General features: G+C 32.5%; 52 protein-coding genes and 1 pseudogene (2 of these 53 running past the window's edge). 13 read left to right on the forward strand and 40 right to left on the reverse strand.

Annotation, left to right across the window (positions count from 1 at the left end; translation table 11 throughout):
* The 16 genes from asnB to RH81_RS01465 form a co-directional block, all read right to left on the reverse strand.
* Nucleotides 1-701 carry the 5' portion of an asparagine synthase (glutamine-hydrolyzing) gene (asnB, locus tag RH81_RS01390; RefSeq protein WP_033956538.1) on the reverse strand. 1,147 nt of this gene lie to the left of the window's left edge, so the window shows 701 of its 1,848 coding nt (coding positions 1-701); it begins with the start codon at nt 699-701; its stop codon lies beyond the left edge, outside the window.
* Between the two features lie 47 nt (nt 702-748).
* Entirely contained in the window at nt 749-1,759 is a 1,011-nt protein-coding gene (locus tag RH81_RS01395) for a glycosyltransferase family protein (RefSeq protein ID WP_033956540.1), read from the reverse strand.
* Between the two features lie 40 nt (nt 1,760-1,799).
* Nucleotides 1,800-2,552 (reverse strand): polysaccharide pyruvyl transferase family protein, encoded by a 753-nt coding sequence (locus tag RH81_RS01400; protein WP_241478943.1) that lies wholly within the window; start codon nt 2,550-2,552, stop codon nt 1,800-1,802.
* Nucleotides 2,553-2,626: 74 nt separating this feature from the next.
* Nucleotides 2,627-3,514: a hypothetical protein gene (locus RH81_RS01405; RefSeq protein WP_033956545.1), complete on the reverse strand. Its 888-nt coding sequence runs from the start codon at nt 3,512-3,514 to the stop codon at nt 2,627-2,629.
* Nucleotides 3,499-4,281, reverse strand: a complete 783-nt coding sequence (locus RH81_RS01410; protein WP_033956547.1) for a putative nucleotide-diphospho-sugar transferase — start codon at nt 4,279-4,281, stop codon at nt 3,499-3,501. The genes RH81_RS01405 and RH81_RS01410 overlap by 16 nt, the downstream gene beginning before the upstream one ends.
* 21 nt (nt 4,282-4,302) lie before the next feature.
* Nucleotides 4,303-5,424, reverse strand: coding sequence for a CatB-related O-acetyltransferase (locus RH81_RS16260; RefSeq protein ID WP_052172363.1), 1,122 nt, complete (start codon nt 5,422-5,424; stop codon nt 4,303-4,305).
* The gene (locus tag RH81_RS01420) at nt 5,414-6,700 is read right to left on the reverse strand and encodes an ABC transporter ATP-binding protein (RefSeq protein ID WP_033956550.1); all 1,287 of its coding nucleotides are present in this window, start codon (nt 6,698-6,700) and stop codon (nt 5,414-5,416) included. Before RH81_RS01420 ends, RH81_RS16260 begins: the two co-directional genes overlap by 11 nt.
* Nucleotides 6,697-7,563 carry an ABC transporter permease gene (locus RH81_RS01425; RefSeq protein ID WP_033956552.1) on the reverse strand — a complete coding sequence of 289 codons (867 nt, stop codon included), beginning with the start codon at nt 7,561-7,563 and terminating at the stop codon, nt 6,697-6,699. Before RH81_RS01425 ends, RH81_RS01420 begins: the two co-directional genes overlap by 4 nt.
* 122 nt (nt 7,564-7,685) lie before the next feature.
* Nucleotides 7,686-9,365: an LIC_10190 family membrane protein gene (locus tag RH81_RS01430; protein WP_033956556.1), complete on the reverse strand. Its 1,680-nt coding sequence runs from the start codon at nt 9,363-9,365 to the stop codon at nt 7,686-7,688.
* A 121-nt stretch (nt 9,366-9,486) separates the two neighbouring features.
* A complete protein-coding gene (locus RH81_RS01435; protein ID WP_033956559.1) occupies nt 9,487-10,236 on the reverse strand; it encodes a class I SAM-dependent methyltransferase in 750 nt (249 codons plus the stop codon).
* An 18-nt stretch (nt 10,237-10,254) separates the two neighbouring features.
* Nucleotides 10,255-10,995, reverse strand: coding sequence for a glycosyltransferase family 2 protein (locus RH81_RS01440; RefSeq protein WP_033956562.1), 741 nt, complete (start codon nt 10,993-10,995; stop codon nt 10,255-10,257).
* Nucleotides 10,996-11,020: 25 nt separating this feature from the next.
* Nucleotides 11,021-12,001 carry an SDR family oxidoreductase gene (locus RH81_RS01445; RefSeq protein ID WP_033956565.1) on the reverse strand — a complete coding sequence of 327 codons (981 nt, stop codon included), beginning with the start codon at nt 11,999-12,001 and terminating at the stop codon, nt 11,021-11,023.
* Nucleotides 12,001-13,293: a nucleotide sugar dehydrogenase gene (locus RH81_RS01450; RefSeq protein ID WP_033956568.1), complete on the reverse strand. Its 1,293-nt coding sequence runs from the start codon at nt 13,291-13,293 to the stop codon at nt 12,001-12,003. Before RH81_RS01450 ends, RH81_RS01445 begins: the two co-directional genes overlap by 1 nt.
* 2 nt (nt 13,294-13,295) lie before the next feature.
* A complete protein-coding gene (locus RH81_RS01455) occupies nt 13,296-13,883 on the reverse strand; it encodes a sugar transferase (protein ID WP_241478944.1) in 588 nt (195 codons plus the stop codon).
* A 2-nt stretch (nt 13,884-13,885) separates the two neighbouring features.
* Nucleotides 13,886-16,354 carry an exopolysaccharide transport family protein gene (locus RH81_RS01460; RefSeq protein WP_033956571.1) on the reverse strand — a complete coding sequence of 823 codons (2,469 nt, stop codon included), beginning with the start codon at nt 16,352-16,354 and terminating at the stop codon, nt 13,886-13,888.
* A 1-nt stretch (nt 16,355) separates the two neighbouring features.
* The gene (locus tag RH81_RS01465; RefSeq protein WP_033956575.1) at nt 16,356-17,153 is read right to left on the reverse strand and encodes a polysaccharide biosynthesis/export family protein; all 798 of its coding nucleotides are present in this window, start codon (nt 17,151-17,153) and stop codon (nt 16,356-16,358) included.
* Nucleotides 17,154-17,256: 103 nt separating this feature from the next.
* Here RH81_RS01465 and RH81_RS01470 point away from each other — a divergent pair, with 103 nt between their 5' ends.
* The 7 genes from RH81_RS01470 to RH81_RS01500 all read left to right on the forward strand — a co-directional run bounded on the left by RH81_RS01470 (nt 17,257) and on the right by RH81_RS01500 (nt 26,009).
* Nucleotides 17,257-19,125, forward strand: a complete 1,869-nt coding sequence (locus RH81_RS01470; RefSeq protein WP_033956848.1) for an ABC-F family ATP-binding cassette domain-containing protein — start codon at nt 17,257-17,259, stop codon at nt 19,123-19,125.
* A 3-nt stretch (nt 19,126-19,128) separates the two neighbouring features.
* The gene (locus tag RH81_RS01475) at nt 19,129-19,899 is read left to right on the forward strand and encodes an O-methyltransferase (protein WP_033956577.1); all 771 of its coding nucleotides are present in this window, start codon (nt 19,129-19,131) and stop codon (nt 19,897-19,899) included.
* 75 nt (nt 19,900-19,974) lie between these two features.
* On the forward strand, nt 19,975-20,658 hold the full coding sequence (locus tag RH81_RS01480) for an ABC transporter ATP-binding protein (protein ID WP_033956851.1): 684 nt from the start codon (nt 19,975-19,977) through the stop codon (nt 20,656-20,658).
* Between the two features lie 311 nt (nt 20,659-20,969).
* Nucleotides 20,970-21,545 (forward strand): cob(I)yrinic acid a,c-diamide adenosyltransferase, encoded by a 576-nt coding sequence (locus RH81_RS01485; RefSeq protein ID WP_033956578.1) that lies wholly within the window; start codon nt 20,970-20,972, stop codon nt 21,543-21,545.
* Between the two features lie 151 nt (nt 21,546-21,696).
* Entirely contained in the window at nt 21,697-21,918 is a 222-nt protein-coding gene (locus RH81_RS01490; RefSeq protein WP_033956580.1) for a DUF2795 domain-containing protein, read from the forward strand.
* Nucleotides 21,919-22,097: 179 nt separating this feature from the next.
* On the forward strand, nt 22,098-25,448 hold the full coding sequence (gene secA, locus RH81_RS01495) for a preprotein translocase subunit SecA (protein WP_033956585.1): 3,351 nt from the start codon (nt 22,098-22,100) through the stop codon (nt 25,446-25,448).
* Between the two features lie 153 nt (nt 25,449-25,601).
* A complete protein-coding gene (locus tag RH81_RS01500) occupies nt 25,602-26,009 on the forward strand; it encodes a hypothetical protein (RefSeq protein ID WP_033956587.1) in 408 nt (135 codons plus the stop codon).
* 98 nt (nt 26,010-26,107) lie between these two features.
* On the opposite strand, the gene RH81_RS01505 is transcribed toward RH81_RS01500, so the two are convergent.
* Genes RH81_RS01505 through RH81_RS01525 form a run of 5 tightly spaced genes read right to left on the reverse strand, consistent with a single transcriptional unit; the run spans nt 26,108 to nt 31,055 of the window.
* On the reverse strand, nt 26,108-26,788 hold the full coding sequence (locus tag RH81_RS01505) for a peptidoglycan DD-metalloendopeptidase family protein (protein ID WP_033956591.1): 681 nt from the start codon (nt 26,786-26,788) through the stop codon (nt 26,108-26,110).
* Nucleotides 26,788-28,287, reverse strand: coding sequence for a serine hydrolase domain-containing protein (locus tag RH81_RS01510; protein ID WP_033956593.1), 1,500 nt, complete (start codon nt 28,285-28,287; stop codon nt 26,788-26,790). The genes RH81_RS01505 and RH81_RS01510 overlap by 1 nt, the downstream gene beginning before the upstream one ends.
* A gap of 42 nt (nt 28,288-28,329) precedes the next feature.
* Complete coding sequence (locus tag RH81_RS16265; protein ID WP_052172364.1) at nt 28,330-29,886, reverse strand: hypothetical protein; 1,557 nt, start codon at nt 29,884-29,886, stop codon at nt 28,330-28,332.
* Nucleotides 29,887-29,938: 52 nt separating this feature from the next.
* A complete protein-coding gene (locus RH81_RS01520) occupies nt 29,939-30,520 on the reverse strand; it encodes a hypothetical protein (protein WP_033956596.1) in 582 nt (193 codons plus the stop codon).
* Entirely contained in the window at nt 30,504-31,055 is a 552-nt protein-coding gene (locus RH81_RS01525) for an RNA polymerase sigma factor (RefSeq protein WP_033956598.1), read from the reverse strand. Before RH81_RS01525 ends, RH81_RS01520 begins: the two co-directional genes overlap by 17 nt.
* 181 nt (nt 31,056-31,236) lie before the next feature.
* Between RH81_RS01525 and RH81_RS01530 the strand changes: the two genes are divergently transcribed.
* Together RH81_RS01530 and meaB are read left to right on the forward strand one after the other, a co-directional pair.
* Nucleotides 31,237-31,812 carry a DUF2911 domain-containing protein gene (locus RH81_RS01530; RefSeq protein ID WP_033956600.1) on the forward strand — a complete coding sequence of 192 codons (576 nt, stop codon included), beginning with the start codon at nt 31,237-31,239 and terminating at the stop codon, nt 31,810-31,812.
* A gap of 6 nt (nt 31,813-31,818) precedes the next feature.
* Nucleotides 31,819-32,892, forward strand: a complete 1,074-nt coding sequence (gene meaB, locus RH81_RS01535; protein WP_033956601.1) for a methylmalonyl Co-A mutase-associated GTPase MeaB — start codon at nt 31,819-31,821, stop codon at nt 32,890-32,892.
* Here the strand turns inward: meaB and RH81_RS01540 are convergent.
* Nucleotides 32,882-33,826: pseudogene (locus tag RH81_RS01540) on the reverse strand (NAD-dependent epimerase/dehydratase family protein). The gene meaB and the pseudogene RH81_RS01540 overlap by 11 nt on opposite strands.
* Nucleotides 33,827-33,924: 98 nt before the next feature.
* Here RH81_RS01540 and RH81_RS01545 point away from each other — a divergent pair.
* Nucleotides 33,925-34,641, forward strand: a complete 717-nt coding sequence (locus RH81_RS01545) for a glycosyltransferase family 2 protein (RefSeq protein WP_033956602.1) — start codon at nt 33,925-33,927, stop codon at nt 34,639-34,641.
* A 3-nt stretch (nt 34,642-34,644) separates the two neighbouring features.
* Here the strand turns inward: RH81_RS01545 and RH81_RS01550 are convergent, their stop codons facing one another.
* The 3 genes from RH81_RS01550 to RH81_RS01560 are packed head-to-tail and all read right to left on the reverse strand — an operon-like array spanning nt 34,645 to nt 36,849.
* Nucleotides 34,645-35,220, reverse strand: coding sequence for a phosphatase PAP2 family protein (locus RH81_RS01550; protein WP_033956603.1), 576 nt, complete (start codon nt 35,218-35,220; stop codon nt 34,645-34,647).
* Entirely contained in the window at nt 35,220-35,447 is a 228-nt protein-coding gene (locus tag RH81_RS01555) for a hypothetical protein (RefSeq protein ID WP_033956605.1), read from the reverse strand. The genes RH81_RS01550 and RH81_RS01555 overlap by 1 nt, the downstream gene beginning before the upstream one ends.
* A gap of 19 nt (nt 35,448-35,466) precedes the next feature.
* On the reverse strand, nt 35,467-36,849 hold the full coding sequence (locus tag RH81_RS01560; RefSeq protein ID WP_033956608.1) for an MATE family efflux transporter: 1,383 nt from the start codon (nt 36,847-36,849) through the stop codon (nt 35,467-35,469).
* A gap of 388 nt (nt 36,850-37,237) precedes the next feature.
* On the opposite strand from RH81_RS01560, the gene RH81_RS01565 reads away from it, so the two are divergent.
* Nucleotides 37,238-38,185, forward strand: a complete 948-nt coding sequence (locus RH81_RS01565) for a TolB-like translocation protein (protein WP_052172365.1) — start codon at nt 37,238-37,240, stop codon at nt 38,183-38,185.
* 2 nt (nt 38,186-38,187) lie between these two features.
* Here the strand turns inward: RH81_RS01565 and RH81_RS01570 are convergent, their stop codons facing one another.
* From RH81_RS01570 to RH81_RS01590, 5 genes are all read right to left on the reverse strand, one after another.
* Nucleotides 38,188-39,297 (reverse strand): ATP-grasp domain-containing protein, encoded by a 1,110-nt coding sequence (locus RH81_RS01570; RefSeq protein WP_033956612.1) that lies wholly within the window; start codon nt 39,295-39,297, stop codon nt 38,188-38,190.
* Nucleotides 39,298-39,345: 48 nt separating this feature from the next.
* Nucleotides 39,346-40,293, reverse strand: a complete 948-nt coding sequence (locus RH81_RS01575) for an NAD(P)H-dependent flavin oxidoreductase (RefSeq protein ID WP_033956615.1) — start codon at nt 40,291-40,293, stop codon at nt 39,346-39,348.
* Nucleotides 40,294-41,907, reverse strand: a complete 1,614-nt coding sequence (locus tag RH81_RS01580) for a S8 family serine peptidase (protein WP_033956617.1) — start codon at nt 41,905-41,907, stop codon at nt 40,294-40,296.
* A 33-nt stretch (nt 41,908-41,940) separates the two neighbouring features.
* Nucleotides 41,941-43,128: a tRNA 2-thiouridine(34) synthase MnmA gene (mnmA, locus tag RH81_RS01585; protein ID WP_033956621.1), complete on the reverse strand. Its 1,188-nt coding sequence runs from the start codon at nt 43,126-43,128 to the stop codon at nt 41,941-41,943.
* Nucleotides 43,129-43,206: 78 nt separating this feature from the next.
* Nucleotides 43,207-43,911, reverse strand: a complete 705-nt coding sequence (locus RH81_RS01590; RefSeq protein WP_033956857.1) for a toxin-antitoxin system YwqK family antitoxin — start codon at nt 43,909-43,911, stop codon at nt 43,207-43,209.
* Nucleotides 43,912-43,992: 81 nt separating this feature from the next.
* Between RH81_RS01590 and RH81_RS01595 the strand changes: the two genes are divergently transcribed.
* Complete coding sequence (locus tag RH81_RS01595) at nt 43,993-45,396, forward strand: fasciclin domain-containing protein (RefSeq protein WP_033956622.1); 1,404 nt, start codon at nt 43,993-43,995, stop codon at nt 45,394-45,396.
* Between the two features lie 169 nt (nt 45,397-45,565).
* On the opposite strand, the gene yidC is transcribed toward RH81_RS01595, so the two are convergent.
* Nucleotides 45,566-47,479 (reverse strand): membrane protein insertase YidC, encoded by a 1,914-nt coding sequence (gene yidC, locus RH81_RS01600; RefSeq protein ID WP_033956623.1) that lies wholly within the window; start codon nt 47,477-47,479, stop codon nt 45,566-45,568.
* A 65-nt stretch (nt 47,480-47,544) separates the two neighbouring features.
* Nucleotides 47,545-49,182, reverse strand: a complete 1,638-nt coding sequence (locus RH81_RS01605) for a CTP synthase (RefSeq protein ID WP_033956625.1) — start codon at nt 49,180-49,182, stop codon at nt 47,545-47,547.
* Nucleotides 49,183-49,417: 235 nt separating this feature from the next.
* Between RH81_RS01605 and RH81_RS01610 the strand changes: the two genes are divergently transcribed.
* On the forward strand, nt 49,418-50,080 hold the full coding sequence (locus RH81_RS01610; RefSeq protein ID WP_033956629.1) for a sulfotransferase: 663 nt from the start codon (nt 49,418-49,420) through the stop codon (nt 50,078-50,080).
* 18 nt (nt 50,081-50,098) lie between these two features.
* Here RH81_RS01610 and RH81_RS01615 read toward each other — a convergent pair whose 3' ends face one another.
* The 8 genes from RH81_RS01615 to RH81_RS01650 form a co-directional block, all read right to left on the reverse strand.
* Nucleotides 50,099-50,329 carry a DUF3820 family protein gene (locus RH81_RS01615; RefSeq protein WP_420912071.1) on the reverse strand — a complete coding sequence of 77 codons (231 nt, stop codon included), beginning with the start codon at nt 50,327-50,329 and terminating at the stop codon, nt 50,099-50,101.
* Nucleotides 50,330-50,331: 2 nt separating this feature from the next.
* Nucleotides 50,332-50,877 (reverse strand): DUF922 domain-containing protein, encoded by a 546-nt coding sequence (locus RH81_RS01620; RefSeq protein WP_033956631.1) that lies wholly within the window; start codon nt 50,875-50,877, stop codon nt 50,332-50,334.
* Nucleotides 50,877-51,278, reverse strand: coding sequence for an OsmC family protein (locus RH81_RS01625; protein ID WP_033956632.1), 402 nt, complete (start codon nt 51,276-51,278; stop codon nt 50,877-50,879). The genes RH81_RS01620 and RH81_RS01625 overlap by 1 nt, the downstream gene beginning before the upstream one ends.
* Nucleotides 51,275-53,182 (reverse strand): LysM peptidoglycan-binding domain-containing protein, encoded by a 1,908-nt coding sequence (locus RH81_RS01630; protein WP_033956634.1) that lies wholly within the window; start codon nt 53,180-53,182, stop codon nt 51,275-51,277. The genes RH81_RS01625 and RH81_RS01630 overlap by 4 nt, the downstream gene beginning before the upstream one ends.
* A gap of 68 nt (nt 53,183-53,250) precedes the next feature.
* The gene (gene guaA / locus RH81_RS01635; RefSeq protein ID WP_033956636.1) at nt 53,251-54,786 is read right to left on the reverse strand and encodes a glutamine-hydrolyzing GMP synthase; all 1,536 of its coding nucleotides are present in this window, start codon (nt 54,784-54,786) and stop codon (nt 53,251-53,253) included.
* 73 nt (nt 54,787-54,859) lie between these two features.
* Nucleotides 54,860-55,672, reverse strand: a complete 813-nt coding sequence (pyrF, locus tag RH81_RS01640) for an orotidine-5'-phosphate decarboxylase (protein WP_033956639.1) — start codon at nt 55,670-55,672, stop codon at nt 54,860-54,862.
* Nucleotides 55,673-55,705: 33 nt separating this feature from the next.
* Entirely contained in the window at nt 55,706-56,782 is a 1,077-nt protein-coding gene (gene prfA, locus RH81_RS01645; RefSeq protein WP_033956641.1) for a peptide chain release factor 1, read from the reverse strand.
* A 399-nt stretch (nt 56,783-57,181) separates the two neighbouring features.
* Nucleotides 57,182-57,671 carry the 3' end of an AIR synthase related protein gene (locus RH81_RS01650; RefSeq protein WP_033956644.1) on the reverse strand. It continues 689 nt past the right edge of the window, so 490 of the gene's 1,179 nt are visible here — the last part of the coding sequence; its start codon lies off the right edge, out of view — the gene reads right to left on this strand; its stop codon occupies nt 57,182-57,184.

Consider the following 57,671-nt stretch of genomic DNA (forward strand, 5'->3'; position numbering starts at 1 on the left):
TGATTCGTAGCTATTTTTTCAAAGCTAATAAGTTGTTTTTTATTTAATGTTTTATCGCTTTTAAATTCTATTAATTCTCCTGGATTGACTTGAAAAATTGATTGATAAATAGTATTAGGTGCTTGCATGTAGCCAAACCCAAAATATTCCTTCATAATTTCAGCTCGAAGGTTTAAGTGATCACTAAACCATGGATGCTTAAAAACTTGATCAAATTGTGAAGCTGTGACTAAACCTTGTCCATTAATACCATAAAACAAAGGTTTAATTCCTGAAAAATCTCGTGTAATAGACACAGTATCCGTTTTTGTATCTACAACAGTAATCGCGAACATTCCGTTTAATTTCTTAACAGTTTCTTCAATTCCAATACTATCAAATAAGTGAACGAGAACTTCTGTATCAGATGAGGATTGTAAGTCTTTTAGTTGGTAATCTTCAGCTAGTGCTTTGAAATTATAAATTTCGCCATTAAACACAACGTCATAGCGTCCTGAAGGGCTTCGCTTAGGCTGATTTCCGTTAGAAGAAAGATCCAAAATTGATAAGCGATTAAAGCCTAATTGATAATTTCGTCCTCGCTTGGTCTCAGTTGAATCTGGTCCACGATGTTTTGATAAGTCTAAAATTTCAGAAAACACTTTTACTGATGTTAACGAGTCCTCTTCATTGAAATTAAATTCTCCTAAAAATCCACACATTTATATAATCTTTTAAGCTGAATGCAATATAAATTCATTATCAGTAATCATTGAATAAAACTGGCTGTTTCTTTAGCTATAGAGATCCAGTCAAAGTCTTTTTTAATATCAAATAAATAGTTAGAGACTTCTAACCTGAATTTTTCTGAAAAACAGATTTTATTTAACAAGTCCTCTTCTGAAATCGAATCGATATACAATGGGTAATCAGCACCTAAATATTCTTCAACGTCACCTACCTTATTCGTTATCAAAGAAGTTTCTGTAGCTATTGATTCTAAAACAACATTAGATGCAAGGCAATAATCTTGAAATAAAATTACTGCTTTCGCTTTATTATAAAGTAATCTCAAATCATCATCTTGGATATAGTCACTAATAACATCCAAGTCTTTAATATTTACATATGATTTTTGAATCTCCCTGTTCTTTGCAATCAATAAAAAGCTTGCTTTAACATCTAATTCTTTTATTTTATTTATAATCTCAATTTGTTTTTTATGGTTTCTGTTACTAATGCCAATTATGAGATATAAATTTTGTTTTTTTACACTAGTATTCCTCTTCCAATAATTTAGGTCAATACCGTGTGGTATAATTTTAATATTATTGTATTTTAGTGATAATATCGATGAAGATAAACCAATAATACCATTAAAGGCTGACGCTAAATTGTTATTATAAAAAGAAAACTCTTGACTTATTTCTATCGGCCAATGTAATGTTCCATAAACCTTAAGACGCTTCAAATTAAACTTCCTTTTTACTAAAGGCAATAAAAAAGCATCTTTATCTGCATATAAATAAAAAACAGGATTCCCAGTGATTAGTGCTTTAAATAATACAATTAACTCTTTACCCAAGTTGAGTTTTATATAATGTTTTGGTGTATTTTTTTTTATTAGAAAAAATAGCAGATTACTTAACAATTTGTTAGATTTAATTCTTTTAAAATTGTTATCATATTTTACAATTTGCTCGTAACCAGAATGATTTTTCACATTCTCAATTTTGCGTAAATCATATCTATTTATGTAATATATTGTTTTACTATTCATAAAGGTTATTGTAAAAGGATTTTTACAAAATAAAACTATTCTAAAATATTACACCTGAACCTTTTAACGCATCAATGTTTGGGAAATAAAAATCATCTAAGCCAATATTTTTATTCAACACTAAAGGCTTATCTGTTAAGAAATTAAGGGCATAAATATCTTCAAGACCTTCAGGAAATGTGTGTCCAATTGACAAATAATAATCTCTATATTTAAACAGAGGCTCGTCACTTTGAGGTTTAACAAAAACACATGGCTTATTTAAAGCATGTGCGAATACAATACCATGTAAGGAAGATGCATAAACTACCTTTGATTTTAAAATTTCTTTTGCAATTTTATAAGGACTATTGTCAATATCTACTACTTTAATTTCTTTAGGGTAATTACCTTTATAAACTATATTATCTCTAAAATGTGGAATAAAAATAATTTGTTTTTCTTTACTTTTCTTTACATCAATGTTATAAACTTCTTTGATTAAAAGACCTGGATCATATTCAAATTTTAAGTTTGATAAATTTGCGTTTTTCTTTTCAAAAAACGATTTAGTTAAAGGGCCTCTTACACCATTTATGCGAAGTGATTCAATAAGTTCTTGACTAAATGTTATATCATTTCCTTTCCAACCGATTCCATTAATGATATCATTTTTTTTGACTTCATTCATAACAGAACCGACCATTAATAGTCTATTTCCTTGATTGGATATATTTTCTGGATTTTCACCATATAAATATTTTATTAAATCTATATTAAATATATCTCCTGCATTTCCATGCTTAAAGACCATTCTTTCAGGATATAAAAATTTATATTTATAATATTTATACTTAGTAACTTTTCTTTTGTGCCAATAAAAGGTTCTTAAGGCCATATTTTTTTAAGTTTTATAGTTACTATGTTCCAATCAATATCATTAATTCCATAGCTTATAATCAAATTCTCACCAAATCTATGAATTCCTGAAAAATATGTGCAGGAAATAAGGTTTTTATTAAATTTATATTTAGCTCCTAGTAATGATTTCAAAGAATGTATAATACAATGTCTATTCGTTTTTACTGTAGGAGTAGTATTTATAATTAGTCTACAAGGCTTACCTAAATATAATCTCTTTCTCTTTCTGAAAAATTTTTTGTGAGCTATAAATCCATATCCATCATCTAATTCTAATAATGGTGTTCCTATAGAAAAATTCTCAAGATATTGGTTTTCATCTACAAAAAATTTCTCAAATATTATAGTATGATCTCCAGTTTCTGATGCTTTTAAAATCGTTAATGGACTTAAGCTATAGAGTGAATACAACGTGTTATTTTCAACATAAAAAGCCCAGTTCTTTTCTGTTCTTGCTCTTTGTGCATAATTACAAACAAAGTATTCGGTTATCTGATGTTTATCTATTTTAAGAAGAACTATTTCATTCTGTTTTTCAGTTGCGTCGCCAGTATTAAATGTACAGCAAACCTCATTGTTCATTATAAACATCTTAGGGTCAGCTACTTTTATAATGTCTAAATTTTGGTGAAAATATTCAGATAAATTTATTTTTGTAATTGTATTCTCATCTTCCCATACATAGATAATCGCTAAAATGGTTTGAGATGTCTCATCAAACATTCGTAAAGCCATATAGCTCACATTACGATAAATCACAAAACTAGAATTAAAAACAAATTTTATGTTTAAAAGTGTTTTCTGAAGCTCATCTGGTATTGGGAAGGGCTTATGTTTTTTTAACCTTGTAACCATCGTTTTAGTATACTTTTAACACGAAATGTAAATGATTTATTTTTCACTTGATGTTTATTACAATTATAACGTTCAAGAGTATTTATACCATACTTTTCTAGTGTGGAGTTTGAAACTAATGATGCATGTAAGTTAAATTTTAATTGAGTCTCAATATAATTATTTCTCTTTACTTGACCTCTACCAGTAAAGTGTAAGATAAAAGGTTTATGAACATCTATTTCAGATAAGTTTTCCCATCTACTATTAAAACAATTATAATCATAAAGGTCTAGTTTACCTTTATAAGATGTGTTTTCTAACAATAAATAGACCATTATATCTTGATCACCATTAGTAAAAAAACCTAACTTATCTGGCCACCATTCTTTCACAAAATTCAATTCTATTTTTAATACATCTTGAAAAAAACGTTTTGAAAGCTCGTTGCACTTTACGATAAATTGACCTGAGCTAAAATGAGTTTTTAACTCTTTAAAAGAAGGACTTTTACATAATGAAATAAAACTATCGTTTTTAGGAGCATACTCCATAATATCTTTTTCAAAATCAAAAAAGAAAGCATCATCATCAATCCAAACAATATAATCGTAATCATCAATATGGTGTAATATGTATGCTATTTTATTTAAATAGTTATTGTTTAACGTCGTTGGCCAATTACAATGTATATATGAATAACCATAAGTATCAGCATAAATTTTATGATTTATATTAGCTTTAAATTCTGTTGCTGGAAATCTTCCAGATATAATACAGGTTGACATAAACGATACTAAATTATTTTGTTAGGCCTCTATTTTGAAGTTTTTTATATTTATAGATTCGTTAAAATTTATATTAAAAAAGTGTTCGTTATTTTTGATTTTTCTATCGGTCCAGTTCCACCATTTCACCTCTTTGAAAAACGTTATCACATTTTCTGTAAATCTATATTTTAAAAATCGAGCAGGAGCTCCACCAACAATTTCATAATCGCCAACATTCTTTGTTACAATACTACCAGCAGCAATACAAGCACCATTTCCGATACTAACACCTGACATTATTTTTACATCATCTCCAATCCAAACATCATTTTTTATAAGTATTGGCCCTTTAGTTCTTGATGCTGTTGGATTAGACTGATTTTCGCCAGGATGATCTGTTTTGAAATATTTGCGATATACATAACCTTGTGTTGACGCAAAATTAACATCATGATTTGTTGTATATAGTTTCACATTATTTCCTAGTGAACAATAAGAGCCAATTTCAACAAAAGTATCTTTTCCTATGATTTGAAATTTACTATTATAAAAGGAATCTTTACCTACTTTAAACCTTACATCAGAATATAATCTTTGAGAAATTCTAGTGTCATCTTTAACGACAGAATTTAGTCCTTTTCTAATTTGATATCCATAATATTTATGATCCCAATTGGGTATGTTTTTTGGATGATCAGCATCACCTCCTAAAAAGGCATGAAATTTTCGAGGATGCTTTAATTGCTTAGCTAGCTCAAAATCAAAAAACCAAACAACCTCATAAAAATTTATAACTTTCTTGTTTTTAACTAAATTATCATTAAAAATAATAATTCCTTTTGGGATTTTTAAGTTTTTAATTGACCTTAAAAGCTTATCAATATTAGAACCCATGTTTCCACATACAATAATAAAATCAAAATTATTTAATAGATTAATCGTGATTTTCTCGGAGGCAATTTCAATGAAAGAAATATCATAATCTTCCTCAATAAAACGTACAGCATTTTCTAAATCTTTCAAATTCTTCACAGAGTCATGATCTTTAGTATCATGAAAAATTACTATGTTTTTTAGTGGCATATCAACTAATTTAAAATTAGGAACAGCCATTCTCGAATCAAATATGTCTTTTAAAATATGTTTTTTTTTAGTTGACATCCCAATCTGCTATTGTATATATTAGACTATTAGTCGATTTTTCCTTTGTAATTGTATGAAATTGTTGATTTGGTTTTGAAGGGTGAACTTCAAATTCAATAAACTTAATTTTTGCTTCTAACATTTCTATTCCATCAGCCATACCAATTGACACTGTATAAACGCCGTTCAATAAATACAAATTATTTGTAGTTAAGCTAATTTCGAAATCTCTATTTTGATTCTTAGGCAGTGGTTCTTCTATATAATCATTACTTCTCCATGTGACTATATTGACATTATTTAAATCACTAATCCTCAAGCTAAATACGGGGTTTCGAATTGTCTTACATACATTTATAAGTGTTTTGAATTTAATTTTTTCACCAGATACAAAGCTCGGTGTTAACTCGTTTTGGTTATTTAACATCTCAAAACGGGAAAAACTTGAAGTTTCGTTATCAATATTATCGAAATCTTTATAACCTAAAGAAAGGCTATTTTTACTTAAATAATTATTAATCCCTTTTGAAACATCTCCATTGAATGTTAATTCGCCATGTTCTAAAATAACGACACGAGTACATAGATCTTGAACAGCTGCCATATTATGACTTACAAACAAAACGGTACGTCCATCTCCTTTACTAATATCTTGCATCTTGCCTATCGCTTTTTTCTGAAACTCTGCATCTCCTACTGCTAAAACTTCATCTATAACTAAAATGTCTGGTTCTAAAAATGCTGCTACGGCAAAAGCTAATCGAACTCGCATACCACTACTATATCTCTTCACTGGTGTATCTACATACATTTGGCATCCAGAAAAATCTATAATTTCTTGTTCTTTAGTTTTGATTTCTGATTTTGTCATGCCCAAAATAGCACCATTAAGATATATGTTTTCTCGCCCTGTGAGTTCTGGGTGAAATCCAGTACCTACTTCCAATAAGCTTGCTATTCTTCCTTTTGTTTTTATTTCGCCTGTAGTTGGGCTTGTAACTCGCGATAGAATTTTTAATAAAGTAGATTTTCCTGCCCCGTTTTTACCAATTATACCGAGAACTTCACCCCGTTGAACTTCAAAATCAATATCATTTAAAGCCCATACATAATCACTTTTTACTGTTGCACTTCTATCATTAATAGCTCCTACTTTTAAAAACGGATCTTCTTTTCCACGAATTCGATGCCACCATCGATTTAAATCATGACTTATTGTGCCTGTACCGACAACACCTAAACGATATTGCTTACTTATATTTTCGGCTTTAAGAATAATATCAGATATAATCATACAGTGTCAATAAAAGATTTTTCGGTTCTATTAAATATAACCAAACCGATTAAAAATAAAACGATACTTAAAACAAAAGTATAAATAAAACCAAACCAGGTAAAGGTTCCTGTATTTAATAACATAAAACGAAAGCCTTCTATAATCTGGGTAAGTGGATTATACTCTACCAAGATTGCAACCTTCTCAGGGAATTTAGCCTTAGCTTCGGAAACTGGATAAGGTACAGCAGAAACATACATTAGTAATTGCACCGCAAAACCCACCAATATGGTTAAGTCTCTATATTTTGTGGTCATCGATGATATAATCATTCCTAGTCCTAGACCAAGAAGTGCCATCATGATAACATATACAGGGAATAAAAACAATTTTGGATTAAAGCTAATATCCATTCCTTGATACCAGAAATAACATAAAAAAACTAAAAAGATAATTAGTTGAATTACAAATTTCAATAGATTAGAAATCGTAATTGATAATGGCATAATCACTCTTGGAAAATACACTTTACCAAAAATAGCCTTATTACTTGTAAAAGTACTTGATGTTTTGTTTAGGCATTCCCTAAAATAATTCCATGCAGTTATACCTGCAAGATTAAATAAAAAGGGGTCAATTCCTCCTGTTTGTATATTTCCTAAATTATTAAATACAAGTGTGAATATTATAGATGTAAATAAAGGCTGAATAAGATACCATAGCGGACCTAAAATTGTTTGTTTATAAACTGTAACAATGTCCCGTTTTACAAACAATAGCAACAAATCCCTATAACGCCATATTTCTTTAAAATTAAAATCTATTAATTTACGTTTAGAAGAAATAGTATATAACCAAGAATCGTTAGTTGTGGTTTTCAAAAGCTTATTATTTATTTCGGCTAATATAAGGAATTAAGGCTTATAAATTAATGAGATGTAGTTTGATATGAGCTACTTTTGTTCGGTTAGATTTTCATTAATAAAAACATCTTTTTTATAATCTATTTGTTGTTGGCTGAAAATGTTTCTAAGCGAAAACCATCCTTTAGATGTTTACCCCTTAAAATTAACTCATCTTTTGGATATGGTGTACAAGGAAATTTATAATTATAACACCTATCACCAGTCTTTGGAATAAAGTATTCAAAGTTAGTTTCTACTTTTTCAAATTGCATTGGTTGTGAAAAAATAAAATTCCGTGGTATCATAAAAACACTTAGATTATTCTTATATGAGGACAACGTATTTAGCGTACGAGATTTAATCGAACTTATTGTAAGCGAAAAAGTAAGAGCAATAAAAAAAACACCCAAAATTGTCTTATGTATTTTTTTTTGCATTAAATCCACAACAAAATATATAAAATATGCAAATGAAAAAAACAGAAAACCATATGCAAATCTTGGATCGGGAGCTCTAAAAAACCAAAACAAAAAATTAGCAAATAAAACCATACATATTTTAAAAGATATAAATCGCTTTCTGATACATTGAATAATCCCAATGAATAAAGTACTACATGAAGCGAAAAACAAAAGTTTGATAAGTATAGCTTTTGAACGAATCCATATTGGAAACCAATCTGTTAAACCTAAGCTCAAAACTTCTGAATAAGGTTGTTTTGGTATTTTTGCCCAAGCCTCAATTAAATACTCTTCTTTAAGTACTCTAGTTATTGGTACTTTCCAATCTGGGCTAAAAATATCGAGGCCTGAAAAAGGAAAAATCAGATATCCTGACAAATAGTAATTTCTAATTAAGAAAGGTAGAAATATAACACTTGCAAAAACACCAATTTTCAATGTATCAGCAACAATACTTTTTTTTCTTATGAAGAGTAAAACTACAAGAAATAGAAAAAGTGAACTAAGTTTAAATGTAATACAGACTGATACAAGCGCTATAATAAAAAATGATTTATCATAAGTGTCACATTTTTTCATACTGATTTTTTGCAAGGTAATTATGATCATAATTGCACAAATAATGTCTGGAGAAGCTGAGCTTAACCATTTTAAACAAAAACTTAGCATTAAAAGAACAATTGCTATAACGAATCCTACTCGCTTAAATTCTCTGGCTTGGATATATGATTTAAGATTAAAATATTCCCATATTAAAAAAACAGTTAAACAAATCGTATTCAATGGGAATAATACAATGTCGTAGCCATTAAATACACCATTCATAGTAAATACTGAGGATAGAGTGAAAAACAATGAATTATAGGCCAGTCTACTGTGCAAATTTCCTAAACCCGAAACTACTGGATAAGCATCAATCCACTTTATGGATTGAACATGATATAACCCAGAATCGTAATTATAAATACCTCTTGAAGAAATAATCATAAGAAAAATAATAATTGATCCAATTATGAGATAATCAAAAATTGATAAATTTTTAATTGGTAAAACGTAATTTTTAATTTGTTTTCTATATTTAAATATGCCGATGACAGCTATAAATGCATAACTAATTGTTAAGTATTTATTTGCAGGTATTATTATTGAAAGATAAGAAGTCACTACAGACAAAATTAATAAGCCTGTGAAATAAATTACTAAAAAAGAAGGTTTTGAATTACTTGATTTATCAAGCTTGGTTAAAGATAAAAATGAAAACCCTATTGCAAAAATTATAGAAAAACATAATATAGAATAAAACAAATAAATAATCATAGTTTAACTCATTTGGATTTTATGTGAAAATATATAATTTGGACTATAATTTGAATTGAGCAACACTAAAATAGTTAGAATTCACTAGTTAAGCTTAAAAACTCATCAGCAATAGCCAGCTTTATTCAACTTCTGGTTTTTTACCTACTATTACCGTTGACAATCCTATTTGATTAAAGGTTAGTTTATCAATGATTTTGAAAATTGGAACAAGCTTATTGTAGAGTTTCATTTGTCCACCAGGAATTGTTTCTTTTTTCATTAGACTTCCTGTAACATACCAACCAAAAATACCAATAAAATTAAAATATTGTTTATGAATGATTTTATAAGAACTCTTTAAAAACACCTGACTTAAAAGCGATTTTGTATAGCGCCTGTAATGGCCTAGTTCTTTATCAAATCCGTTATATAACTTTTGATAAGATGGCACTAAAATAGTTAGCTGTCCGCCTGGTTTTAGTAATTTTTTACAATTTCTTAAAGCCAGTTCATCATCAAAAATATGTTCAACAACATTAAGTGCAAAAACCGTATCGTATTGACCTAAATGTGTTTCGAATTTTTGATCAAACTCAACATCGGTTAAGTCCATAATCTCGGCACCTAAAAAATAAGGGTTTTGTTCAAATGTAGATTCTAATTTTTCACAGTAGCCTTTTCTAATATCGGTAAGCATAATTTCAAATTGGTCTTGCATAAAAAATGTAGAAATGTTACCAATTCCACTACCAATTTCAAGAACGCGACCTTTACAAAACGGCTTAATGGTTTGGTACATCCAACGATTAAACTTATCAGCTTTAGCAATAACTTCTAGGGTAGTTTCTCCTGCTTCGTCTTGTTCTTCAAATTTTATTTCTGTGGCCACACTATTTATTTTAAGATGTTAACTAGAAAACACATTATATTTCAGAATACAGTAAATTGCTCTTACACCATCTTTCCATCCTATTTTTTTACCGTCTTTATACGTTCTTCCATAATATGAAATACCGACTTCATAAATTCTAATATTTTTTATTCTAGAAATTTTAGCTGTCACTTCTGGTTCAAAGCCAAAACGCTGTTCTTTTAGTTGAATACTTTGAATAATTTCAGTTTTAAAAAGTTTATAGCAGGTTTCCATATCTGAAATATTTATTCCTGTAAACACGTTTGAAAGCATGGTTAAAAACTTATTTCCGATTGTGTGAAAAAAGAAGAGTACGCGATGCGGATTTCCTCCTCTAAAACGAGAACCATAAACAACATCTGCTGCGCCTTTTAAAACAGGTTTTAATAGTAAGTTATACTCATTTGGATCGTATTCTAAATCGGCATCTTGTATAATTAGAAAATCACCTGTTGCCTCTTTTATGCCTGTATGTAAAGCAGCGCCTTTCCCTTTGTTTTTATCATGTCCAAATAGTTTTATGGGGAAATCTGGATTTGCATTTTTATATTTTAAAATAGCATTTTTAGTATCATCACTAGAGAAGTCATCAATAATTAGCACCTCCTTTTTAATATCTTCTACTAAACTTACATCCCTGACTAAATCCAATAATAAATGAATTGTATCTTCCTCATTATAAACAGGAATCACAATGGACAAGGTTTTTTTTATTTTATGCTTTATTATCGGCATTATTTAGTTTTTCCTATTTCACATATTACTTCATAAAATAATCCCAAGTAATTTTCAAACCCTCTCTTACTGTAAATTGTGGTTTATATCCTAATAAGTTTTGCGCCTTAGAAATATTTGCTAAAGAATCTCTTACATCACCTTGTCTTTTAGGTCCATAAATAGCTTTTAAATCAGAATTTGCAGCTATACGTAAGGATTCCCATAAATAATTAACCGTAATACGTTCTCCACATGCCACATTAAAAACTTCATTCTTAGCTTCTTTTGAAGCGAAAAAACCTTTTATGTTTGCTTGTACAGCATTATCCACAAATGTAAAATCACGAGTTTGCTCACCATCTCCATTTATGTTAGGAGAAGCAACATCTTTCAATGCTTGCATAAAAAGAGGAATTACAGCAGCGTAAGCTCCATCTGGGCTTTGTTTTGGTCCGAACACGTTAAAATACCTTAAACCAATTACATCTGTATCATATGTTTTACCAAAAACATCAGCATATAACTCATTTACATATTTAGTAACTGCATAAGGTGAAAGTGGTTTCCCAATATTATCCTCAACTTTTGGAAGTACAAGACTATCACCATACGTCGAACTTGAAGCAGCATATATCATTCGTTTCACTGTAGACGAATCTTTTAAAGCAATCATCATATTTAGAAAACCTGAAATGTTCACTGCATTAGTAGTAGCAGGATCATTTATAGAACGTGGAACAGAGCCTAAAGCAGCTTGATGGGTCACGTAATCAATGCCATTCATAGCATCTTTACAAGTTTGTAAATCTCTAATATCGCCTTCAATCAATTCAAAAGAAGGGTTACTATGAAATTCTAATAAGTTTTCACGATGCCCATTTGAAAAATCATCTAGTACACGTACTTTTTTTGCTCCGTATTTTAATAAATACTGAACAATATTAGATCCTATAAAACCTCCTCCTCCTGTAACAAGGAATGATAACTGACTTAAATCTTCTGAATGGTATTTGTGTTCGTACATTATAATCTGGCGTCTACAGAATTTTTTGGAAGTAATGATTTTACATCGAAAATTACTCCTATATCTGATTTCATTGTTTGCAAATCTAATTCTAAAAATTCATTATGCGAAACCGCAAGTACGATCGCATCGTAATTTGAACGTAATTTTGAAGCATCATCTAACAAATCAATACCATATTCATGCTTTACTTCTTCAGGAGAAGCCCATGGATCAAAAACGTCAACATTAGTATTGTACGAGTCAAATTCTTCAATAATATCTATCACTCTTGAATTTCTAATATCTGGACAGTTTTCTTTAAAGGTAATACCCAAAACTAAGACATTTGAATCTTTAATTCTAGCTCCTTTTTTGATCATCATCTTAATAGTTTCCTGAGCAACATAAGATCCCATACTATCGTTCATTTTACGACCAGCAAGAATAATTTCAGGATTGTAACCAGACTCGATAGCTTTTTGAGCTAAGTAATATGGATCAACACCAATACAATGACCTCCTACAAGACCTGGACTAAATTTAATGAAATTCCATTTTGTTCCAGCAGCTTCAAGCACAGCTTTAGTATCAATATCTAACAATCTAAATATTTTAGACAATTCGTTAACAAAAGCAATATTGATATCTCTTTGAGAATTCTCAATAACCTTAGCTGCTTCAGCAACTTTAATTGATGGAGCACAATGTGTTCCAGCAGTTATAATACTTTTATATAGATCATCAACTGTTTTTGCAATTTCTGGAGTTGAACCAGAAGTTACTTTAAGAATCTTAGTTACTGTATGTTTTTTATCTCCTGGATTAATACGTTCTGGAGAATAGCCTGCAAAGAAATCATAGTTAAATTTCAATCCAGAATGTTCTACTAAAATTGGCACACAGATATCTTCGGTTGCACCAGGATATACTGTAGATTCATAAATAACAATATCTCCATGCTTAAGTACTTTCCCTACACACTCACTTGCTTTAATCAATGGTGTAAATACTGGTCTCTTAAGTTCATCTGTTGGAGTTGGAACAGTAACAATGTATACATTAGAATCTTCCAAGTGACTCGCATCATTAGTAATGAATAATCCAGTGCTAGAATTTGGATCTGTGGTGAGTACAGAGTTTAAATGATCGTCTTCAACTTCTAGAGTTTTATCAACACCACTATTAAGTTCATTTATACGTTTCTCATTGATATCAAAACCAATGACCATATATTTTTTAGCAAACTCAACTGCAAGCGGTAAGCCAACATAGCCAAGTCCAAGAATCGCTATTTTATGTGTATTATTCATCTTTAATTTACTATCGATTTTAAAATAAAACTCAAATCTAAAGAAAAACTATAATTCTCAAGGTATTTTTTGTTTATTTCGACCTTATCTGGCCAAATAATCGTTCTATTGTAGCTTTTAGGGTCAAGTTGTTGTGATAAAATCGTTTCTTCATCTTTATATTTCAAAGTTGCCGGACCTGTTATGCCTGGTTTCACTTTTAAAATCATTCTATCTTCGTTTTCTAACTCATCTGCAAAACCAGAAATATCTGGCCTTGGACCAACAAAACCCATATTACCAATAAGAACATTAAAAATTTGCGGAAGCTCATCTAGTTTGTAGCGTCTTAAAAACTTTCCGAAGCGTGTAGCACTCATATCTAAATGTCCTAAAACATGTTTTTCTTTACGTAATGTTCTTACCTTATAAATATGGAATAATTTACCATGTTGACCAATTCTTCTTTGTAAAAACAATCCGCTTTGACCAGTATCAATAGTTGCAATAATGATAAAAAAAATAATTGGAATAACTAATACAGGAATTAGTATGATAGAAAACACTAAATCAAAAGAACGTTTTACTCTGAGTTGAGTTTTTGTTATCACAATTAAGCGCGGTTAAAAACCTTTTTTATACGTTTCCAAATTGATTTTTTGTCCTTTTCATGATAGGCATTACCATAAACACCATAGCCATAGCCATAGCCATAGCCATAGCCATAGCCATAATTATGATTCGTTTTATGCTTGTAGAAATTTAACACAAAACTAATATTTTTAACTTCTCCTGCTCTATATTTCGCATTTACTAACGCCAACATACCTTTTTTAGTATAATCCAATCGAACCATAAAAATTGTAGCGTCAGCATATTGTGTTAATTCTAAAGCATCAGTAACTAATCCCAAAGGTGGTGTATCTAATACGATCATATCATAATCCTTACGCAATTGATCAATCAAAATTTTCATTTGATCACTCATCAAAAGCTCTGATGGATTTGGAGGAATTGGACCCGAAGGCACAACATCAAGATTTTCAATATGTGTAACATATTTAACTTCTTCAAAATCACTTTCTCCAATAAGATAATTTACGACACCTTTATCGTTATCAATATTAAAATCTCCAAATATTTTTGGTTTACGTAAATCGAGACCTAACAAAATTGTTTTTTTACCAGATAAAGCATAAACCGTTGCAATATTAATAGAGCAAAATGTTTTTCCTTCACCACTCACAGATGAAGTAATCATTAATGTCTTTCCTTGATTATTTTCTAGTTTTTTATATAAAAACTGTAAACTTGATCGAATAGATCTAAAAGATTCAGCAACGGCTGATTTTGATTTTTCAAATACAATTAGATTGTTTTTATAATTATATTTTCCAATTAAACCTAAAATTGGAATCTTTGATAATTGTTCAATCTCATCAGAGCCATGTATAGTATTATCTAACAAAAAAAGCATGAAAATCAAAAACATTGGAATAAAAAAGCCTAACATCAAAGCCATCATATAATTGAGCGACTTATTTGGACCTATACGACCACCACCAATATCTTTAGCTTCATCAATAACTGATATATCAGAAATGTTTGCGGCTTTAACAATTGCTGCTTCACTTCTTTTGGCTGTATAAATATTATACGCCTCTTGACTAATATCCAGTTTTCTTTGAATCTTTAAAAACTGCTGTTGATCTTCAGGTAAATCAATCAATTTAGCTTCTAAATTTACAATACTCCTATTAATAGTAGACAATTGAATACCTAACGTCTTCTTGGTCGATTTTATAACTTCTAAAAGCACATTTTTTTCAGAATCGATTTGCTTATCTAATTCTTTAAACAGAGCTGAACTTTCTTTAGTAGTATATTCTAAATTTTGACGTTCAGATGCCAATGCTATTATTTTTGACACACTACTTAATATATTACTTTCTTCTATACCAACACTTGTAGGTGCGGCAATCTCAGTATAATCTGTTTTTGTCTTAAGGTAAGTTTCTAAATTATCTAAATAATTTAATTTTAATTGTTCTTGTTCTTTAGTTAAATCGTACGCTCTTAATTGATTTGAAACTTGAGAAATTTCATCGGTGACATTAAATACTTTGTTCTGTTTTCTGAATTTGTTCATTTCATCAGTAACATCTATTAGATTTAAATTAACCGTAGCAAGACTACTATCAATAAATCTAATAGTATTGGTAGCGTATAAGTTTTTCTTTTCTAGCTCTGATTTACTTAAAATTGCTGAAGTTGCATTTAAATAATCAACAATTTTCGCTTTATTAGTTCCTGCTAATTGCAATTGTAAAACAGAAGATGCAGATTTAGAAAAAGCACCAATAATAATTTTATTTTTATAACTATTGACGATTCCGTCAAAATTTGAAAATTGAATAAAAAATTCAGATCCAGTTTTAACTTGTGATGAAGTTTTAAGAACAAGTCGTCCATTTAAAAATGGCAAATCTATTAATTCACCATTTTTATATTTTTTCGTAAAAACACCTGTTTGAACAGAAATACTGTTTATGGATTTGTTATCATATTTTTGAGCACTTCTTTTTGCGCCCTCAAATTCGGTAAAAACTTCAAATTCATTATTATCTAAAAAACGTATTCCTACTGGGTAGCTTAAAACTTGAGGTTTAGACTTATCTATTTGAAAATCAAAAGGCACATTCTTATACACATCTTCTTTTCTATATTTTCCATTAACCAAATACTGCATGTAAAACTGTAATGAGTCTACTACTTTTTCATTATGAGTCCTTGTCTTTATCGCTGTTATTATTTTACCAACTTTTCCAGAAACTCCTCCCCAATTAAAGGAGATGCTAGTATTAGCAGTAAAAAATGGATTTTGATCATTTTCTACAGAAATAAGTGAATTTAACTTATATATATTTTGTTTTCTTACATTAATAAAATAAGCTATTAAAAGTGCAGTACTTATTGATAATAGAACTAGCTTCCAAAGATTTAAAATTTTAAATAAATAACCTCTAAAGTCAAAACTTATCCGGCCAAATTCTTCAGTATCTAAATAGTCTTGATTTGACATGTTATTTTGCTCTATCAATTAATAAAAGGGTTGTTGTAAATAACGTAATTAAACCAACAATAGAAGTTATCGTTCCAATACCTGTAGTACCTGTTCCCCAAGTTTTTTGTTTCAATGGTTTGATGTAAATAATGTCATTAGGTTGAATGTAATAAAACGGAGATTTCATTACATTAATATCTGTTAAATCTAAAGTGTGTATTTTTTGTCCTTGAGGGTATTGTCTTATTATTTGCACTTCTTTTGCGTTACCGGTTATAGGTATTTCACCAGCATTAGCAATAGCTTCAAAAATATTAACACGCTCCTGAAAGAGTGTAATTGTACCTGGTGATTTTATTTCTCCATTTACAGTAAAACGAAGTCCAGCTAATTTTACTGTAACAAAAATGTTTGCAGTTTCTTTAAACTGTTCTTCTAATAGTTTATCTTTTATTAATTTTTCAATGTCTTCAGCATTGTAACCTAAAACATTTATTTTTCCAAGTTCAGGAATTCTAATATTACCATGAAGATCAACAGTAAACCCATCAAAATAGGCGCGCTCAGCACTTGACGCATTTAAATTCCCTTCACCTACTGGATTAAAAATGGTAACATTGTCTTGATCTAATACCTTAAGACGAATATTCAAAATATCATAGATTTGAATTCTGTAAGGTTTTTGCTGCTCAACCATTACTTGCGTTGAATCAGAAGGCGTATCTTTCTCTTGAAGATAAACAATATCCTTATGAGGTATACACGATGTAGACAAGATACAAAGTAACAATCCTGTTAGCACTAATAGTCTATTCATTATAAATTGCTTGTTGCTTCACAAATATAACTTATCACTATTAATATCAAAACTATTCGCAGTATTTTTGAGTAATATAACTTTCTTTGTAAAAAAAATTGATTTGAATTATATAACTGTTGAAAACATATCGAAATCTTATGGTGAATTAGAACTCTTTTCTGATCTCTCATTTAGTATTCATAAAGATGATAAAACTGCTTTTATTGCCAAAAACGGAAGTGGGAAGACTTCGATATTAAATATTCTATCTGGTGATGACTCTCCAGATTCTGGACAGGTAGTAATGAGAAATGGTTTACGGATTTCATTTTTATCACAGTCTCCGCAATTTAATGATAAGCTAACTATTAATGATACTATTTTTAATTCAGATTCTCCGCAATTAAAAATTATTGAAAATTATGAAAAAGCGCTACTAAATCCTGAAGACACAGAAGCCTACCAAAAAGCTTTTGAACAAATGGACATTCATAACGCATGGGAGTTTGAACTTCAGTTTAAACAAATATTGTCTCAACTTAAGCTAGATGATCTTAATCAAAAGATTAGTACAATGTCTGGTGGACAAATAAAACGTCTGGCTTTAGCCCAAGCATTAATTAGTAATCCAGATGTACTTGTTCTAGATGAACCTACAAATCATCTTGATTTAGAAATGATTGAATGGTTAGAACAGTATTTTGCTAAATCACAGTTTACGCTTTTCATGGTAACTCACGATCGTTACTTTTTAGAACGTGTTTGTAATGAAATCATTGAACTTGACCACGGAAAACTATACACTTACAAAGGAAATTATTCATACTACCTCGAAAATAAAGAAACTCGAATCCTACAAGAGCAGGTTGAAACTGGTAAAGCCAAACAGTTATTTAAAAAAGAATTAGAATGGATGCGTCGTCAACCTAAAGCGAGAACGACTAAATCTAAATCTAGAATTGATGATTTTTCAGATATAAAGAAACGTGCCCATCAGCGTAGAAATGATCACAAAGTCGAATTAGAAATCAATATGGAACGCTTAGGTAGTAAAATTGTTGAGTTCCATAGAGTATCTAAATCCTTTGACGATAAAGTGATTCTAGATAATTTTGAATACGTATTTAAAAAAGGTGAACGCATTGGTATCATTGGAAAAAACGGTACAGGAAAATCTACATTCCTAAATATGCTCACACATACTTCACAACCAGACTCTGGAAAAATCATTATTGGAGATACTGTGAAATTTGGCTATTACACACAAGGTGGTATAAATATCAAACCCAAGCAAAAGGTCATTGAGGTTATTAAAGAGTTTGGAGAATTTATTCCATTGACTAAAGGACGTCAAATTAGTGCTAAACAATTATTAGAACGTTTTCTTTTCGATGGAAAAAAACAGCACGACTATGTAGAAAAATTAAGTGGTGGAGAACAAAAACGTTTGTACTTGTGTACCGTTTTAATTCAGAATCCAAATTTTTTAATTCTTGATGAGCCAACAAATGATTTAGATATTGTAACATTGAATATTCTCGAACAATTTTTACTCGACTTTCCTGGCTGCCTTCTGGTTGTTTCTCACGACAGGTATTTTATGGACAAAATTGTAGATCACCTTTTTGTATTTAAAGGTGATGGTGAAGTTCAAGATTTCCCAGGTAATTATTCTGACTATAGAACTTACGAAGCCTCTACACCAGTCGAATCTAAAGTCACCGTAGAAACTTCTAAAGTTTCTAAAGAAAAAGTGAAAGATTATAAGGCCGAGAAATTATCCTATAATGAACAAAAAGAATATAAAAACCTGGAGAGTAAAATCCGTTCTTTAGAACTAGATAAAAAGGCAGTAGAAGAAAAATTTACTGATATGTCATTGTCACAGGATAAGATTAACGAACTATCTCAGCAACTTGAAAAAATAATAAATAATATTGAAGAGAAAGAGATGCGATGGTTTGAATTATCAGAAAAGTTTGAATCCTAATTAATGTTTCAAATTATTGAATACATAAAATTCATTTTCAAGTCAACCAATCAACATGGTGTGCATTCGCCTTTTGTTTATGATTTGGTTACCAAATGCTTTTATGACAAAACAAAACACGATGCGTACTCTAGTCTTTCTGAATATCGAAAATACTTATTAAAAAACAAACAGCAGATTAAAATCACAGATTTTGGCGCTGGCTCTAGAGTATTCAAGACTAATTTGAGAGCTGTCAATTCAATAGCTAAGACCTCTGGCTCAACTCTAAACAGAGCAAAATTATTGTACAGACTTGTTCGCTATTTTAAACCTCAACACACTTTAGAACTAGGCACATCATTAGGAATCGCTACTCAAGCAATAGCTTTAGGTCATTCAAAAAATCATGTAGTTACTATTGAAGGCTGTTCAAATATTTCAGACTTCACAAAGCAACAACTTAACGAGTTCAATGTTAACAATGTCACTCTCAAAACCGGAGAATTTGATAACGCTCTTTTAGAATTGCAAGACAACAATTTTAATCTGGTTTTCTTTGATGGCAATCATAATAAAAAAGCGACGCTGAAGTACTTTAACTTGCTAGTGAACAAAGCGCATAATAATTCCGTTTTTATTTTCGACGACATCCATTGGTCAAAAGATATGGTTGAAGCATGGGAAATCATAAAAACACATCCAAAGGTTACAATTAGCATAGATACTTTTTTTTGGGGATTGATTTTTTTTAGAAAAGAACAAGCCAAAGAAAATTTTACCATTAGATTGTAACAAGCGTTAATGTATTGCGTCATATGGAGTGAAATCTGTATCTTGCAGGAGCATCAATTAAAAACAAATTCTGTAATGAGTAACGTTATTGAAATAAGAAATATCATTCGTGATTTTCAACTCGGTCAAGAAACCGTTCATGTTTTAAAAGGTATCGATTTAGATATCAAACTTGGTGACTATGTTGCCATTATGGGACCTTCTGGCTCAGGAAAATCTACACTAATGAACTTATTAGGATGCTTAGACACTCCAACTGCAGGTTCTTATATTCTTAACGGAAAAGACGTGAGTCAGATGACTGATGATGATCTTGCTGACATAAGAAATACCGAAATTGGTTTTGTATTTCAAACCTTTAACCTTTTACCAAGAACAACTGCCTTAGACAATGTAGCCTTGCCAATGGTTTATGCAGGAGCTTCTAAATCTGAACGCAATAAACGTGCAGAGGAAGTTTTAACAGATGTAGGTCTTTCAGATCGTATGGACCATAAACCGAATCAACTTTCAGGTGGTCAACGTCAACGTGTTGCCGTTGGTAGAGCCTTAGTAAATAAACCTTCTATAATATTAGCTGATGAACCTACAGGTAACTTAGATTCCAAAACAGGTCATGAAATCATGGGGCTTTTTGATGAAATTCATAAAGCAGGTAATACTGTTATTATGGTGACTCACGAAGAAGAAGTTGCTGCACATGCCAGACGTATTATTCGTTTACGCGATGGTATGATAGAAAGTGATACCAGGAGCTAGAATTCTCAGCTTAAGTATTACACCTTAAATTTACTAGTTATTCTATTTAACAGATAATCATGGCAAAGAAAATAGCATTGACCTTTTTTGGAGCACTCATTAGTCTCTTTAGTTTATTTTAATAGCTGCAATTACCTTATATACAGGTAAATAAGACAACACAATAGCGTTTTGTTTTCTTATTATTCCTTCAGTTTTTTTGTTAATAGGTATTTTAGCACTTCGAAATGGAATTAGATTAAAACTAAAACCAGAAGATCTCTAATCATAACTTTTATACAATTCATTTTAAAAACCCTTAACTTTGAATTATGAAAATTTATACTAAAACAGGAGATAAAGGAACGACTGCACTTTTTGGTGGTACTCGTGTTCCAAAACATCATATAAGAATTGATAGCTACGGAACTGTTGATGAACTCAACTCACATTTAGGACTTATAAGAGATCAAGATATCGACCAACATTATAAAGAAGTGTTGATGGATATTCAAGACAAATTATTTACGGTTGGAGCCATTCTAGCTACTGATCCTGAAAAAGCTGTTTTAAAAAGTGGAAAAGAACGCTTAAATATTCCTAAGATATCTGAAACACACATTACTAAACTAGAGCAAGAAATGGATACCATGAACGAAGCCTTGCCTCCAATGACGCACTTCGTTTTGCCTGGTGGACATCAAACTGTGTCATTCTGTCACATAGCACGTTGTGTCTGCAGAAGGGCTGAACGTTTAGCCAGTGCTCTTAATGATCTTGAACCTTTTCAACCCGAAAGTTTGAAATATCTAAACCGACTTTCTGACTATCTATTTGTATTGGCACGAAAGTTGTCTTATGACTTACAAGCCGAAGAAGTAAAATGGATTCCTCAAAAAGAATCTTAAGTACCACTTTGCAGAATAAAGTAACAGTTCTACTAGGCTTAAAATCAGTAAAAAAGTATACGTTCTTTAAATTATTATTTAATTAATTCGATTTTTTCTTGACTTTATGAACTATAATTTTATTTTTGCAAAAAATAAACACCATTAAGAAATGTATTGGACATTAGAATTAGCATCGTATTTAAGTGATGCGCCTTGGCCAGCAACAAAGGACGAATTAATTGACTTCGCTATTAGAACAGGAGCTCCTTTGGAGGTTGTTGAAAATCTACAAGCGATAGAAGACGAAGGCGACTCTTACGACTCCATTGAAGAAATTTGGTCAGATTATCCAACTGACGAAGATTATCTCTGGAATGAGGACGAGTATTAAAGATAATTGAAATGAAAATTATCTTTTCGATAAAAGAAACGTAAAAAAGTCTCATTTAGAGACTTTTTTTGTGCCTGAATCTTTCAGAATAAATAACACAAATCATATCTTTGGGGTTCTTAAACCTTAGAAGATAAAACGTTGCTTGCATCGTTTCTAAATAATATAAACAAACACCAATGAGTTTTTTAAATTCAGTAATAAAAGTATTTGTAGGAGATAAATCTAAACAAGATGTTAAGGCACTCTCTCCTATTGTAGAACAAGTCAAATCATTTGAAAGTGCACTTGTGCAATTGTCACATGACGAATTAAGAGCTAAAACAGCAGAATTCAAAGCTAAAATTGCGGAAGCTCGTAAACCACTTCAAGATGATATCGATCAGTTATTGAAAGATGCCGAAGACACTCAGGATATTGATAAAAGAGAAGATATCTACGAATCAGTTGATAAAATTAAAGACGACATCTATGAAGTTACAGAGGCTGTTTTAAATGATATCATGCCTGAAGCTTTCGCTGTAATAAAAGAAACAGCAAAGCGTTTTGTGCATAACACAGAAATTCCTGTACAAGCTAATGAGTTTGATCGTGTGGTTTCTGGTGATAAAGATTATGTAACGCTGCAAGGAGATCAAGCAGTTTGGTCACATTCTTGGGATGCCGCTGGTAAGGCAATTATTTGGGACATGATTCATTATGATGTTCAGTTAATTGGTGGTGCAGCAATGCATCAAGGTAAAATTGCAGAGATGCAAACTGGTGAAGGTAAAACTTTAGTAGCAACACTTCCTGTATATTTAAATGCATTATCTGGTAAAGGTGTACACTTAGTAACGGTAAATGATTACTTAGCAAAACGTGATAGCGCCTGGATGGCTCCTATTTTTGAGTTCCACGGAATGAGTATTGATTGTATTGATTACCATCAACCAAATTCTGAAGAAAGACGTAAAGCATATAGAGCAGATATTACTTACGGAACCAATAACGAGTTTGGTTTTGACTACTTAAGAGATAACATGGCGCACTCGCCAGATGATTTAGTACAACGTCCACATCACTACGCTATTGTAGATGAGGTCGATTCTGTATTAGTCGATGATGCACGTACACCATTAATTATTTCTGGACCAATTCCTCAGGGTGATCGTCATGAATTTACAGAGTTAAAACCAAAAGTTGATGACATTTCAAATGTTCAAAAGAAAGAGCTTGTAAGTGTTTTGGCTGAAGCTAAAAAATTAATTGCTGAAGGTGATACTAAAGAAGGAGGTTTCTTATTATTAAGAGCTTACAGAGGTATTCCTAAAAATAAAGCCTTAATTAAATTCTTGAGTGAAGAAGGAATTAAACAATTACTTCAGAAGACTGAAAACTTCTACATGCAAGACAACAATAGGGAAATGCCTAAAGTTGATGCAGAACTCTACTATGTTATTGAAGAAAAAAATAATCAAGTCGAATTAACAGATAAAGGTGTTGAATATTTATCTGGTAAGGACAATCCTGATTTCTTCGTTATGCCAGAAATTGGTATGGAAATCTCAAAAATTGAGGATAAAGGACTTTCTAAAGAGGAAGAAGCTGCAGAAAAGGAAGAGCTTTTCAGAGACTTCGGAATCAAATCTGAACGCATACATACACTTAATCAATTACTGAAAGCTTATGCTTTATTTGAAAAGGATATTCAGTATGTTGTGATGGAAAACAAAGTTATGATTGTTGATGAGCAAACTGGTCGTATCATGGATGGCCGTCGTTATAGCGATGGTTTACACCAAGCGATTGAAGCTAAAGAAAATGTAAAAATTGAAGATGCTACACAAACGTTTGCAACAGTAACGCTTCAAAATTACTTTAGAATGTACCGCAAACTATCTGGAATGACAGGTACTGCAGTTACGGAAGCTGGAGAATTTTGGGAAATTTACAAATTAGATGTCGTTGAAATTCCAACCAACAGACCAATCGTTCGTGATGACAAACAGGATTTAGTTTATAAAACTAAACGTGAAAAATACAATGCCGTTATTGATGAGGTAACAAAACTTTCTCAAGCAGGTCGACCAATTTTGATTGGTACAACTAACGTTGAAATTTCTGAGCTTTTAGGTAAAATGTTATCTATAAGAAAAGTACCTCACAATGTCTTAAATGCGAAACTCCATAAAAGAGAAGCCGATATTGTTGAGGAAGCTGGACAACCAGGACAAGTAACGATTGCGACAAACATGGCAGGTCGTGGTACAGATATTAAGTTAATTGACAAAGTAAAAGAAGTTGGTGGTTTAGCAATTGTTGGTACAGAACGTCATGATTCTCGTCGTGTCGACAGACAGTTACGTGGTCGTGCTGGGCGTCAAGGAGATCCAGGAAGTTCACAATTTTACGTGTCTTTAGAAGATAATTTAATGCGTCTTTTTGGTAGTGAACGTATTGCCAAAATGATGGATAAAATGGGATTAGAAGAAGGCGAAGTGATTCAGCATTCTATGATTTCAAAATCTATTGAGCGTGCTCAGAAAAAAGTGGAAGAAAACCAGTTTGGTGTTCGTAAGCGTTTATTAGAATATGATGATGTAATGAATGCACAGCGTGAAGTAGTTTACAAACGTCGTCGTCATGCACTTCATGGAGAACGTCTTCGTGTGGACTTAGCAAACATGATTTATGATACTTCAGAAGGAATTGCTGGAACAAACAAAGAAGCTGAAGATTTCAAAAACTTCGAATTTGAGTTGATTAGATATTTCTCTATGAGTTCTCCTATTTCAGAAGCTGAATTTGGTAAGCTTGCAGTTCAAGATATTGCAGGAAAAGTTTATAAAGCTGCCTTTGAACATTACAGACAAAAAATGCAACGTAATGCTGAGTTAGCATTCCCAGTAATTGAGAATGTATATTTAAATCAGCGTGATAAATACAAACGTATTGTTGTTCCTTTTACAGATGGTGTAAAGAATATACAAGTTGTTACAGATCTCGAAAAAGCATACGAAACTAAAGGAACACAGTTAATCAATGATTTTGAAAAGAACATTACATTAGCAATTGTTGATGATGCTTGGAAAACGCATTTACGTAAAATGGATGAATTAAAGCAATCTGTACAGTTAGCTGTTCACGAGCAAAAAGATCCATTATTAATCTATAAGTTTGAAGCTTTTGAATTGTTTAAACAAATGATTGATCAGGTGAATAAGGATGTTATTTCGTTCTTATTTAAAGGTGAATTGCCTACTGAAACTCAAAATAGCATTCAAGAAGCAAAAACACGTAAGCAAGAAAATCTACAAACTCAAAAAGACGAAATTCCTAATATGGATGAACGTGCTGCGCAAAATAGAGCTGCAGGAAACACACAACGTCAGCAAGAAGTGGTAGAAACTATAGTTCGTGACAAACCAAAAATTGGTCGTAATGATCGTGTTACAATTAAACACGTGATGAGCGGAGAAAATAAAACCGTAAAATACAAACAAGCAGAACCATTAATCGCTAAAGGTGAATGGGTTTTGATTGAATAATCGCTAAGCGATATTTGGTTATCTCACTCCGTCGGAAATAATCAAATTAGTAATAGACAGTCATTCCTAATTTAAAACGGAATCAAAAAATCCTGAACTTAACCATTCAGGATTTTTTTATTACCTTGAAACCACTAACTAAACAAAATTATCATGAGGAATATTCTTGCAACCATTGTTGGATTTGTAGTAGCAGGTGTAACTGTTTATATATTTGAAACGCTTCTTGGTCAATCTCTATTTCCATTACCAGAAGGCGCAGACCCAATGAATATGGAATGGATAAAAAATAATATGGATCAAATTCCAACTGGTGCAAAAGTATTTGTTGTCATCGCTCATTTTATGGGAATTGTGGTTGGTATGTTTGTAGCAGGATTAATTTCTAAAACCAGTATGGTTCCTGCTTATATTGTTGGTTGCTTAATGATCGCAGCAACTTTTTTCAACATCTTTGTATTACCAAAAGAATTATGGTTTTCTATTTCAGATGGCGCATTTGCATTTGTTGGATTCTTGATTGGAACATCACTAGCTAAAAAGCAAATGACAAAGGTTTAAAAAGTTCGCTTTTTACGAGCGAGTAATTGAACTTTAAACCTTGATTTTTGTAATAATCTTAAACTCATAAATTGGTTAAGAGGCTGAAATTGGGCTAATTATAATTTCAAAATGAGATTTGGATCCGGACAATTGCTTCTATAAAATTCTAAATCTTGCTTTGAGCATACGCCTGGATAATCACCAACATACTCTTGCATGTCTTTAATAATCTGAAAGTGTAAATGAGGTGGATAATCACCATTTACCGAAGCATCGCCTAAAGTAGCAATCTGTTCTCCTTGTTTGAATTTTTGTCCGATAGTAAGATGTTGGATAGATTCCAAACTTAAATGACCATACAACGTGTAAAAATTAAAGCCTTGTATATTATGTTCAAGAATAATCGTCGGACCATAATCGCCAAAATTAGTGTTATTCTTAAAGTTATGTACTACACCATCCAAAGGTGAATAAATTGGAGTTTCAGAAGCTATCCAAAGATCGAGTCCTAAATGAATATTGCGTTCCGTTTCAGGATTTGTATCTTTAAAATAAGAACTGCGTTGGTAAATGTTTCGGGTTTCAAGATAACCTCCAAAAGCGACTTTAGCTTTGTTTAAAGCACTATGATTATTTACAAAAATTTCTAGCTTTTCAGAAGAAGACACATCAACAGATTTAAGTGTTTCATTAGTGGTTGACAAATCTAAAGCTACATAATCGTTTTTAGAAAAAGACGAATCAATAACTGAGCATTTTGGCAAGGTTTTAATAAGTTGTTCCACTGAAGTCTTCATTAATTTAAAGCCTTTGCAAGTGCTTCAGCTTTATCTTTAGCATAGGTTAAAGTGCTATCCATCGCAAAACATTTTTTGAAATTTTCCAACGCTTTCAAGGAATCTCCTTTAACTAATAATGCATCTGCAAAACTATCGTAAACATTTGCAGAATTTGGATACTCTTCGGTATTTAATTTAAATATTGCCAAAGCACTCTCCAATTTATTTTCATTTAATAACCCATAACCTAATAGATTAATATCACCTTCATTAACATCATACGCTGTTGTATCTGTTTTAACCTTGTGATAAAGGCCAATTGCATCATCGACATTCGTTTCAAAAGTTAGTTTTGCCATTTCCTTAGAGACATTTTTATTTGGCAACTCATAAGGTTTGTTACCTAAGATATTAGAAATACCAAAGAATATATCTCTCAAATGTTCTGAAGAATTGTTTGTTAGAATAATATACCCATTTTTCGCACCAACCTCATTATGAACATACGTTCCAAAACCAACCCAACCACCAGAATGAGCAACCACCAAATCACCATTTGAATCGGCATTTATTTGCCAACCAAAACCATAGCGTGTTTTTTCGCCATTATTGAGTGTTCCTGGAGACCAAGCTTCATCTAAATAATCTTTAGAAATTATAGTATAATTAGCCAAGGCCATATTCCATTTATACAAATCATTTAACGTTGAATAAATACCACCATCACCTCTAACATCATTTACAATGTCATAGTCATTTGGTAGCATATCTTTTTGATTTAAAGCCAGTCTATAACCATAAACCCGATTAGGCATGTCTGAATCTTCTTCTATCTGATATTTATACAACGTGGTGTTTGTCATGCCAATAGGATCAAGAATATGTTCTTTTAAAAATTCTCTAAAATGCTGTCCAGATGCCTTTTCAACAATTGACGCTAAAAACAAATAACCTGTATTGCTATACTCCCATTTCTCTCCTGGCTGAAAGTCTAATTCTGGATTTACAGCATAAAACTCCTTGATAATTTCATCATTTCCAAGAAGGTATTGTTTAGTAGAATCTTCTCGCACAAAGTTTTGATGAATCAATCTTTCATAATCAGTAAGCCCAGAAATATGATGCAATAAATGACGAACTGTTATATTATCGTAGGGAAATTCGGGTAAAATTGTATTGACTTTTTGATCATAATCTAATTTTCCTGCTTCTTTAAGTTTCATAATTGCCATTCCTGTAAATTGCTTACTTACAGAAGCTAAACGAAATTGTGAATTTATATCAAGTGAATCTAACGGGTTTATTGATCGCAAGCCATTAGAACTGGTGAAAATAATTTCACTGTCTTTGTAAACTAAGATATTACCTGTAGAAATGCCCTTAGATTTCATTGCACTAACAAAATTAGCATATTCGCTTGCTAAAGTATCCGCATTTGCTATTTGAGTATCCTTTTTACATGAAAAAAAGCATACCGAAACGAGGCATACTAGTGTGAATTGTTTTATTAAAAGCATTGTATTTTGATTAATGTAGTTTTACATCATAAAAGTAATGTTTTAGTTTTTAAGAGTGATTTCACTAAACTTAGCGTTAAGAACAATTGATTTAACTATGCTTTTACCATTTGGATAGTTTTCAATGGTTTTTTTGTTGGTCATGACATTATTAAGCTTTGAACGATTGCCTTTAAAATAAACACTATAATCATTTTGTGGTAATGATATTAAGGCATCACTATTCTCCAAAATAATATTAAGATTAGAAAAAGAATCTGCAATATTGGCAATGGTTAAATCACCAAAACTTCCATCAATAATAGCATTATTCAATAAATTACTTAATTCAATATCTGATGAAATACTATTTAGCACCAAACTCCCTACAGTTTGAATATGAGCATCTTCAACATACTTAATATTAAGCTCTCCTAAACTCCATGTTGTAATATCAATTGGAGAATAAGAAACATTGATGGAAGTCTCGCTTCCATCAATGTGATTTGCTACTAATACACCATGTGATATATCAGCCTTTAAGTTGTTTATTACTGAAGACATTTTTAATTCGCCATGTCTAACATTCATATTCAACTTTCCTTTTTTAGGCATTTTAATTTTTATTGTTCTCTTAACGTTGTCGCTTCTCAAATGCAAACTTCTACTGCGACTTTCATTACGATGCTCATGAGCTTCCTCACGTCTTTCTCTTGCTTCATGACGCTTTTCCATAGCTTCCTCTCTAGCTTCTCTGCTGGCTTCTCTACTTTTTTCTCTTGCTTCCACACGTTGTTCAATTACTAGAGCTCGTTCTTCCATTTCCTTACCGTACTTTTCTCCCCAAGCTTCCATCTTTTCTTCCCATTCATCATCAAATCTTAGTTCGTACTCTTTTCCCCAAGCTTCCATTTTTTTACCATAATCTTCACCAAAGCGTTCTCCCCATTCTTCCATAGCTTTTTCATAACCGGAAAAGTCAACATTAGCCATTTTTCTTCCCCAAGCTTTCATTTTCGCTTCATTTTCTGCTCCAAACTCTTTACTCCATTTATTTAAGTAAGCTTCACCATCTTTTTCATAAGCTTCAGTATCAAAGCTAACGTTTGTAACACCTTCTGGCAACTCTGGTAATTCCGGCATTTCTGGCATATCAATATTATCCATTTCTGGCATTTCTGGTAACTCAGGCATCTCTGGCATATCAGGCATTTCTGCAATTTCGATATGTAGATTTTCTAGAAGCTTCAAAGACTCTAAATCTAGATTCAAATCCTCTAAGTTGAGATCTAATTCATGAAGATTGTTCCATGAAGTTGGAGACCCTTCTGAGCTAATTTTTACATAATCACCTGATCCTTCTACTTTAAGATTCCAAGCTTTAAGTGCTTCTTGTAATTCTTCTTTTGAAAGTTTTTTACCTTCAATGTAGGCTTCAATTTCTAAAGTATTCTTGTTCCATGTATCAATCTCAATTTGAACATAGCTTGTATTTAGATCAATATTTACATCTTTAGTAACATCAATCTTCTCTGATAATTTTGTTAACTTTTGTTGTGCTGAAACACTTATTGTGAAACAGAAAAACAATAGTATTAACGTTGTATAATTTGTTTTCATGGTTTTGTTTTTGTTTTGAAATAAAATTTCAATTTAAGTCTTAAGGATATTTTTATAATATGACACTTCCATCTGAAGTGTTTAAATCATGTAATTGTTCTTTTAAGCGATACAATAAATTAAGACGTAGTTTTAAATTATCAATCAAGGCGCTAACGGTTAATTCATTTGGTCCATTTTCTGTAAGCTCAATTGATAGACGTTTATACTCTTGATTTAACTCTGCAAGTCTTACAACGTAACCATCAAAAAGCTCTTTATTTTCTGGAGTTTGTTTAATTTTAGATAATTCCAGATTGATATTAGCCAAATAATAATCTTCAACTGTTTTCAAATCTGGAGAGATATCTCCAAGTGATTTAAGTTGGTCTTCATTAGTTTGATTTTGATTTTCTACGACTTGATTTTCTATAGATTTTGGTTGTTGTGTGAACTTGTATGCTCCGAAGGCTAATCCAATTAAAATTACTATGCTTGCCGCAATTTGTAAAACACTGAAACGTTTATTGATTGATGTTTCTTCAGGCAAAGCGCTGTCTAACTTATTAAGAAAGCGTGCCTCATGACCTTCGCTCATTTTCAGTTGCGAATCCTTCTCTTCATTTTTAAATAAATTTCTAAGATCTTGTGCCATTTTTGATAGGTGTTAAAAGTGCTTTTAATTTTGATTTCCCTCTAGAGAGTTGAGTTCTTGATGCGATTTCTGTAATATTTAAAATTTCAGAAATTTCCTGGTGGTCGTAACCTTCAACCAAATACAACATGACAACATATTGATATTTATCTGGTAACCTTTGGATGGCATCTTTAACCTCATCTACTGTTATTGTATCCTCTACCAACCATTCGTTTTCATAACTTGAGTCGACTACTTTCAGGTGCACCTCATCTAATTCTAGCAAATGTTGCTTTTTAGATTTTAAACAGTCAATACATTTATTTACAACGATACGTTTCAACCAAGCTCCAAAAGTTACTTCTGCTTTAAACTGATCTAATTTTGAAAATGCTTTAATAAAAGCTTCTTGTACGATATCTTCAGCTTCCATAGAATCCTTCATAAAGCGCATGGCAACGATATACATTCCATCACAATACTGCTTGTACAACTGCAGTTGAGCAATGCGATTATTTTGCCTACATTTTTCAATAATATTAGATTGTAACATCTAAAACTTCTTTTGGTTTGGTATAGTTCAATTTAAAGACGACACAAAAAACAAAGTGTTGCAAAAATGTTTTACTTTTTTTAAAAAAATAAAATAGATATCCTAAAAGTACGTTAAGTTATATTGGGAAGTTATTGATTTACTACTATCTTTATAACCCACTTTGAAATTGAAAATTTTTATGAATACGTTTTTAAAACGACTTCTCATTATATTGTCCATTGTAACTATTGGACTTTTTCTTTACTCACATTTTGTAGAAAACATATTTTCTAATCGCTTAAGTCCGAAAGATACTGTGGAGTTTAAACTTAACGATTTGAAATTAGAAGTCTTTTACAACAGACCATCAAAAAAAGGACGTGAGGTTTTTGGTGCTTTAGTGCCATATGATAAAGTTTGGCGTACAGGAGCTAATGAAGCCACAACTTTTGAGACCAATAAGAATCTTATGGTTGATGGTATTTATATTCCGGCTGGAAAATATTCAATTTGGACAGTTCCTAATGATAGCGTTTGGAAAGTAATGCTCAATACAAAACAGTATCCTTGGGGAGTTAATGAACAAATGCAACCACTATGGGATCCAAATTATGATCTTTTAGAAATTGATGTTTCTTCAGAAACTTTAAATAAAGTTGTAGAGCAATTCACGATTGCGTTTGATAATTCTACTGATGAGCTTAAGCTTACTATGGCTTGGGACAAAACAAAAATTGCTGTACCTTTAGTGGTGTTAAAAGACAAAAAGGAATAAAGGCATTTGACCAAAAAAACAAAATCTTCTGCATTACAAAATAAAGAAGGTGTTTCTCAATCTGAAATCACCAACGCATCGTCTATTACCAAAATTCAACAGAAACGTAAAACAAAGCCAACAACTCAGAAGTTAATCTCTGAGATTATTGAAGGCAATATTACTGCTTTAAGCAGAGCAATAACTTTAGTTGAAAGTTCAAATCCAAATCATTTAGAGCAAGCCAACAATATTATTAAAGGTTGTCTTCAACATGCAAATGCTTCAGTAAGAATTGGCATTACAGGAGTTCCTGGAGTTGGTAAGAGTACATTTATTGAAGCCTTTGGAATGCATTTAACTTCTATAGGTAAAAAGGTAGCAGTATTGGCTATTGATCCAAGTAGTAGTTTAAGTAAAGGGAGTATTTTAGGTGACAAGACCAGAATGGAAGACTTGGTAAAAAACGAGAATGCTTTTATAAGACCTTCTCCTTCTGGCAGTTCTTTAGGTGGTGTAGCCCGAAAAACGCGTGAAACAATTATCTTATGTGAAGCTGCAGGTTTTGACACCATTATGATTGAAACTGTTGGTGTTGGACAAAGTGAAACTGCAGTTCATAGTATGGTGGATTTCTTCTTATTACTGAAGTTAGCTGGAGCTGGAGATGAGTTACAAGGCATAAAACGTGGTATCATTGAAATGGCAGATGCCATTGCCATCAATAAGGCAGATGGTGACAATCTAAAAGCGGCAAAACTCGCTAAGCTTGAATTTAATAGAGCTTTACATTTATATCCTCAGAAAGATTCAGAATGGCAACCAAAAGTGATGTTATGTAGCGCTTTAAAACAAGAAGGTATTGAAGATCTTTGGAAAGTAGTTCAATCTTATATAGCGCACACTAAGTCTAACAATTACTTTGAGCACAATAGAAAAGAGCAAAACAAATTCTGGTTATTGCAAACTATTGAAGACCGATTGAAATCTGATTTTTTTAATCAGCCAAAGATAAAAGAAGCACTAAAACTTCAATTGCAACTTATTGAGGATGGGGAAACAACCCCTTTTGTAGCTGCAGAATATTTACTTAGTTTGTAAAATTAGCCTTATACCAATCTACTTGTTTTTGAACCGCTTCTAATAAGGTTGTTTTCGGATCGTAATTCAACAATTTTCTAGCCTTATCAATATTGGCTTTTGTACGAGATTGATCACCTGGACGTTTAGGAATTACATTAAGAGCAATTGATTTTCCAAGCACTTGCTCTACAGCTTCAATTCCATCTTTAGTGGTGTGTTCTACTTCAGTTCCTAAATTAATAATTTCGCCATCTACTTTTGCCTCATTAGAAATCACACTAACTATACCATCTACAATACCACCAACATAAGTAAAACTTCGTAAATGCTTATCACTACCTTCAAATAAAGGGAATGGTTTATCTTGTAATCCTAATGCAATCAGTTTGGTATACATCTTTTCAGGACGCTCTCTTGGTCCAATTACAAAATAAAGTCTTAACGAACAAGCAGGCATTAATAGCTCTCTACTCTTTTGAAGTACAAGCTGCTATGCTGCTAATTTTGTCACGCCATAATGCGATGCTGGCTTAGGTGCAATACTTTCTGGAAATGTTGCTTCCAAACCATATATAGATGATGTTCCAATATTAACAAAGAGTTTTAAATTTGAACAAGAAAGGGCAAAATCTACTAAATTTTTTGTTGCAATTATATTATTAGAAAAATAGTCTTCAAACGTACACGTTTGAGAAATTCCAGGTTGTGCAGCAAAATGAAAAATATAACTGAAGTCATGAGGTAAATCCTCAGCAAAACTAGCGTCTCGTAAATCTCTCTTGATTATAGTGATTCCTTTTTCAGTTAATTCCTTAGCGTTTAACTGTTTTAAATCTAAACTATAGTAATCACTAAAACTATCTAAAGCTACAACTTCATGTCCAAGACTATGTAGACGTTCAGCCGTATGAGAACCAATAAATCCAGCTGCTCCAGTAACAAGTATTTTCATTTTTATGATTTAATGCACAAAATAACAATATATAAATCAATCTAAAACCATAATCGGAGTATAAAAAAGAATATTTTTGCAGTACTAAGTCTGTGAAAATGCAATTTAAATTCACCATTATTGTTCCTGTTTATAATGAAGAAGACAATTTAAAACGTCTTGAAGATGAACTGTTGGCTTATATCCGCACCTCAGAAATATCGACAAAAATCTTATTTGTTAATGATGGTTCAACAGATGAAAGTCTGACTAGTATTGAATCTATTTGCAAAAGAAACATTGATTTTAGTTTCTTATCATTCGATAAGAACTATGGATTAAGCTCAGCCATTAAAGCAGGGTTTGATTATACAGAGACTGAATTTGTTGGTTATATTGATGCAGATTTACAAACGTCTCCAAAAGATTTCAATTTACTTTTGGAACATATGAATGACAATGATTTGGCAACAGGTGTTCGCACTCATCGAAATGATAGTTTGTCAAAAAAAGTATCTTCAAAAATCTCTAATAGTATACGCAGGCTTTTCACAAAAGATGGAATGGACGATACTGGCTGTCCTTTAAAAGTAATAAAAACCGAATACGCAAAACGAATTCCAATGTTTAGAGGCTTACATCGATTTCTACCAGCAATGGTTCTTTTGCAAGACGGAAATATTAAACAAATACCTATTCAGCATTTCCCAAGAGTTGCTGGAAGTTCAAAATTTGGAATAAAAAATCGGTTACTTGGACCATTAGCAGATTGCTTTGCCTATTTATGGATGAAGAAAAAAACGATTAATTATAAGGTTAGCAAGCAACAACTCTAAACTTTAGTTGCGCTCGAATCTATACTGCAAGTATTTGAATAGCTTATAAAATAAGAAACCTGAAAAGGCACCAAATAACATTCCGCTTAACACATCTAATGGATAATGCACGCCAACATAAATTCTACTATAACCCATAGCAATAGCCCAAACGACTAAAATGTATGTTATGTATTTGTATTTAGATCGAAGCATTAAACTCATAAATACTGCAACTGCCATTGAATTTGAAGCGTGACCAGAGAAATATCCATATTTGCCACCACATGACCGTTTTACTAATCTAATGATGTCATCAATTTCCGGATTATAACAAGGTCGTAATCGCAGGACCAACATCTTTTTAAATAAATTAGTAATTTGATCTGTAAATGTAATCATCAATGCAATAACCAAAATTGTTATAAGAAACATCTTCATTGTAAGACGTTTATACAATAAAAAGAGTAACAGTGCATAAAATGGAATCCAATTAAACTTGGTCGTATAAAACATCCAAAAAGCATCCCACGTTTCTGTACCTAATCCATTTAGGTACACAAATAATTCGGTGTCAAGTTTTACTAATTCTTCTAACATTATTCGTCGTATATAGAAACTTCTCTATCATAAAAATCGGTTGCAGACTGAATAAGATTTTCAGCTTCGGCTTCAATTTCTTTTTCATCATGCTCATCAAACTCTTCAAACCATTCTACTTCATCATCTTCGAGATTGATAATAAATCGAGGAAATTCAGTATGAATAACATAAATCGCATTGGGATGATCTGTATTATCGCCTAGTATGAATTTTGGAAGTTCCATGTATATTAAATGTTTAGTCTTAACTATTATTTGAATTCAAAATTAACTTTTTAGTTAGATAATTAAACCTAATAAACAATAAAATTGCTGCAACTGTTAATCCTGCTAACAATCCTAACCAAATTCCGAAGCTTCCATACGCCTCTTCTTTGCCTAAAAAATAACTTATAGGAAATCCGATAACCCAGTAAGATATAAATGTAATGAGTGTTGGTATTTTGACATCTTGCAACCCTCGTAGAGCTCCCAAAACAACAACTTGTATACCATCACTTAGTTGAAAAATTGCAGCAGCAATCATTAGTTTTGATGCTATACTAATCACTTCTGTATTATCAATTAAGTTTTCTGCATCATTGAGGTCTACATATAGTTTAGGAAGTTGATTATGAAATATAAAGAAAATTATTCCAAAGAATATGGATAACATAATTGCCAATAAAAAGAATGAAAACGCAATGCGACGCAATTCAAAATATTGATGTAATCCTTTTTGATTGCCTACTCTAATCATAGAAGCAACACCTAATCCCATAATCACCATAAAGGTCATTGATGATAGATTTAAAGCGATTTGATTAGCTGCTTGAGGGTTTTTCCCTAATAATCCGCTTAACCATATAGCTGCTGTAAATATTGCGACCTCAAAAAACATCTGCATCGCACTTGGATAACCCAAATTAATTACTTTCTTAAACATCAACTTATCTAAAACAAATAGTTTAATATTTGTTACATAAGCTCTAGATTTTTCTTTTTTAGTGAGTAGCCACCAAAGATAAATCACCATGATTACTCTTGAGACTAAGGTTCCATATGCAGCACCAACGATGCCCATTTCTGGAAAACCAAACTTCCCAAAAATGAGTAAATAGTTTAATACTATATTGACGATATTAGCCAAAACAGTAGCATACATAGGATATCTCGTCATTGAAAGTCCGTCACTAAATTGCTTAAAAGCTTGAAAAATTATTAATGGTATTAATGAAAACGCTACAAGATTAAGATAGGGCAAAGCGAGCTCAACAACCTCAACAGGTTGCTTCATAAAATACAATAGTGGTTTAGCTAAAAAGACAGAACAAAATAGCACTAGACCTAAAATTATGCATAGAAATAAGCCATGTTTAAATGACGATTTACCTTCCTTAAAATTATTGCCTGCATCAGCTTCAGCAACAAGTGGTGTAATTGCCGTTGAAAAACCAATTCCAATAGACATGGCAATGAACATAAAACTATTTCCTAAGGAGACAGCCGCCAATTCCGCTGTTCCAAGCTGACCAACCATTACATTATCAACAAATTGTACAAGTGTATGCCCCAACATTCCCAGCATCACTGGTGCAGCCAATTTCCAATTAAGTTTAAATTCTTTTGTGTAATCTGATAAAGTCAATCCTATAATTTTAAGTCTTCAAAGGTAAGTCTTTGTAGAATATTACAAGTTAAATACCTCAAATTTGTAAAAAACCGAATTGCAATAGATTGACAATTATAACGTTATAAACTCAAATTGTTGATAAGTTGAATTCTATTTATTTAGCCAGAACATTTGAAAGCATTATTTTTACTCTATAAATACCTTATTTTAGTAGGTTAGGTATTTGGGATAGAAACTTTTTTAGCTATTATTTTAGAGGGATTTAAAAATTTTGTTGTTAAAAAACGTTTCAGGCAAAAAGAGGATTTATTCCTCTTTTTGTTGTTTATAGCGTTTTGTTATTTAACAAAACTTTTGAACTACCAATTACAAGGTTTTGTAAATTATACACCAAACCTTAATTATGAAATTTATTACTCTCCTTTGCATTTGTTTTGTTTCTGTTATTTATTCTCAATCCAAAGACAATAATCCAGTTCCATTTATAGAAAATACTGCGATACAGTTTCCTAATGTTAGAGATGTCGCAATCACAGCAAATGAAAATGAAGTTATCTTTTCAGCCCAAAGCGTTATGGGAGATGTTTCCGCACTTGTGTACGTTAGAAAAAACAAAGAAGGCTGGTCAACTCCTGAAGTTCTTTCTTTTTCTGGACAATATTTTGATATTGAACCTTTCTTTTCTAGTGATGGGCTCGCATTATACTTTGCTTCAAATAGACCTTTGAATGAAACGTCTTCAGAATCTAAAGACTTCGATATTTGGTATGCAACAAGGACAAGTATAAGCGAAAGATGGTCTGAACCTCAAAATTTAGGAGCTCCAATAAACACAGAAAAGGATGAGTTCTATCCCGTTATTACAGATTCAAAAAACATATACTTTACTCTTGATAATTTGGCCTCGAAAAGAAAAGATGACATCTATTTGAGTGAATTTAAAGATGGTACTTACACTACTCCAAAACCTTTAGGTAATGCCATAAATAGTGAAGGATATGAGTTTAATGCTTTTATTTCACCAGATGAATCCTTTTTAATATATAGCTGCTATAATAGAAAAGACGGTTTTGGTAGTGGTGATCTTTATATAAGCTATAAGAACGACAACAATGAATGGAGTGAATCAAAAAACATGGGCAATACCATAAATTCTGACAAGATGGATTACTGCCCATTTGTTGACACGAATTCTAAAACCCTATATTTTACAAGTAAACGAAATGCAACACGTAAAAATTATACTTCTAGAATGACTACGGAAGAACTAAAAAAGGTGTTTAGTAGTTATAAAAATGGGGCTAGCAGATTATATAAAATGAAAATGCCTGAATTAAAAACAAAAGACTAACGTTATATGCGTCTTTCTACCCATTCTATAAATCTATAGAATGTTGGAATTGGATCTTTAATGAAAGACATAGCTTCAGAATTATTAACGAGGAAATTCTTTTTAAATAGAAATGAAGGTTTTCTTTTGATAGACTTTAACACACCTTTTAAACGCATATACTCAATCTCTTTATATTGTGTGTTTTCAATTGCATTATTCATAGCCAATTGAACAGCTAACTCAGGGAAGTTGATTCCAGCAAATCTAGAACCTTCAACGCTTCCCCAAAAACGAGCGTTTATTTCAATGATTTTATAATCATTTCTATTTTCATCATAACGTAAATCAATATGAGCAACGCCAGACCAATGTAGTGCTTCCATGAGTTTAGCAACTAAATCTAATAATGCATCATTCCTTAAAAAATCAAAGCTTAATTGTGGAGCAAAAGAATTATGACCTTGTAATTTTCCTTTTTGGATAGTATGCGTGAGAATTTTTCCATTTAAACAAAGTACACTACAATCTATATCGTACCCTTCAATGTATTCCTGAATGAATAATTCACTAAAGTCTGAATGCTTATTTAAATACTTATCTAGTTCTTTCTCACCTTTAAACTTCACTATTCCATAACCTCCTTTTTCATCCAAAGGTTTTATTAAAACGGGAAATTGCAAGTCAAATTCCTCATTAGAATACGACTCAAAACTACTGAAATGTTTATACTTGGGATGTGGTAATTTATGCTCATTCAAAAAACGACTAAGCTTGTGTTTATTAATGGCAATTTCAAAATTACCGATTTCAGGTAGTGGTATTACTTTTACTGAATTTGGTAAATCATGCGAATTATTAATAAAAAATCCAATAGCATCTTCTGCAATGGGAATAATAATTGAAATGTTCTGGTCTTTGACTTCCTTAGAGATTATCTCCAACCATTCTTTATTAGAGGTCTTTTTATAAAATTTATAATACGATGTATACTTAGAATACTTTGTAGCAGTTCTTTTCTTGTCAGATAACACAAAAAATTTGTAATCAGAATTCTGAGACAAACAATTCATAACGGTTAGAGCCCAAGTGCTATTGCCATCTGGTATTAAAACATGAAACTTAGAACTCATGAATTTGTAAGGGAATTAGTCGATTATGCTTTTCAAATATAACAGTTTTCAATAAAATGGAAGAATAGCTTTTTGTTGTGCTTCGTTAAATTCTGAAATCATATCGCTAACGATTTGAGCAGCAGGCTTTATATCATGAATCAACCCAGCAATTTGTCCGATTTCTAACTCGCCATCATCAAGATCTCCTTCAAACATTCCGCGTTTTGCTCTTGCTCTACCAAGATGGGTTTTTAACTCTTCAACTGTAGGGCCTTTTTTATAAATTTCTTGAAGCTCATTGAAAAACTTGTTTTTTATAAGTCTAACTGGAGCCAATTCTTTTAATGTGAGTTGTGTATCACCTTCTTTAGCATCAACAACAACATTTTTGAATGCTTGATGCGAAGATGCTTCTTCGCTAGCAACAAATCTACTACCAACTTGCACTGCATCAGCACCTAATATCATAACCGCAAACATTGTACTTCCTGTTGCAATTCCACCTGCAGCAATTAACGGAATACTCAATTGCTCTTTTACCATTGGAATTAAAGTCAATGTTGTGCTTTCTTCGCGACCATTATGACCTCCTGCTTCAAATCCTTCAGCAACAACAGCATCTACACCAGCTTCTTGAGCTTTGAGAGCAAATTTCACACTACTAACGACATGAACAACGGTAATACCTCTTTCTTTCAACCAAGATGTCCATGTTTTCGGGTTTCCAGCCGAAGTAAACACAATTTTCACATCCTCTTCAACGATAATATTCATTATCTCCACAATGTTTGGATATAGCATTGGGACATTAACACCAAACGGCTTGTTAGTCGCTTTTTTACATTTTTGGATATGTTCTCGTAGCACATCTGGATACATGGAGCCTGCACCAATTAAACCAAGTGCACCAGCATTACTTGCAGCCGAAGCTAATTTCCAACCACTATTCCAAATCATTCCAGCTTGGATTATTGGATATTTAATATTGAAAAGCTCAGTGATTTTATTTACCATTTAAGATTTTATAAGTTTGAATGTTTTAGAACCTTTATTAGATTCAAAAGACATCATGTAAACACCTGAAGCCATTAAAGACAAATCTAATTTGGTTTCAGATTGAATAATGTTTTTTTCTAAAACTAGTTTCCCTAAAACATTGTATATTTTCAAGTTCGTTGGTTCTGCACTAGTCGGAATTTGAATATTAAGGATATTACTTACTGGGTTTGGAAAGACTTTAAAGCGCACAAATTCTTCTTCCGCAAGTGACAAACCAATTTCTAAGGCCAATTCAAAATTTGGAATTCCAAAACCTAAAAAGAAGTCTGGCGTATTAAATTGTGATGCAGACATCCTCACGAATTGCTTAATTTCTTCATTGGTAGCATCTGGCAATGCTTGCCACAACGAAGCAATTGCTCCAGCCATAATTGGAGAACTAAAAGATGTTCCGCTATTATTTATGATAACATTACTTGAATTAACAACTGCTGCAGCCGCTCCTCGAGCTACTACATCTGGTTTTTGAGTAGGTTGCGATGCATTTCCTTGAGAGCTAAATGGCGCATAATTACCTTCAAAATCGACAGCTCCAATACTAAAAACACCTGATGCATCAGCTGGTGCTCCAACAATTTGCCACTCATTACCACCTGAATTTCCAGCTGAGTTTACAACTAGGATTCCTTTTTCATTTGCAATATTTGCGCCTTTTGTAATAAAAGCAGTATTACCATCCATATCACTTGGAGTGTAACTATAATTCTCATTTTCAAAAACGCGATAACCTAAAGACGAATTAATAATATGAACACCTAGACTGTCTGCACGCTCGGCAGCTTCAACCCAATAACTTTCTTCAACTGGCATTTCACCAGCAGAGTCTTCAGTCCTAAATAAATAATATGAAGCATCTGGAGCTGTCCCAACAAATTCATCTTGAATAAAACCAGCCATATCACTCAATACTCTTGTTCCATGTTCATTGCCAGTAAATTCAAATACATCATCGTTACGATCAACAAAGTCATAACCTCCTAATAAATCATCATTATCACGTAAACGTTGAAAGGCATCCATGGTATTCACATTTGGAAATCCAGCATCTAATACTGCTATTACAATGCCTTCTCCAGTATAATCTGATACATGTAAATGATCTACACCTATCATTTCTACTTGGTTTAGAGCACTTCCGTATTCGAAATCGATCAAACTTTCTTCAATCTCAAATTTATTATTACTCAATGCTACTCTGGATTCGGAATTGAGGCTTTTGTCAGCAAAATCAATAGATGCAACAAAATCTAAATCTGCAAGAACACTAATATTATCAGTTTCTAAACCTATAACGTAAACAGCATTGAACCATTTTGATTTCGCCATAACCGTAATTCCAGTTTGAACTTTAAGTTGTGAAATATAATTTTCGTTAACAGGAACGTCACGCTCATCAATAGGAATACTGTGAGTAGCCTTTCTTTCTATTGCGTTTTGAGTTAAAATTGAGATTGGGTTAGCTATTGAAGTAGCTACATTTTCTTTATCTGTAAGATAAACCCAAGCATGTTCTTGTGCAAAAGACATGTACTGAAAAAGCATAAAGCCTATGAGTAATAGTTTTTTCATCTTGCAATTATTTGGGTAATTTTTTACTGCAATTTAAGAAATAACTCCCGAACCTACTAATTCGTCATCTAAATACCACGCAACAAACTGTCCTTCGGTAATAGCGGATTGTAGATTTTCAAACTCTACAAAAAGACCATTATTCATCTTGTAAATCGTTGCATTTTCAAGAGTTTGACGATAACGAATTCTGGCTTTTACAGACATTGATTCACCATTAGCTAAAGCTAAATCTTCGCGTACCCAATGCAATTCTTCATTAGTCACGAATAAAGCCGTTTTAAGTAATCCTGGATGACTTTTACCTTGACCTGTATAAATTACATTTTCATCTACGTCAGTATCTATAACAAACAATGGCTCTACAGTTCCTCCTACTGCCAATCCTTTACGTTGTCCTTTTGTGAAATAATGTGCGCCTTGATGTTTCCCTACTATTTGTCCATCTGAAACTGAATATTCTTTTTTTTGAGTTAAATATTCTAGTTCCTGTTCTTTTGAATCAAATGCTGGTGCTTTAATTTGATATAGCTCTTGCTCTTTAGGTATTTCAACAATAACCCCTTCTTTAGGTTTTAATTTTTGTTGAAGAAACTCAGGCAATCTCACTTTCCCAATAAAACATAGGCCTTGAGAATCTTTCTTATCTGCGGTTACCAAATCAAGTTTTGTTGCAATCTCTCGAACTTCGGGTTTTGTCAATTCTCCAATTGGGAATAGAGCTTTTGCTAATTGCTTTTGAGACAATTGACATAAAAAGTAAGATTGGTCTTTATTAGTATCTGCGCCAGCTAAAAGCTGATAAACTTCTTTTCCGTCTTTTTCAAGTATCCCTTTTCTACAGTAATGACCTGTAGCTACATAATCTGCTCCAAGATCAAGTGCTATTTTCATGAACACATCAAATTTGATTTCTCGATTACAAAGCACATCAGGATTTGGTGTTCTTCCTTTTTTATATTCGTCAAACATATAGTCGACAATACGATCTTTATATTGCACACTCAAATCTACTGTTTGGAAAGGAATGCCTAACTTATCAGCAACTAACATGGCATCATTGCTATCATCTAACCAAGGACATTCATCAGAAATAGTCACAGAATCGTCATGCCAGTTTTTCATAAACAAGCCAATTACTTCATAACCTTGCTCTTTTAATAAGTAAGCAGCAACGCTTGAATCTACACCTCCGGAAAGTCCGACAATAACTCTTTTCATTCTGCAAAATTAAGAAATAAAAATAGCAACGTAAACACCGTTGCTATTGTATATGACTATATAGTAAATAACTTTTAACTATTGCTTTTTTGGATTATTACTTCGTCGGGTATGATCTGTTGATTTTTTGAGTTTTCCACCTTCATAATAGTTCCAGGTTTTGTGTTTGCGTCCATGTTGGTATTCGCCTTCGGCTAACATAATTCCATCACCATCATAGTATTTTGCCAAACCATGAAGTTCATCATTTTTATATAAGAATTCTTTTAGCAATATTCCTTTTTCTGAATACCATTTAGATTCACCTTCTAACTTTCCGTCCTTGTAAATTGAAGTTTCAGCGATCTGACCATTTTTATAGTATACAACCTTGTCACCTACTAAATTACCATTATCATCATAAGATTCGGTAGACATAACTGCAGCAGAATTATTATGGTAATAGGTCCACTTCCCAGTATATAGTCTTCCATTCATAGTTCCTTCACTAATCGGCTTTCCTTTTGATGAGATAAATTTAACAGAAGCCATGCTATTATTAGGATTGAAGACTTTAATAGCACTCAAAACACTTTTCTTTTTATTTAAGGTATAAAACTTAAACGTGTCCATTTCTTTACCATGATCAAACTTACCTTCATACCGTAATTGATCAGTTTTATCAAAATACTTTTTCCATACGCCATGGCGATTCCCTGCCTCATCAAACTGATTTACAGTGTTTTGAGCAAAAGCACCAAGACTTATCATTGTTAAAATAAACATAAAAAATAAGCGATTCATAATATTTTGTTTAATCATTTCGTAGTTTTGTTAAACAGATTGATTTGATAGAATAAAGTTAAACAACAAAAACTCAAAAAAATGAAAATTATTTCAAAAACATTTAAAATTTTGCCTTTATTATTATTCGTCTTTGCTTTTCAAGCATGTAGCAGCGACGATGATAATGATTCAATTACCTTGCCGCAACAATTAGACATTGTGGAAACTGCAATTGCGACGCCTGAACTATCTAGTTTAGTAGCCGCTTTACAAGCTGCAGATGGAGATTTAGTAAGTGTACTTAAAGGAAATGGTCCTTTTACAGTATTAGCTCCAACAAATGATGCTTTTGCGACATTCTTAAGTTCAAATGGATTCGCTCAATTAAGTGACGTACCAACAGACGTTTTAGCTCAAGTATTATTAAACCATGTTATTTCTGCCAATATAACATCAACTACTTTAGCAGGATTAGGAAGCGGTTACACAAGAACAAATGCTGATGGAGCAGGAAACGAAAACCTAAGTATTTATTATGACACGTCAAATGGCGTACGATTTAATAATTCATCTTCTGTAATAGATGGAGGAGCTGATGTTAGTGCTTCTAATGGTACAGTTCATATTGTTGATGCTGTAATAGGTTTACCAGACATTGTTGACCATGCATTAAACAATGACAATTTCACTTCATTAACTGGAGCGTTATCATCTGAAAACTTAGTAACTACATTACAAGGAGCTGGTCCATTTACAGTATTTGCTCCAACAAACGATGCTTTTGCTGATTTTACAAACCCTAACAGTAACGGTTTATCAGATATTCTTTTAAACCATGTACTTATAGGCACTACAGCTTTAGCGGAAGGTTTATCAACAAGTTATGTAAGTACTGGTGCTGCAAATGCTGATGGTGACAACTTAAGTTTATACGTTAATGTTGGTGACGATGGTAGCGTTATGCTCAATGGATCTTCTATGGTAGTTGTTACTGATGTGATTGGTACTAATGGTGTGATTCACGTTGTAGATAATGTTATTGACTTACCTACAATTGCAACTTTTGCAACTACAAATGCTGCTTTAGGAAACTTAGTTGCTGCTTTACAATTAGCTGATACAGGTTCACCAACAGTACCATGGATTAATACAGTTTCTGATGTTGCTGCTGGACCTTTTACAGTATTTGCTCCAACAAATGATGCTTTTGCTGATTTATTATTAGAGTTAGATCCTTCAGGAAATACAGCTCTAGGTGATTTAGATCCTGCAACAGTTGATGCTGTTTTACTAGTACATGTTGTTAGTGGAAATGTTCGCGCTGCTGATTTACCAAGTCTAATGGGAACTGTTCCTACATTAGGAGGAGATTTATCTTTAGATGTAAACACATTAACACTTACGGATGCTTTAATGAGAGAGATTGGAATTATTGCTGCACTTACAGACATTCAAGCTACGAATGGTGTTGTACACGTTGTAGACAGAGTAATACGTCCATAAAAATATTCATTTCAAATTGATTAATAGTAGATTAATTTGACCTGATTGATTGGTTGGTTGAAAGAGCTTCTAGAACGTCTAGGAGCTCTTTTTTATTGCTTTAGAATAAGCGAATAAAAAAGCCTCTGGATAATTCCATAGGCTTTTTTATTATTAACTAAACTAACACTTACTTTTTACCTCTTTGTTGTGCTTGTTTTTGTTCTTCTGCTTGAACCATCATATCAGCCATTTTTTTCTGAAACTTGTTCTGTTTTTTAGGCTTTTTCTTATTCTCTTGCATTTGAGCATGAATCTTATCTTCATCTAAAATGTAATTCTTAATCACTAACATAATTCCAATACTAATAAGGTTAGAAATAAAGTAATACAAACTCAATCCTGATGCATACTGATTAAAGAATACTAACATTAAGATTGGTGAGAAGTAAATCATATACTTCATCATTTTGCCCATATCAGGCATACCTTCTTGAGTAGGTTGTGATGCCATTTGTTGACCAGTAGTCATTTTCATGTAAAAGAAAATTGCGATAGCAGCCAAAATTGGAAATAAACTCACGTGATCTCCATACATAGGAATACTAAATCCATTAGGGAAATCGTAAATAGAATCAAAAGATGATAAATCATCTGCCCAAAGGAAACTCTTTTGTCTTAAAGCGAATGCTGTTGGGAAAAACATGAATAATGCATAGAATACTGGCAATTGAATTAATCCTGGCAAACATCCAGCTAACGGACTTGCGCCTGCTTTGTTCTGAAGAGCCATTGTTTCCTGTTGCGCCTTCATTTTGTTGTCTTTGTGCTTTTCCTTAATCGCATCCAATTCTGGTTTTAAAACACGCATCTTAGCTTGTGACAAGAATTGCTTGTATTGCACAAACGACATCATCAATTTGATTAAAACCGTCATTACTATAATAGCAATACCATAAGGTAAAAACCCACTTAAAAATCCGAATAGCGGAATAAACAAGTGCTTATTGATCCATCCAAAAATTCCCCAACCAAATGGGATACTCTCTTCTAAACTATGTTCATATTGCTTAAGAATCTTACTATCTGTTGGTCCGAAATACAATTTAAAATTGTTGTCTGCTTCTCCTCCATTAAATGCTAAAGGCAATTTTGAAGCAAACTGTTTTGTAAATACGGTGTCTATAGCCTCATCTGCAACTAAATCGTTAGATGAAATGGTAGCTTTTGTAAAGGGTTGATCTGCAACTAAAATTGAACTAAAAAAGTGTTGTCTGTATGATAACCATCTTGCATCTTCAATGATCTCTTCATCTTCACCAGCTTGTGCTAACTTACTAATCTTATCACCTTCATGCATGTAGGTTAATCGTGTGTAACGATTTTCATAAGTAATACTTTCATCATGACGATAGGTCTTTAATCTCCAATCTAAATTGATTTCTTGAGAACTATTAACCACATTGTTTAACCCTTTAGATACAATTGAAAAATCAACCATATATTCACCAGGTTTCAACTCATAACGGTATTCTAAATACTTGTTTTCTGAAGATTTTAACTTCATAGACACTATGGTATTCTCTCCATTCATAGACACAGAAGGTTGGAAATACAAATCTTTAGTATTTAAGATTCTGTTATCTGCTGTTGGAAACGTAATGTTGAAATCTTGATTACCATCTTTTATTAAATGAATAGGTACAGAATCGTAATCGACAAAGCTGCTCAATCTTACTTCTGAAAGAAACCCACCTTTATTACTGAATTTTAAATCAAGAACATCTGTCTGAACAGTTGTATGCGCATCTGTTGCAGATGGCAATGTAGAAGAATAGGCAAAAGCACCTAACTTACTTTTTAAGCCTACTAACTGAAGTGAATCGTTTGCAGAATTATTAGAATAATCTGCAGCTGTAGTCACAACAGCATCTTCAGTAGTTTTTTCAACTGCTGCTTTTTTCTCTGCTTCTACTTGTTCTTGCTTTTCTTTTTCAGCAATTTCTTCAGGTGTTGGCTGATTTTTCCACATCATGAATAACAAGATTCCGAATATAAGAACGAATCCTATGATGGACTTTAAGTCAAATTTTTTTTCTTCCATTTGTATTGATTAGAGTCTCCTTTAAAAGAAGAGGACGCTTTGAGATAACAAAAAGCTGTCCAATATTAGTTTTGTGCCATACTGACACTATTTTTATCGGTTTTGAAATTTAAGGCTGCTTTTACAAAAGCTACAAACAGTGGATGCGGATTCGCAACTGTACTTTTGTATTCTGGGTGATATTGTACTCCAACAAACCAATTATGACTAGGGATTTCTACAATTTCTACCAATCCTGTTTCTGGATTAAAACCTGTAGCTTTCATACCAGCATCTTCAATTTGTTGCTTATAAATATTATTAAATTCGTAGCGATGTCTGTGACGCTCTTCAATGTTAGATGATTGATACACTTCTTTAGCAATGCTTCCGTCAACTAAAGTACAATCCCAAGCACCAAGACGCATGGTTCCACCTTTATCTGTAATTGCTTTTTGAGATTCCATCAAATCAATTACAGGATTTGGTGTGTTCTCATCCATTTCAGTAGAATTTGCATCGGCTAATTTTAGTACATTTCTAGCATATTCAATGACTGCCATTTGCATACCTAAACAAATTCCTAAAAACGGAATATTGTTTTCACGTACATATCTTACAGCTTCAATTTTACCTTCAATGCCACGCTCTCCAAAACCTGGAGCCACAAGTACGGCATCTAAATGTTTCAATAATTTAGAGGCACTAGCTTCAGTTAGAGATTCAGAATGTATCGATTCTACTTTTACTTTAACTTCATTTTCTGCACCTGCATGAATAAAAGATTCTAAAATAGATTTGTACGAATCTTGAAGTTCTACATACTTACCAATTAATCCTATAGTCACTTCCCCTTTTGGATTTTTATGACGTGATAAAAACTGGTTCCATATGGTTAAGTCAGGCTTCTTACTATCAAGAGCTAATTTTTTCAATACCACTTTATCTAAACCTTCGTCTAGCATTAAATTTGGTACATCGTAAATGGTTGACGCATCAATAGATTGTATCACAGCTTCTTGACGTACGTTACAAAACTTAGCCAATTTTACGCGTAACTCTATTGGTAATTCATGTTCTGTACGGCAGACCAAAATATCTGCCATCACTCCACTTTCCATCAAGGTTTTTACACTGTGTTGTGTTGGTTTTGTTTTTAATTCTCCAGCAGCAGATAAATATGGCACTAAGGTTAAATGAATAACAATTGCGTTATTTTCTCCTAATTCCCATTTTAACTGACGTACAGCTTCTACATAAGGCAATGATTCAATATCACCAACAGTTCCACCAATTTCGGTAATTACGATATCGTAATCTCCCGTTTGTCCTAAGATTTGCACACGATGTTTAATCTCGTCTGTAATATGAGGAATCACCTGTACTGTTTTACCCAAAAACTCACCGCGACGTTCTTTTTGAATCACGCTTTGGTAGATGCGACCAGTCGTTACATTATTAGACTGACTTGTAGGCACGTTTAAAAAACGTTCGTAGTGACCGAGGTCTAAATCGGTTTCTGCACCATCATCTGTGACATAGCATTCGCCATGCTCGTAAGGGTTTAAGGTTCCTGGATCTACGTTAATGTAAGGGTCTAATTTTTGAATGGTCGTCCTGTAACCTTGTGCTTGGAGCAATTTTGCTAAAGAAGCAGCAATGATGCCTTTTCCAAGTGAAGAGGTTACTCCTCCAGTTACAAAGATGTATTTAGTAGTTGTCATGTTGCGCTGTTAAACGCAGGCAAAATTACAAAATAAAACTAGTTATTTGGGTATTGTTTAAGGTTTAATAGTTAAAATTCAGTTGAAGCATTTTAGAATTAAAAAACCATGAAATTTTTACAACAGGTTCATAGAACTCCGTATTGATTTTATTAAAAAAAAAGACGAACTTTGTGTGACAACAGATATGATCAATTTCAACTGAACATATTTCAACGAAAACATACCATACATCATGTTTAAGAAAATTAAAGCTAAAATAAGGGGTTTTAAATATGCGAAAGCAGATAAAGTGTTTTGTATTGGCAACAATAAAACGGGAACAACTAGTGTGGCTAAAATTTTCGAAGAAGTTGGTTTAGCTGTTGGACGTCAAGAACCTTTTGAGTTCCTTGTAAACGATTGGTATAACAATAACTATACAGAAATACTTAATGACGTCAAATACAAAGGTGTTGCGTTTCAAGACATTCCTTTTAGTTTGCCAAACACGTATAAGGTACTTGATAAACATTTCCCGAATAGCAAGTTCATATTAACGGTTAGAGATTCACCAGAGGCATGGTATAAATCACTTACCTCTTTTCATGCTAAATTATTTGGAAATGGAAACATTCCAACAAAAGAAGATTTACAAAACGCAGACTATATTTATAAAGGTTGGATGTGGGACGTGAACAGAATGCTTTACAACACTCCTGAAGACGATATTTATAACGAGGCCATTGTAAAACAGCAATATATTGATCATAACGATGATGTTATTGCTTATTTCAAGGATAAACCAGGACAGTTGCTTGTTGTGAATCTAAAAGACAAAGACACCTTAACAAGAATTCTAGCTTTTTTAGGAGTAAAAAGTGATCTCAAAGAGATTCCTTGGGAAAATAAAACCTAAGTCTTTTACTATAACATCCTATCTAGGATATCGCTTCTGAATATCTCTAATGAGATGCTCCAATCCATTTAATTTGAGTTCATACACTTGGGTCAACATATCACCTAATTTTCCTTTTGGGAAACCTTTGTTGTGGTACCAAACGACATAATATTCTGGCAAGTCAATGAGGTATCTACCTTCGTATTTACCATAAGGCATTTTGGTATGTGCGAGTTTTATTAAAAATTGAGGGTCTGGTTGGATCACTATTATTGCTGAGATTTGTAAGCTTCAAACTTCTTTAAATTTTCAGTCACATAAGCAGCCCATTTGGCTTGCTCTTCTTTATTAATAGAATTCTGGCTCTGTGTATCATATTGACTTTGCATGTCTGCCAGTTCTTTATTCACTGCTTTATGAAGTGTGTTTAATTGCGCTTTTATGTTTTGAGAAACTTGTAATCGTGCCAATCGATATCGAAAGATACGTACGTGTAATTCGGTAATATCAAAATGAAGTTGCTCATGCGCCAATATATGATCATTACATCTGTCTTCAATATACCATGAATCTTCTGTGTAAAAATACGCTTCGGCTTGTGCATCAAAATCAGTAATGCGATTATCTGTTTTTCTTACAGAATACGTAAATGTTATTCCGGAAGCTGTCACTGCTGCAGCATCAGATTCGGTTTGTTTTGGTCCTTTAAAATCTGCCCATGATAATTTTTTGGCGTCATTCCATTCAATGGTTTCACCATCAATTACTGAGCTGTTTAGAAACACTACAAGAATTAAAAAAAATCTAGTTATCATTAGTTCCAGTTAAACGTGATATCTTTTTCGATATCAGGATGTAAACTGTAATGAACAGGACAGGTATTTGCAATACGTTCTAAAATCTTACGGGTTTTGTCATCAGCTTCAAAAGGAAACTCTAAAACCACTTCAATTTTCGAAATCCGTCTTGGTTCGCTCGCCATTGTTTTAGCAACATGTGCTGTGGTTCCAGTCATGTCAACTCCCATATCGCGTGCTTTGATTCCCATAACGGTAATCATACAACTGGCTAATCCTGTAGCTACAGTATCTGTAGGTGAGAACGCTTCCCCTTTGCCATTATTGTCTGTTGGTGCATCTGTAAAGAAGGAATCTTCAGATTTGAGATGTGTGCTTTCGGTTCTTAAATCGCCTAAATACGTTACTTTCGAGGTCATAGTTTTGCTTCAACAATAGTTAAGTTATCATACTTTACGATGTAAACTGCTTCGTTGTAATAACCACCAAACATCTTTTTTGAGTATCTGAATTTGTTCTCGACATACTCAGTTTCAATTTCGCTTGACGAGGCTTTGTATAAATCATCTTCCGAAGCCAAACGCAATAACAAGTCTAAGGTTAAATCGAAACCACGAACTGCATATTTATTAGGACTTACATTGTAGGTATTCATGTATTTTTTAACAAAGCTATTTCTCGATGCCACAGCAATCGTTTTATTTACTGAAGGATAATGAAATTTCAAATTAGACAAATGGTAGTTAGAAATCTCTTTACCTTCAAAAGCTTTATTTTTATTAGTCGTCATTAAAATGATTTCCTGATCATCCAAATTTAAACCATTAATCATACTAATCACATTTGAAGCAAAACCTTCATTATCGGTTTCTAAAAACACAATGTTTGTTCCTGGCTTAAACACATTTTCTAAATCAGTTTGGTAAATAAAATAAGCTTCACGTCCTTTTTTATTCTTTCTAGACAAAATTTGTTTCGCTGAAGGAAATTCAGCTTTCAACCTATCACTTATAGTTTTGTTTTTCGAATCTGAAATGATCACCATATGCTTAGGCAGAGAATCACTCTTTACAAAATTAATAATCGATTGCTCTAACAATTCACTTGTTGGAACGGTTTGAAACACATTATCATATAAGTTTGTCGGCATTGTTAAAGGTGACACTACAGGCACATTATCACGTTTCAGTTTTGATGCCACGCGATCCAAATTACCAGGCATTAGTGGACCAATAACGGCATCATACTCTGAAAAATCGTTAGCTTCTAATATCTTAGTAATTTCTGAAATCTGATTTCTAGTATCAATTACTTTCAGGTTCGTAGAAATCCCTAATTGTTTTGCCGAATCTAAAGCCATCAATACACCTGCATGAAAATCTAAGGACACAGATAATAAGCCATTTGTACGAATCATCTTTTTAGCTTCTTGAACAGAATCGACATCTACCTTATTTAAGCTAAAAGGCAACATTAATGCGATGCGCTTAGAACTTAAGTTTTTTAGATTTGCAGATAAGTTTGTACTCTCAACATCTCTAACATCGTTAGCTGTTTCAATATTTCCAGGCACTTTTAAAACCATTCCTAGTTTCAAACCACCTTCTTTAAGTTCAGGGTTTAAGGCTTCTAATCCTTCTTGAGTTACACCTAATTTACGATTTAAAGCCATGAAACCTTCACTCTTTAAAACCGTATAATAATTGAATTCTTCTTCGACAGTTTTCTCTTCGTTATTGCTAATATTTGGCACGTTAAGTTCGTCACCTGGTTGCAATACGTCATTCATATTCGGATTTAAAGCTTCCAAGTCTGGAACTGTAATTCCGAATTTATAAGCCACTCTCCATTTGCCTTCTTTAGGGGCAACAACATACTTTTTTATCGTATTGTTTAAGCTTACTTTATTGACAATAGTCTTATAACGAGGAATCTTAAGTCTGTCGCCTTTTCTCAAATTCTTTGAATAGAGCGTTGTATTGTATTTCTTGATATCCTCAACTTCAATAGCATATTTTTGAGAAATACTGAATAGCGTTTCCTTACGTCTCACTTTATGCGTTTTGTATCCAATAAGTTCTTTTGTTTCTGTTGGAATGTCTTCGTTTTTTACTCGTGACGATGGAATAATCAAAACCATATCTGGCTCTAATCCTTTTTTCGCATCAGGATTTAGAGCAAAAATATCAAAAGGTGTCACCAAATATTGCTTCGCTATTTCTTCAATAGTTTCGCCTTTTAGGACTTTGTGCGTTTTGTAATCTTGAGCCATTGCAGTAAAACTGCAAAACAAAATAACAATGATGATTAAGAGTTTTTTCATTCAAAAAAAATATTTTATGTACCGAATGCTTTTACTTTTGAAACAAATTCCGTCCATAAGTCACAAATTTATTCCCATTCAATAGTTGCTGGTGGTTTTGAACTAATATCGTATACTACTCTATTAACGCCTTTCACCTTATTTATTATCTCGTTAGAGGTTTTTTGTAAAAATTCATATGGAAGATTTACCCAATCTGCTGTCATTCCGTCTGTACTTTCAACAGCCCTTAAAGCGACACATTTTTCGTAGGTTCTCTCATCTCCCATTACTCCTACACTATTCACAGGCAATAACATTGCTCCTGCTTGCCAAACTTTATCGTATAAATTCCAAGATCTCAAGTTATTAATAAAAACAGCATCTACCTCTTGTAATATACGTACTTTCTCTGAAGTTATATCTCCAAGAATTCGAATTGCTAGTCCTGGACCAGGAAATGGATGACGACCTAATAATTGTGAATCCATATTCATAGATGCACCAACACGTCTCACCTCATCTTTAAATAAAGCTTTTAGTGGTTCAACTATTTTAAGTTTCATAAAGTCAGGTAATCCTCCAACATTATGATGACTTTTTATTGTTGCACTTGGACCTCCTGTTGCCGAAACACTTTCGATAATATCTGGATAAATGGTTCCTTGTGCTAACCATTTCACATCTTGTATACGATGTGCTTCATCATCAAAAACTTCAATGAACACACGACCTATCGCTTTTCGTTTTTCTTCAGGATCGCTCTTACCAGCCAAAGCATCCAAAAAGCGTGCCGAAGCATCAACACCTTTTACATTGAATCCCATTCCTTTGTATTGATGTAATACATCTTCGAATTCATTTTTACGCAGTAATCCGTTATTTACAAAAATGCAATATAAGTTTTCACCTATGGCTTTATGCAATAACATAGCAGCTACTGAAGAATCTACTCCTCCTGATAAACCTAAAACTACTTTATCATTTCCTATTTGTGCTTTAAGTGCATCAACAGATTCTTCAACAAACGATTGAGGCGTCCAATCTTGCTCAACTTTAGCAATTTTAATTAAGAAATTACTTAATAATTGGTGACCATCAGTTGTATGATATACTTCTGGATGAAATTGTATTGCGTATGTATCTTCTCCTTCAATTTTATAAGCTGCATTTTCTACATCACTAGTGCTTGCTAATAAAACGCCTCCAGTTGGTAATTGTTTTATTGTATCACTATGGCTCATCCAAACTTGGCTGCCTTCGTGGATATTCTCAAAGAAATCTTCATTAGGTTTTACAAAACCTAAATTGGCTCTTCCATATTCTCTTGTATTAGATTCTGCAACTACTCCACCTGAAAAATGTGCTAAATACTGAGCACCATAACAAACGGCAAGCATTGGTTTTTCACCACGAATACCTGCTAAATCTGGATGTAGAACGGCTTCTCCTCTTACAGAGTTAGGGCTACCAGATAGAATAACAGCTTTAAAGGTCTCAGAATCACTAGGAATCTTGTTATATGGATGAATTTCGCAGTAGATATTTAACTCTCTTACACGACGCGCTATTAGCTGTGTGTATTGCGAACCGAAATCTAAAATAAGGACTTTGTTGTGTTGCATGTGCAAAAGTAATAATTGATTTTAGAATGGCTATTTAAGAATTGTGATTTTTTGAACAACTTATGAATAATTATCATTTCAATTCTTGAGCCATATCTTTCTGTAAAGCTTCCGCTTTTTGAGCTGCAGCTTGAGCATAATCCTTTCCATCGGAAGCATAAATAATTCCTCTAGACGAATTGACTAATAAACCAACATTTGGTGTCATTCCGTATTTACAAACGTCTTGTAAGTTTCCGCCTTGAGCTCCAACTCCAGGAACTAATAGAAATGCTTCTGGAATTATTTTTCTAATGTCAGCAAAATATTCCGCTTTAGTAGCGCCTACTACATACATTAAGTTTTCTGAATTCTTCCAATTTTTAGAAGTTTCTAAAACGTGTTTATACAATTCTTCACCTTGAATGTCTTTGGTTTGAAAATCGAAAGCTCCAGCATTAGACGTTAATGCTAATAAAATGGTATGCTTGTCTTTGACTTCTAGAAACGGTTCAACAGAATCTTTTCCCATATAAGGCGCAACAGTCACACTATCAAAAGCTAAATCTTCAAGAAAGGCTTTGGCGTACATACGACTCGTATTACCAATATCACCACGTTTCGCATCTGCAATCGTAAAGATTTCTGGATGTTTCACATTAAGATACATAATGGTTTTCTCTAAGGCTTTCCAGCCTTTTAATCCGTAAGCTTCATAAAACGCTGTGTTGGGTTTATAAGCCACACACAAATGATGTGTTGCATCGATTATGGCTTTATTAAAAGCGAAGATAGGATCTTCTTCATCCAATAAATGCTTCGGAATTTTATTGAGGTCGACATCCAATCCTATACAAAGAAAGGATTTCTTTTTTTGAATTTGTTCGGTGAGTTGTTGTGTTGTCATGATATAAAAAAAGCCTCAAAAAGAGGCTTAGTATTAAATATGTTCGTCGCTTGCTTTTAGTTTTTCCGTGTTTTCAGCAAGTTGTAATTCGTCAATTATTTTTTGAATATCTCCATTTACGATATTTGATAAATCGTATAATGTCAAACCAATTCTGTGATCAGTAACACGACCTTGAGAATAGTTATATGTTCTAATCTTAGCACTTCTATCTCCTGAACTCACCATGCTACCTCTCTTTTCAGCATCTGCCGCATTCTTTTTAGCCAATTCCATTTCATATAAACGAGAACGCAATACTTTAAATGCTTTCTCTTTATTCTTATGTTGAGATTTTTGATCTTGACATTGAGCAACCAATCCTGTTGGCTCATGCGTTAAACGCACTGCAGAATACGTCGTGTTTACCGACTGACCTCCTGGACCTGAAGAACAGAAAAAGTCAACTCTTACGTCTTTAGGATTAATTTCTACATCAAACTCTTCCGCTTCTGGAAATACCATACAGGTTGCAGCACTTGTATGCACACGACCTTGAGTTTCAGTTTGTGGCACACGTTGTACACGATGCACACCAGCTTCAAACTTTAAGGTTCCATAGACATCATCACCATTAACTTCAAACTGAATTTCTTTAAATCCACCATTAGTTCCTTCACTGTAATCTACCACATCAACTTTCCAGCCTCTGCCTTCACAATATTTCGTATACATTCTGAATAAATCACCTGCAAAAATACTTGCTTCATCACCACCTGTTCCAGCACGTAATTCAACAACAGCATTTTTAGAATCTTCTGGATCTTTCGGAATTAATAAGAATTTAATGTCGTCCTCTAGCTTCGGGATTCCTTCTTTAGCTTCATCGTATTGCATTTTAGCCATTTCAACCATTTCGGCATCACTGCCATCTGCAATAATTTCTTCAGCTTCTTTAAGATTATCAGTAAACTCAAGATACAATTCTCGTTTGTCCATTAACAAACGTAAGTCTTTATACTCTTTATTAAGTTGAACATAGCGCTTTTGATCTGTAATAATATCAGGTTGAATGATTAAATCACTCACCTCATCAAAGCGTTGTTTTATGATCTGTAATTTCTCTAACATCTATCTCTTAAAATTGTGTTTCAAAAATACAATATTTTATGGATTTTAAGTAGTTGATTAATTGTTAACAACTCAGAAAAATATTTTTTTAAGTTTTGACGTTATATGTGATATGGGAAAGCAATTTACAGCCATACTAAACTATTATAGGTCAATGGCTTTTTGGTCGTTTCTGGTCACTCTAACCATAACGGTTATAAATCCAGAATTAATTCTAGCGCTCAGCACTAAGTTATGTTTGATTTTTGTGTTGTGGTTTACATTGAACGACAGAAAAATGCGACAACGACTTCGCTTTTACAAAATACGAGGTGTATCTAACTTAAAATTCTTCAGTGTGATTTTTGTATTTGACAGCTTTGTAACTTGCGTATTTTTACTCCTAATCAAAGGGTTTATCTAATACTCAAACACTCCAAATTCGCTTGTAATCGTCAATTTTTTAGATTCTGAAGCTTCTACACGACCAATAACTTGAGCATTCACATTAAACGAGTTAGAAATGGCAATGATATCTTCAGCAATTTCAGGAGACACATATAATTCCATACGATGTCCACAATTAAACACCTGATACATTTCTTTCCAATCGGTTTTAGATTGCTCTTGAATTAATTTAAACAAAGGTGGAATTGGAAACATGTTCTCTTTTACAATATGCAAATTATCAATAAAATGAAGAATCTTGGTTTGTGCTCCTCCAGAGCAATGCACCATTCCGTGAAGGCTATCACTTGTATATTTTGAAAGTATTGCTTTTATAATTGGCGCATAAGTTCGCGTTGGTGACAATACCAATTTACCAGCATCAATAGGTGAATCTTGAACAGCATCAGTTAATTTCGTTTGTCCAGAATACACTAAATCTTCAGGAACAGAAGCATCAAAA

This window comes from Psychroserpens jangbogonensis, from assembly GCF_000797465.1.
Taxonomy (GTDB): domain Bacteria; phylum Bacteroidota; class Bacteroidia; order Flavobacteriales; family Flavobacteriaceae; genus Psychroserpens; species Psychroserpens jangbogonensis.

Bases quoted from the DNA above. Each gene is read 5' to 3' on its own strand.
- RH81_RS01395 (WP_033956540.1), bottom strand. From the start codon at position 1,759: ATGAATAGTAAAACAATATATTACATAAATAGATATGATTTACGCAAA.
- RH81_RS01400 (WP_241478943.1), bottom strand. From the start codon at position 2,552: ATGGTCTTTAAGCATGGAAATGCAGGAGATATATTTAATATAGATTTA.
- RH81_RS01405 (WP_033956545.1), bottom strand. From the start codon at position 3,514: ATGGTTACAAGGTTAAAAAAACATAAGCCCTTCCCAATACCAGATGAG.
- RH81_RS01410 (WP_033956547.1), bottom strand. From the start codon at position 4,281: ATGTCAACCTGTATTATATCTGGAAGATTTCCAGCAACAGAATTTAAA.
- RH81_RS16260 (WP_052172363.1), bottom strand. From the start codon at position 5,424: ATGTCAACTAAAAAAAAACATATTTTAAAAGACATATTTGATTCGAGA.
- RH81_RS01420 (WP_033956550.1), bottom strand. From the start codon at position 6,700: ATGATTATATCTGATATTATTCTTAAAGCCGAAAATATAAGTAAGCAA.
- RH81_RS01430 (WP_033956556.1), bottom strand. From the start codon at position 9,365: ATGATTATTTATTTGTTTTATTCTATATTATGTTTTTCTATAATTTTT.
- RH81_RS01440 (WP_033956562.1), bottom strand. From the start codon at position 10,995: ATGCCGATAATAAAGCATAAAATAAAAAAAACCTTGTCCATTGTGATT.
- RH81_RS01445 (WP_033956565.1), bottom strand. From the start codon at position 12,001: ATGTACGAACACAAATACCATTCAGAAGATTTAAGTCAGTTATCATTC.
- RH81_RS01450 (WP_033956568.1), bottom strand. From the start codon at position 13,293: ATGAATAATACACATAAAATAGCGATTCTTGGACTTGGCTATGTTGGC.
- RH81_RS01460 (WP_033956571.1), bottom strand. From the start codon at position 16,354: ATGTCAAATCAAGACTATTTAGATACTGAAGAATTTGGCCGGATAAGT.
- RH81_RS01465 (WP_033956575.1), bottom strand. From the start codon at position 17,153: ATGAATAGACTATTAGTGCTAACAGGATTGTTACTTTGTATCTTGTCT.
- RH81_RS01475 (WP_033956577.1), top strand. From the start codon at position 19,129: ATGTTTCAAATTATTGAATACATAAAATTCATTTTCAAGTCAACCAAT.
- RH81_RS01480 (WP_033956851.1), top strand. From the start codon at position 19,975: ATGAGTAACGTTATTGAAATAAGAAATATCATTCGTGATTTTCAACTC.
- RH81_RS01485 (WP_033956578.1), top strand. From the start codon at position 20,970: ATGAAAATTTATACTAAAACAGGAGATAAAGGAACGACTGCACTTTTT.
- RH81_RS01490 (WP_033956580.1), top strand. From the start codon at position 21,697: ATGTATTGGACATTAGAATTAGCATCGTATTTAAGTGATGCGCCTTGG.
- secA (WP_033956585.1), top strand. From the start codon at position 22,098: ATGAGTTTTTTAAATTCAGTAATAAAAGTATTTGTAGGAGATAAATCT.
- RH81_RS01500 (WP_033956587.1), top strand. From the start codon at position 25,602: ATGAGGAATATTCTTGCAACCATTGTTGGATTTGTAGTAGCAGGTGTA.
- RH81_RS01505 (WP_033956591.1), bottom strand. From the start codon at position 26,788: ATGAAGACTTCAGTGGAACAACTTATTAAAACCTTGCCAAAATGCTCA.
- RH81_RS01510 (WP_033956593.1), bottom strand. From the start codon at position 28,287: ATGCTTTTAATAAAACAATTCACACTAGTATGCCTCGTTTCGGTATGC.
- RH81_RS16265 (WP_052172364.1), bottom strand. From the start codon at position 29,886: ATGAAAACAAATTATACAACGTTAATACTATTGTTTTTCTGTTTCACA.
- RH81_RS01520 (WP_033956596.1), bottom strand. From the start codon at position 30,520: ATGGCACAAGATCTTAGAAATTTATTTAAAAATGAAGAGAAGGATTCG.
- RH81_RS01525 (WP_033956598.1), bottom strand. From the start codon at position 31,055: ATGTTACAATCTAATATTATTGAAAAATGTAGGCAAAATAATCGCATT.
- RH81_RS01530 (WP_033956600.1), top strand. From the start codon at position 31,237: ATGAATACGTTTTTAAAACGACTTCTCATTATATTGTCCATTGTAACT.
- RH81_RS01545 (WP_033956602.1), top strand. From the start codon at position 33,925: ATGCAATTTAAATTCACCATTATTGTTCCTGTTTATAATGAAGAAGAC.
- RH81_RS01550 (WP_033956603.1), bottom strand. From the start codon at position 35,220: ATGTTAGAAGAATTAGTAAAACTTGACACCGAATTATTTGTGTACCTA.
- RH81_RS01555 (WP_033956605.1), bottom strand. From the start codon at position 35,447: ATGGAACTTCCAAAATTCATACTAGGCGATAATACAGATCATCCCAAT.
- RH81_RS01565 (WP_052172365.1), top strand. From the start codon at position 37,238: ATGAAATTTATTACTCTCCTTTGCATTTGTTTTGTTTCTGTTATTTAT.
- RH81_RS01570 (WP_033956612.1), bottom strand. From the start codon at position 39,297: ATGAGTTCTAAGTTTCATGTTTTAATACCAGATGGCAATAGCACTTGG.
- RH81_RS01575 (WP_033956615.1), bottom strand. From the start codon at position 40,293: ATGGTAAATAAAATCACTGAGCTTTTCAATATTAAATATCCAATAATC.
- RH81_RS01580 (WP_033956617.1), bottom strand. From the start codon at position 41,907: ATGAAAAAACTATTACTCATAGGCTTTATGCTTTTTCAGTACATGTCT.
- mnmA (WP_033956621.1), bottom strand. From the start codon at position 43,128: ATGAAAAGAGTTATTGTCGGACTTTCCGGAGGTGTAGATTCAAGCGTT.
- RH81_RS01590 (WP_033956857.1), bottom strand. From the start codon at position 43,911: ATGAATCGCTTATTTTTTATGTTTATTTTAACAATGATAAGTCTTGGT.
- RH81_RS01595 (WP_033956622.1), top strand. From the start codon at position 43,993: ATGAAAATTATTTCAAAAACATTTAAAATTTTGCCTTTATTATTATTC.
- yidC (WP_033956623.1), bottom strand. From the start codon at position 47,479: ATGGAAGAAAAAAAATTTGACTTAAAGTCCATCATAGGATTCGTTCTT.
- RH81_RS01605 (WP_033956625.1), bottom strand. From the start codon at position 49,182: ATGACAACTACTAAATACATCTTTGTAACTGGAGGAGTAACCTCTTCA.
- RH81_RS01610 (WP_033956629.1), top strand. From the start codon at position 49,418: ATGTTTAAGAAAATTAAAGCTAAAATAAGGGGTTTTAAATATGCGAAA.
- RH81_RS01620 (WP_033956631.1), bottom strand. From the start codon at position 50,877: ATGATAACTAGATTTTTTTTAATTCTTGTAGTGTTTCTAAACAGCTCA.
- RH81_RS01625 (WP_033956632.1), bottom strand. From the start codon at position 51,278: ATGACCTCGAAAGTAACGTATTTAGGCGATTTAAGAACCGAAAGCACA.
- RH81_RS01630 (WP_033956634.1), bottom strand. From the start codon at position 53,182: ATGAAAAAACTCTTAATCATCATTGTTATTTTGTTTTGCAGTTTTACT.
- guaA (WP_033956636.1), bottom strand. From the start codon at position 54,786: ATGCAACACAACAAAGTCCTTATTTTAGATTTCGGTTCGCAATACACA.
- pyrF (WP_033956639.1), bottom strand. From the start codon at position 55,672: ATGACAACACAACAACTCACCGAACAAATTCAAAAAAAGAAATCCTTT.
- prfA (WP_033956641.1), bottom strand. From the start codon at position 56,782: ATGTTAGAGAAATTACAGATCATAAAACAACGCTTTGATGAGGTGAGT.